Consider the following 57530-nt stretch of genomic DNA (forward strand, 5'->3'; position numbering starts at 1 on the left):
AGAAGGGGGATTAACAGCCGTTGTTATGTCGCACCCATAACAAAAACACCGGAATCCTGCGGAAGTCAGTCGAACACCATCACCCCATGTCCAGAGTCCTGGGCCTGGACCCGGTACGAGCCGTGCATGGCAACAATCGTCGAACTGGACACCGGGCAGGTACTGGGCATCGTGGACGGACGCGACCACAAGGGCGTCGGCGACTGACTCTTCGCCCGGCCGCTGCAATGGCGGCTCGAAGTCCAGGTCGTCGCGATCGACCCGTTCGCAGCCTTCCGGAAGGCGCTGCGGATGTGGTTGCCGCACACTGCGGTCTCGGTGGATTTTTTCCACGTGACGCTGCTGGCCAACGACATGCTCACCACAGTCCGCCAGGGCCTGTCCCTGCGGGTCAGGGGCCGGCGCGGCAGGGCCACGGACCCGGCGTGGGCGAACCTGATGCTGCTGCTGAAAGTCAACGAGAACCCCTCAGAACGCGGACAGCACCGGCTTGCCGGCGTGTTCGCCGCTGACGATCCGACCGGCAGCCTCCAGGCCGCCTGGCATGTCAAGGAACAACTCCGCACCCTGCTGAAAACCGGCTCCCTCGAAGCCACAGCCGCGGCAAAGACAGCCCTGACGGACCTCGTGGAACGCGCAGCGATGCCCGAGACCAACAGGCTCTATCGGACCGTGTGCCGATGGTGGGCCGAGATCGAAGTCCTCATCGTCACCGGAGCAACAACCGCCAAGGTAAAAGCAAACAACACCGCGATAAATCACATCAAGCGCAAATCAGTTAACCGGCCGCGGCTACCGTAACCCGGTTGGCAGAATGAGACATCATCTCAGCAGACCATTCCCCGGGAACTTTGAAGAGCCCCCATATTCCGGCCTTCCTGTCGCCACGACGGGCCTTCTTAGATGAGCATGGATAGGGCCGTCTGAATCTTGCGCCGCGGTGTAGTCCCCGTACGGTGTGGCGTGGTGCGGCGGGAAAGAGGCACTGACCTCTTTCCCGCCGCACCGAAAACCGCCAGCCCGGCGGTGGCGTCTCGTACCGTACTAATGAACGAGGACAGCCCGCTTCGCCAACATGGCGATGCGCATGTACATCTGACCGGCGCTGCTCCGCAGGTCAGAGCTCTTGGCCCGGAATTTCCCTGCTCGGCTTTGGCTTCGCCAGACAGACGGGTCGCGATACAGAATTGGGAGGACGAGCTCAAGCTCCTCCGGGGTACGGACTTGAACTCCAGCGAGGCCCAAGTACTCGGACAGAGACTGGGGCATTTGTTGATAGATGACCGGGACGCCGAGAGAGGCTACTTCGACGGGGACCATCTCAAACGTTGCGTACTTGATGGGAGTTACCATCAACCTCATGCTGGAAATCCGCTCAGAGAAGTCGTCACGCAGGAACGGCCAAATCTCGTCCACGTCCAGGGGGACGTCGTATTTTGGTTTGTACTGTCTGACGGCATGAATGGGCGCCTCCGGCAGTGCGCTTCGGATTGCCTTGATCCATTCCTCGGCAGGGTGACTCATAAGGGAGCTGTCACTGAGTTTGGCGATGTCCCCAACGAATATGCCGTCACTAGTATGAAATTCTGCAGCCGGAGGGAGGGGGAGCGAAAGCGTCTTGGGTATTGGGACCAAGAGATGCTCGACATCGTCGAGTTCAGGGTGCTGCAGCATAGCTTCCGTGAAGACCATCAGCACGACTCGATTTCCGTACTTGGCCTCCCACTCAAGGAGTTTCTGCCGGATGTGCCTATTGCGACTGGATTTGCCGTTGACCGATAGGTTAATGACTACAACGCGTCCACGGCCAGCGTGCAGTTCAACGAGGTGTTCAACACGGGCAAAATCTGGGCGTTCGGGATCGCCGACGTAGATCATCACGACAGAGACCTGGGCCCCACCAAGATTCTCAGGGTCCCCCGTCTCGATGTCAGCCAGCACGACGTTGGCGCCGAATTGCTGCAGTAGGGACGCCGTGATGTGGCACGACTTGAGGATGCCCCCCTTCTTCCACTTGGCTTTATCTGTCCGACCGATAACTGCAACACCGAGATCGTCACGTGCGAGTTCGGGTTTTAGCTCGTTGATTTTCCACGCACCGTGATCCTTGACCAGTTTGCTGACATGCGCCCGCACATCGAATTTAGCCACGGGATCGCCCTTGCCCAGAGACACGTTGGAAATGGACGGGGCATCAGCCTCGATCGGAATCGCCCAGCCTTTTTCGTGGCGCAACACCACCATCGGCACGTTATTCCATTGAGCCTTACGGGCCAAGAATGCGTCAGCCATGTTTGGGTAATGAAAGTCCTCAAACTCGACGGGCATTGTGCTTGTGTGGAATCCAGCGATGCCCGTTCCCAGGAGGTGCACCGGAGTGTCCTTGCCGCGGAGCGTTGAAAACGAGAGAACTCGCCTGTACTTGCTGTTGTAGTAGTCTTCGAAGTCGTCGGAAAATATCGACCCGTGCCAGCCCACGATTGCCTTACGCCCGTATCTTTCTATCCCGTCGATCATATAGTCGACGTAAAAGTCGGGATACTCGATGTCATCGTCGCACGTCAGGTAGTAACCATCGAAACCTTCAATAAACAAAAACTTTCCGCGGTCGCCATAGTCCGGCCCGGTAAAGAACCGTACACGCGAGTCGTGAGCAATATCGCTGGGCGGAATATCGGCTCCATTCAGGTAAACGAATATCTCATCGGCCTGCGGAAGCAATGCTTCCAAAACTGCCTTTAGTCCCCGCTCCCGTCCGGGCATGGTGGCAATGCCAATTCGTACCGAGTCAGTGCGTCGATACCCTGAACCCTGGACTTCGCGCATGCGGAGAGAATTAGCGGATTCCGACTCGACCAGCTGGGAACCTCCCCGCGCTAAAATAACCTCACGGACGGCGTTTACCGCTGCTTTGGCCGACAGCGCCTCAGGCTGGTTAGATTCCCATCTTTCAGCAAGGTTCTTGAAGGCTCGATGCCAAGATACGGCGGCAGTCTCAAATTTTTCTCGGTCGTCAAGTGCCTTATCCAGCTCCTCAACGGCGGTGGCAAGACGATCAGCGAGGTCTTGCTCTGCACGGGACACTTGCCTTTCTAGGGTTGTTTCCACCGCCTTTTCGATGGCTTCCCGTGCACGTTCAATCACCGCGCATGCCCGGTCATAAGCGGCAGTGGAAGCAAGAAGGCGGTGATCGTTACCTTCCGAAAGCTTTGCGACGCCCTGCTGGATTGAGTCCGTCAACTGTGATCCAACACGAGAGACTGCTTCCGATGTGCCTTGGGAAGCGGCAAGAACCTCTAACGCAGTTCCTCTGAGGGATAGGACAGAGTCATTAATGTCGGCGGTTGCGCGCTGATTTTCCGCATTCTTGTCGGAGAGGGTTGCAATGCCGTGCTCGAGAAATTTTTCGATTTTAGATCCGGTACTAATAACCAATTCGGACGTGTCGCGAGTCGCATCAACGATTTGTGTACGCGAGGACTCCAAATGATCGGCGATAGAAGAGGTTGTCGTGAGAATTTTGGCGGCCCTCTGTGCCAATGAAGTCGTTGATTCACGAATCTCAGACAGGCTATCCAGCTGCAACGCGGTCTTGGACAGGTCGCCAGCCATTCCCTCCACTGCTTTTAGGACGTCCTGGTGGCGGCCGCTGTCCTCGTTGTTGACCGGTGCCAGATTGCCCACTTTGTTGGATATGCGGTCGAGGCTGGTCAGGGTCCGCCGGCTGTCATGGCGACGAGCGTCGATTTCGAGACGATGCCTGAGCTGCGCGACTGATTCAAACTGCATTGATTCGGGGTGGACCCAAACGTAGTTGACGCTCCGTCCTCCCTCAGCAACCACCTCATATCCCATTGGAACGAGTAAGTCCGACAGGCCCCGATATGCCTCTGGCGAGTGAGATTCAGCCACGATGGTCGGTTTGTCCCTAGCAATGACAGACAGGCCACCCTCTACGACCTTATTTTCGGCACCCTCAACATCTATTTTCAGAAGGGCTACCGGCCGGTCTCCAACGATGTCTGTGAGGGTCCTTCCCTCGATGGAATGTGGCTGTTTGCCGGATTCAATGGCTTGGAAGGTGCCGCCGTTTTCGGGGATATTGTTGATCATTTCGAAATCGGATTCTTTATCCCACACGACACATTGAACCGTCGAAACGCGTTCATTCAGGGAGTTTTCCACGATATTACGCTGGAGGAGTTCGTAGTTGATAGTGACTGGTTCAATGGCCAATACGGGATTCTCAAAGAAACTGCCGAAGTACACCGTGTGGTTTCCGATGTTGGCACCGACGTCAACAATCAGGCCGTCAGACGAAAAATGCAGGGAAGCAATGATGTCGAGGAGATCGTTCTCGTAGAAGTTTCCATCGCGCGAAACAAGCCCGAAGATGTACTCGTTCTCAAGGCCGGCTAAGACAACATGTTTTCCGCGGACGCTGAATGACGTGCTTCTTACAGTCTTGCTTGTGGGCATTCTCGGCACCTTCAAAATAGATTGCTTCGTTTCGGGCACACCCCAGGAGACCGTGCGTGAGCGATCCTCGAACGTAGCCGTGGGAAGTCCTTCCTACTCTAGCGGTTGTTGCACGACCACCCTGTCGGGTTACTGGACGCCGGATGGCCGTTCCATATTTATGGCGTCAACCCCTTGTGGTCACGGCCGCAAACGTCCGGCCACTACACTTGGGGAGGCGGAGAGTGCGTGCAGGTGCCGGTCTGTGAATGCAGACCTCGAAACGGAGCGAGCCATTCGCTGCAGTTCAGTTCGGTGAAGACTATGGAGGTGCTTATGAAAAGCAAAACGATCAGATTAGCTGTTGGAGCTTGCGTAGTCCTTGCTGTTGCGGCTGTTTACTTGGCCGTTAGTTTCGTTAGCCCCGCTGTTTACCTAACCGTTATTTTCTCGGGTCTCCTCTTCACCATTCTGACCAGCACGTACTTCATTGTTACTAGAGTGGTTCAGTCCAGCCGACGTCATATCAGGGCCAGCGCGGATCTGCACAAGATGACACATCTGCGTCTACAGAATCTTGAGGCGTCGCGAGCCAGAGCAGCCGTAAAAATGCAGAAAACACTTTCCCTAACTGCAGCAGGTATCGGAAGAACTGACCGCGCGCTGTCCGACAGCGAGGCAGCGCGGGCGCGGGCGGCAAAGAAGGCGAATGATCAGATCAACTCTCTGCTTCGCGCGCTGTCCGACAGCGAGGCAGCGCGGGCGCGGGCGGCAAAGAAGACGAACGATCAGATCAACGTCGTTCTGAGCGAGCTAAGACACTTGGGCGCGGCCGCAGAGGGCCTCGAACGTCTGGGCACGGCTTCTCGGGAGCTGTTGGTTGAACGAGAGAAGAGCCGTTCGCAATTGGTGGAATCGTTCACCACGCATGCAGTGCAGGTGGAAATGTACCTAACTGAAATTCAGGAGAGCCTGGCCCATCCTGTCCCAAGCTACAAAGAGGAAGTTCTGGGCAGGTTGCTGCATCGGGCAGGTTAGGTCACTTCAGCAGTCACACCAACAAATATACGCCGCATTCCGGAGCGTTAGCCTCCGTGGGTTCAAGCGTTGGAAACAGGCTCTCTTTCCCAGGTCCCTACAACCAAACAATCCGTCTCATGGCTGCTTCTGCTGCTACGGTTTTGAAGTTATCGGTTAGACGAGGAGTGTAGCGGACGGAAATTGGTCTTCGTGGCTACTTAGTGTCATGCAGTCAGCGTGGGAATTGAAGTCGTTTACTCTTTTTCCCACTCCCAGTTGCTCCGAGATTGCTGCGAGGCTCCTTTTGGCGGCGTGTCCATCACCGTACGGATTGATGGCGTTCGCCATGGTCTTGTAATGCAGTCGATCGCGAAGGAGACGCATTACTTCTTCAAAGATGCGGTGTTCGTCCGTGCCGATGAGCATTACGGTACCCGCATCGACGGCCTCGGGGCGTTCGGTGTTGTCACGCATGACGAGTACTGGCTTGCCGAGGCTGGGTGCCTCTTCCTGGACTCCGCCGGAATCGGTGAGCACGATGTGCGCCAAGGACAGCATGCGGGTGAACTCGCCGTAGGCCAGGGGCTCCGTGACGATGACGTTTTTCTTGCCCTCCAGGGCCGGAAGTACGGCCTCACGGACCACGGGGTTCTTGTGTGCAGGCAGCACAATGACCAGGTCCGGCTCGGCGTCGGCAATGCGGGCAAGCGCCCGGCCCACGCCACGCATGGCGTCGCCCTGGTTTTCGCGGCGGTGGGTTGTGACCAGAAGGATCCGGCGCCCGCTGGCGGCCAGGTCTTCAAGCTGGGGGTCCGTGAACGCTATTTTCTTGCCCACTGTGGTGAGCAGTGCGTCGATCACGCTGTTTCCCGTGACAACAATGTCGTCCTCGGAAATACCCTCCGCGAGGAGGTTCGCCTTGCTGGTGCTGGTGGGAGCCAAGTGCAGGCTGGCGATCTGGCTGGTGATCTTTCGGTTGGCTTCTTCGGGAAACGGCGAGAGCAGGTTCCCGCTGCGCAGCCCGGCCTCGACGTGCACCACAGGGATGCCGTGGTAGAATGCGGCAATGGCGCCAGCCGTGGACGTGGTGGTGTCACCCTGAACGATGACAGCGTCCGGCTTGTTATCGGCAAAGAGCTTGTCCAGGCCGTCGATGGTGCGCGTCATGATCGCCGAAAGAGACTGACCTTGCTGCAGGATGTTCAGGTCATGGTCGGGGACGATACCGAAGAGCTCGTTGACTTGGTCCAGCATCTCGCGGTGCTGGCCTGTAACAGTGACAATGCAGTCGAAGTCAGGTGAGTCCTGAAGGGCGGTAACGATTGGGGCCATTTTGATGGCCTCCGGACGCGTCCCGAAAATTGGCATGACGCTGGGCACGGATTTCCCCCAAGAATGGCAGTGGTGATGTGCCGATGCTATCGCAACGACCAACGAAGTGATGAATTGAGGGCGCGAATTAGCCGGCCAAGATCAAGGTCAATGCCAGAATCGGGATGCTGGCCGAGACAAGAATCACTACGCCTAGTGCTACGAGACGCTTGGTACGCGGGCTGGCCTTCTTTGTTGCCGGGCCAGGGGGTGCATCCGACTTAACAGGGGGAACCGCCGCAGGAACTGGCTCCGTAATCATGCGGCCTCCTGGCAGCAACTGATCAGGAATCTCCCGGCGGAATCGCCGTTTGCGCATGTGCCGGGGACCAGGAGGAAGCGGCCTGAGGGGCAGGTCAGTCTCGCTCAAGTTATCTCTCCTCACCAGCAATCCAGCCCGCACACGGTGCACAGGCAAAGTTCAATTGTTGCATCCAGCGCCTTAGGAACCGCACTCCGGGTGCAGATTCACATCAATCAGGCCCACCGTCTCGATCACAAACCGCCGCAGCCACTCCATCGAGTCGAGCTTGGGATTGGACGCCACCATGGTGACCGTGGCGTCCGTGCATTGCTGGATCAGAGTCTCTGACCTGGGCACATGATAGGAGGATGTGACCACCGCTATCGAGGTCCAGCCGTTGGCCTTCACCAACTTCCCGATCACGTCCGCCTCGCTGCGGGTATCCATGCCAACCGGCCGGAAACAGACCAACGATGCACTGGGAAAGGAGGCCTCCCGGCACAGGGTGTCTGCAGAAAAGTTTCCCGGCGTGTCCGTCCAAGAGACCACCAAAACTGGTGCCCCCGCGTCGGCAGCGAAGCGCTGGGCAACAGGCAGGCGCTCCCCGCTGCTGCCGCCCAGAACGATGACCGCATCCACGGGAGGCGTCGACGAAGCCGGCGACGTGACGCAAAAGAGCAACAAGCTTGCGGTGAACCATAAAACGAATAAGCCAAAAAGGGTGCCGGTAAAGATCTTCGCGGCGATGGTCCCCTTTTGATGCACTCTGCAAGTCTAGGTGCCCGTGCGGTGCTTGGATGTCGGCCCCAGCCGATAGCGTAGGGCTGTGCCTGCAGAACAGTTGACCGTCGCCTCGCTCTCCGAGTCCGAGCTCCTTGCCCGGATCTTCCCGCGCCTGAATCATAGCTCAAGCGTCCTTTTGGGTCCGGGAGACGACGCCGCGCTGGTATCCGCCCCGGACGGCCGGACCCTGATCTCCATCGACACCCAGGTGCAGGACCAGGACTTCCGGCTCCAATGGCCCAACGGGTACCGCACCACGGGCTTCGACGTCGGCTGGAAGGCGGCGGCCCAGAACCTCAGCGATATCAACGCCATGGGCGGCGTGGCCACGTCGCTGGTGGTGAGCCTGACGTTGCCGCCCGAAACTCCTGTCAGCTGGGTGGCGGACCTTGCCGACGGCCTGACTGCGGGAATCAGGGAACTCGGGGCCGCCGAGTGCTCCGTGGCCGGGGGCGACTTGGGCCGCGGCACGGAAATCTCCGTCACGGTCGCCGTGCTGGGCTCGCTGGCGGGCGGAGAGGCCGTCCTGCGATCCGGTGCACGTTCCGGCGACGTTGTGGCTCTGGCCGGGACGGTGGGACGGGCCGCAGCCGGGCTTGCGCTCCTGGAATCGGAAACCGCACTGGAGTCCCTGGTGCCGGCGCAGCGGGCGCTCGTGGAACTGCAGTGCCGGCCGCGGCCGCCCCTGTCCGCCGGGCCGGCGGCAGCACGGGCCGGTGCCACGGCCATGCTGGATATCTCTGACGGCCTGGTGCGCGACGGCGGCCGCCTCGCCGCCGCCAGCGGCGTGGCGCTTGACCTTGACCCCGGTGCACTGAAACCTCTCGCAGAAGCCCTGCGTCCGGCGTCGGACCTTCTCAGTGCTGACCCCATGGCCTGGGTGCTGGGCGGGGGAGAGGACCACGGGCTGCTGGCCACATTCCCGGCCGGCGTTCAGCTGCCTGCCGGATTCACTGCGATAGGCTCAGTACAAGCCCCGGGAAGCTCCACACCACCGGGCGTCACAATTGCGGGCCACGCCGTTGGCACCGGGGGATGGGATCACTTTGCAGACTAAGGTTGCCGCCAACGCGCAAGCGATGAAGCGGTGGTTGGACAAGGCTGAAACCGCCATTGCCAACCACAGCGACCGCCTCAATGCCATCAACATCTTCCCCGTGGCGGACGGTGACACCGGCACCAACCTTTACCTCACCGTGCGGGCGGCCGCACGTGCCCTGCGCAGCGACCCGGCGGGCCAGGGCACGGCAGTCACTGCTGATCCCGGCCAGGCGGATGTCGGAGCAGTGCTGGCGCGCGCCGGCCGGGCCGCAATGGAGCAGGCCCGGGGCAACTCCGGAACCCTTTTCTCGGTCTTCCTCTGCGCTGCGGCTGAACCCCTGGCCGGTCACACCCGACTGACCTCAACCCTTCTGGCCGCCGCCCTGAACCGCGCCCAGATCCGCGCCTGGTCTGCGTTGAGCGATCCCGTACAAGGCACCATGCTTTCGGTCATGGAGGCCGCCGCCCGCGCCGCCGCGGCAGTGGACGCAGGACACAACGGCGACGACAGCAACCAAGCCCTGGGCAAAGCCCTCGACGCTGCCGTCAACGGCGCGCTGAAAGCAGTAGTCAGCACCGAGAGCCAGTTGGCCGCCCTTGAAGCCGCGCATGTTGTCGATGCCGGGGGAGTCGGCATGCTGCTCATCCTCGACTGCCTCCGCTCCGCCGTCCTGGGCGAAGAACTGCAGGGCGAACTCCTCGACGGGCTGCACGGCTATGACGTCCAGGACCCCCACATCCACACTGATATGCCGGTTGACGACGGCGTTGAGGTTATGTGCACCATCAGCCTGTCGCCGCTCACCGCGGCCACGCTGCGCCAGCGGCTCGACGAAATCGGCGAGTCCGTCATCATGAGCCAGGTGGACAGCCTGGCAGATGCGCACGGCAGTTACCGGTGGCGGGTCCACGTGCACGTCTCCGACGCCTCACCGGCCGTCGCCCTGATCCGTTCCCTCGGCGAACCCAGCGACATTTCGGTCAGCGAACTCGCCATGCCCCGCGATCCCGAACCAGCTCCGGTGAACTCCAGTGGGCATGAGCGCTGAACTCGACCTGGGCCTGGAACGCCTGATCGGAAAGCGGTCAGCTTCGGCCATTGAGAAGCATCTGGGCATCACCACGGTGGGCGGGCTGCTGAACTATTTCCCTCGCCGTTACCTGAACCGCGGCGAGCTGACCCCCATCAGCGAGTTACCCGTGGATGAGGAAGTCACCCTCATCGCGCGGGTGCTCTCCAACAGCACCCGCAAGATGCATACCCGCCGCGGTTCCATCACCGACGTCGTGATTACTGACGACGCCGCCTTCCATGGCCGTCCGCGCCTGGCCGCCGTAGGCCCCGGCAGCGGGCACGGCACTCTCAAGATCACCTTCTTTAGCGGCCACCGGGCAAGGGCCGAACTCCTGCCGGGCCGGCGCGTGATGTTCTCCGGCAAAGTGACCCGGTACGGCCCGTCACTGGGGCTGACCAACCCGGACTTCCACCTCCTGGACGAGGACCCGGACATGCCAGCCATGGACCCCGAAAAGCTCGCCGCCATGCCCATCCCGGTGTATCCGGCCACCGCAAAGCTCACCAGCTGGTCAATCCAAAAAGTCATCTCCACGCTCCTGGAAACCGTGGATCTGGACGCCCTGCCGGATCCGCTGCCGGAGACGGTCGCCGCGCGGGAAAAATTCCTTCCAGTGGCCGAGGCCTACCGGCTCATCCACAAGCCGGAAACGCAGGCTGACTGGAAGAAGGCCCAGGAGCGATTGCGTTACCAGGAGGCCCTGGTCCTGCAGGCGGCACTGGCCCGGCGCCGTGCCCAGCTTGCGGCCGAGGAAGCCACGGCGCGGCGCCCGGCCACCAACGGGCTGCTGGCGGCGTTCGACAGGCAGCTGCCCTTCACGCTCACCGGCGGCCAGACCGCCGTCGGGAAAACGCTGGCCACGGAGCTGGCACAGGACAGCCCCATGAACCGGCTGCTGCAGGGCGAGGTCGGCTCGGGCAAAACCATCGTCGCGCTGCGGGCCATGCTGCAGGTAGTGGATGCCGGCGGGCAGGCGGCCCTCCTGGCGCCCACCGAGGTCCTCGCCGCCCAGCACTTCGAATCCATCCGGCGGACCCTGGGCTCCCTGTCCCGCGACCCGATGCTGTCCGCGGACGGGCTGCTGGGCAGCCTGGCCGAAGGGGCGGTGCAGGTCACCCTCCTCACCGGCTCCATGCCCACCGCCGCCCGGAAACGGGCCATGCTGGACGCCGCATCCGGCGCGGCCGGGATCGTGATCGGCACGCACGCGCTGCTCAGCGACAACGTCGCGTTCTACGACCTTGGCCTGATCGTGGTGGACGAACAGCACCGGTTCGGCGTGGAGCAGCGGGACGTTCTCAGGTCGAAGGCCAACAAGCCGCCGCATCTGCTCGTCATGACGGCCACGCCCATTCCACGTACGGTTGCCATGACGGTCTTCGGCGACCTCGAAACCTCCGTCCTGGACGAGCTCCCGGCTGGCCGGGCGCCGATTTCCACGCATGTGGTGGGCCTCGCCGAAAACCCCGGCTGGGCAGACCGCATCTGGTCCCGTTCCCGTGAGGAGATCGACGCCGGGCACCAAGTATACGTGGTGTGCCCCAGGATCGGAACGGACGACGACGGCGACTTCAGTCCGGGGGAAGCGGAACCTTCCGCGGCTGACTTAGCAGGCGACGGCGCTGCGCGTGAGCTCGCGTCGGTGACTGCCGTCGTCGAACATCTCCAGCAGGAGCCAGCTCTGGCCGGTGTGCCGCTTGGGCCCATGCACGGCCGCCTGGACCCCGCGGTCAAGTCCGCCGCGATGGCCGATTTCACGGCCAACCGGACCAAGCTCCTGGTTTCCACCACGGTCATCGAAGTCGGGGTCGACGTCCATAACGCAACGCTGATGGTGATCCTCGACGCCGACCGCTTCGGCATTTCCCAGCTGCACCAGCTGCGCGGCCGGGTGGGCCGTGGCGGGCTTCCCGGAACGTGCCTGCTGGTCACCAACCTCGAACGCGGGCACCCGAGCCGGCTCCGGCTCGATGCCGTGGCGGCAACCACCGACGGCTTCGAGCTGTCGCAGGAGGATTTGAAGCTGCGCCGCGAGGGCGACATCCTGGGCGCGTCGCAGTCCGGCGGCCGCTCCACCCTGAAACTGCTGCGCGTGCTGGAACACGAGGACATCATTGCGCAGGCGCGCCAGGACGCCCAGGAAATTGTGGGCTCGGATCCGGCCCTGGCGCGGCATCCGCGGTTGGCGGAGGCCATTGACGAGTACTTGAACCCCGAGAAGGAGGCGTTCCTTGAGCGCGGATAGGAGGCGGACATGAGCCGCATCATCGCGGGCGCCGCAGGCGGGACCCCCCTGGTCAGCGTCCCCGGCTCCCTGACCAGGCCCACTACTGACCGCGTTAAGGAAGCACTGTTCTCCCGGCTTGACGCCTTCGGAATCATTGCCGGTGCCCGGGTCCTGGACCTGTACGCAGGGTCCGGATCGTTAGGGTTGGAGAGCGGAAGCAGGGGCGCTGAGGCCGTTGACCTCGTGGAATTCGATGCCAAGGCCAGTTCCGTGTGCCAGCGCAATGCGGACCTGATCAACGGCGTGCTGGGCCGCAAAGGTGTGACGGTCCACCGGTCCAAGGTGGAGTCCTTCCTGGAGCGCGCGGCGGAGACGGCCAGCTGGGACCTGGTGTTCCTGGACCCGCCGTATCCGCTGGATGACCCTGCCCTGTCGGCGGTGCTGGGCAAACTCGCAGATCATCTGGCTCCGGCGGCCGTGGTGGTGGTAGAGCGGTCCTCGCGCTCGCCGGAGCCGTTCTGGCCGGCCGGGCTGGAACGGTTTGCCGAGAAGAAGTACGGCGAAACCCGGCTCTGGTTCGCAGAGCCTTTCGTGCCTGACGCCATCGCGCCGGACGTTGTTATTGAGGAGCAGTCGCCGAAGCAGGCTTAGGCTGGGCCGGCGAGCCCGTCCAGGTCCACGCCGGCCAGAACCTTCGCGGGGTGGGGGCCGCGTGCCGTCAGTTCGGCTGTCCAGGCTTCGGGCCAGGGCGCCTGCGTTCCGGCGAGGATGATGTTGCCGGGGTAGCGGCCCGCGAACATCCCGGTTTCGGCGAAGGCCGCCACGTCGGTCATGGCGCGGCGCATGGCGGCGGCCTGGCTTCGTACCAGGGTCAGGCCGGGTTCATCGCCCACGTTGACGATCAGCAAGCCTTCCGGTGCAAGGCGTGCACGGGCCTCCTGGTAGAACTCCTCGCAGGCGATGTGGGCCGGGGCTTCCGGACCCGAAAAGATGTCCAGGATCACGACGTCGAACTGAAGTTCCGCGTCCAGGTCCGCCAGGGCGTCGCGGGCATCGCCGATGACGGTGTGCAGGTCGGTACCGTCAGGCAGGGGGAGTTGCTGCAGGACAAAGTCGAGGAGCTCGCGTTCCAGCTCCACCGCATACTGGACGGATCCGGGCCTCGTCGCCTGGATGTAGCGCGCAAGGGTCAGGGCTCCGGCCCCAAGATGGAGCGCGGTGATTGGCTGGCCTTCGGGAGCGGCGAGGTCCACAATGTGGCCGATCCGTCGCAGGTACTCGTAGAAGATCTCCTCAGGATGCGCCAGGTTAACATGGGACTGCTCGGCCCCGCCGATGCTCAGGACGTAGCCGCCGTCGGTGAAAGCATCGGGCTCGATGGAGGCGTGCTGTCCCGTGGTCCGCAGGAACCGCGTGGAACGTGTGCCGCCGGGCTCCGCCATCAGAGCTTTCCGCTGAGGGTCGCCAGCCTGGCGGCGGCCTCCTCGAGGAGCTCCACTTTCTTGCAGAACGCGAATCTGAGCAGGCTCCGCGTCCGTTCCGCGCCCTCCGGGTGGCAGAAGACGGGGACGGGGATCGCGGCCACTCCCACCAGTCCGGGCAGCCTGCGGGCCAGGTCCACGGAGTCGCTGATGCCAAGGGGCGCGGTGTCCACGTTGACGAAATAGGTGCCCTGCGGCGTGTAGACGTCGAATCCTGCGGCGCGAAGGCCTTCGCTGAGGATGTCCCGCTTCTTCCGGAGGGTGGCCGAGATGCCCTGGTAAAACTCATCCGGCAGTGCCAGGCCGGTCGCGATGGCCGCCTGGAACGGTGTGCCGGAGCTGTAAGTCAGGAACTGCTTGACCGTGCGGACGGCCGCCACCAGATGTTCCGGGCCGGTCAGCCAACCGATCTTCCAGCCAGTGAAGGAGAAGGTCTTTCCGGCAGACGAGATGGTGATGGTCCGCTCCGCTGCACCCGGCAGGGTGGCGACAGGAATGTGCCTGGCGCCGAAGGTGAGGTGCTCGTACACCTCGTCGGTGATGATGAGGCAGTCATGCTTTGCGGCAAGCTCAACGACGCGCTGCAGAACATGGCGGGGGAGGACGGCGCCGGTGGGATTGTGCGGGTTGTTCAACAGCACCACCCGGGTGCGGTCGGTGAAGGCCGCCTCCATGGCCGTCATGTCCGGGTAAAAGTCGGGAGCCAGCAGCGGGGCGGTGACGTGAGTGGCGCCTGACAAGCCGATGACGGCGCCGTACGAGTCATAAAACGGTTCGAACGTCAGCACGTCATCGCCAGGGCCGACGAACGCCAGCAACGTTGCGGCGATCCCCTCTGTGGCGCCGGTAGTGATGATGACCTCTGTGTGCGGGTCCGGGGCCAGCCCGTAGAACCGCTCCTGGTGGGCAGCCACGGCCTCACGCAGTTCCAGGATACCCTTGCCGGGCGCGTACTGGTTGGCCCCGGCTTCGATTGCGGCCATCGCTGCCGCCTTGATTTCCCGCGGTCCGTCCTCGTCAGGAAAGCCCTGCCCGAGGTTGATGGCGCCGGTCTGCGCCGCCAGCGTGGTCATCTCTTCGAAGATGGTGACGCCCAGTTGGCCGGCAGGTCCCAGCAGATTGGCGCCTGAGGCGGTGCGCTGCCACGGGGCAGGCACGGTGGGCATGGAAAGGTCCCGCGGTGGATGCATCCAGTCATGGTATCCCGGCCGTCCCATGCGGTAGGTTCGGTGCATGAGACGCGCTGTCTGCCCCGGATCCTTTGACCCCATTCACAACGGCCATCTCGAGGTCATCGCCCGTGCCGCCGGCCTCTTCGATGAGGTGATCGTGGCGGTTTCGACCAACTATGCGAAGAAGTACATGTTCAGCCTGGGGGACCGTCTGGATATGGCGCGCGAAACCCTGGCATCCCTCAAAGGCATTGTGGTGGAACCGGTGGGCGACGGTCTCCTGGCCGAGTACTGCCGCCAGCGCGGTGTCTCCGCGATCGTCAAAGGTCTCCGCTCATCCTCAGACTTCGACTACGAACTTCCGATGGCCACCATGAACCGCCAGCTCAGCGGCGTGGAAACGGTGTTCCTGCCGGCCGAGGCGCACTACCTGCATCTGTCATCCACCCTGATCAAAGAGGTGGCCGGTCTGGGTGGCAGCGTGTCCGACTATGTGCCCCGGTCGGTACATAAAAGGTTGCTCGCGGGCGGGTCTGCGCCCGATCAGCCGCCAAGAGGGTAGGCTAGTCCGGTACTTCGACGGCCGTCCGTCGCCTGGTTTGAGTCCCTGCGGTTCTTCAGGCTAAGATGGTACGTCGGTCATATGTTCAACAGGAGTTCTCATTAAACGAGATGCTAGTTCGCCCTTGGCGTTCGACGTCAAGGATCTCGGGCGCAGCCCGGGCAGCATGCGGACACTGAAGGAACATGTACCCGCACCAAGTGATCTTGGTGTGGCACTCATTGGCGTTCAGGAAGGCTCGGACATCGAGCTGGATCTGAGGCTTGAGGCCGTACACGAAGGAATTCTGGTATCAGGAACCGCGGTCGCCGAAGTAAAAGGCGAATGCGGCAGATGCCTGGATCCCCTTGCGTATGACCTTGAGGTCAATCTGCAAGAACTTTTCTTCTACGAGGGCGTTGTGCTGTCGGACGAGGAAGACGAAGAAGAGCAATATCGAGTCGAGCGCGATGTTATCGATCTTGAACCGGTGTTGCGGGACGCAGTTGTAACCATGCTGCCGTTCCAGCCGGTGTGCCGGGAAGACTGCCAGGGCCTTTGTTCCGAATGCGGAATTCGCCTGGAAGACGAGCCGGGGCACCACCACGAGGTCTTGGATCCTCGCTGGGCTGCCCTAGCTGATATGGCTAAGCCTGACCGGCAAAATTGATTTGTACGTGTTTGTCTAGAGAGAAATGAGTTAGCCGTGGCTGTCCCGAAGCGGAAAATGTCTCGCTCGAATACCCGCGCCCGCCGCTCCCAGTGGAAGGCAACTGCCCCCCACCTGGTGAAGACCGTAGAGAACGGCCAGGTTTCTTACAGCCTGCCGCACCAGGCAAAAGTCGTCACCGACTCGGCTGGCACTGCGTTGTTCCTTGAGTACAAGGGCCGCAAGGTCGCAGACGTCTAATCGGCCGCTTGGGCTGACATGATGTCTTCAACTGAAGAGCTTCTGAAGCGTCTCGGTGTCTCCATTGACGCCGGGACGCTTCGTCTTGCTCTGACACACCGTTCCTACGCCTACGAAAACGGCGGCATCCCCACCAACGAGCGGCTCGAATTCCTGGGCGACTCCATCCTGGGCTTCTCCGTGACCGATGCCCTATACCGGGACAACCCCACCCTGCCCGAAGGTGACCTTGCCAAACGCCGCTCTGCGGTGGTCAGCACCCGCGCCCTCGCCGGCATCGGCCGAAGCCTCGGCATCGGCGACTACATCTACCTGGGACAGGGCGAAAAGCTCACCGAGGGCAAGAACAAGGCTTCGATCCTAGCGGACACCATGGAAGCACTCATTGGTGCCACCTACGTGTCCAACGACATCGAGACTGCCCGTCAGCTGGTCATGCGCCTGATTGGCCCGCTGCTGAAGGATGCTGCCGCTCTCGGCGCCGGCACCGACTGGAAGACCAGCATCCAGGAACTGGCGGCCAGCCGGCAGCTCGGCACCATCTTCTACGCCGTTGAGGGGGCGGGGCCGGACCACGCCCGTACTTTCACGGCTGTCCTGAATATCGGGGGCAAGCCATACGGCAACGGATCAGGCCACTCGAAGAAAGAAGCGGAGCAGGAAGCTGCCGCGGACGCCTGGCGTCAGCTCTCCCCAATCGCGGGAGCCGCCGCTGCCCCTGCAGCGGAGGGCGCATCACCGGAGTCCTCCCGCAGCGTCTAGGCTGAGCCGTGCCTGAGCTGCCTGAAGTTGAAGTGGTCCGCCGCGGACTGGTGAGTTGGGTCCGCGGCCGGACCATCACATCCGTGGACGTGCTGGACCCACGTTCCCTCCGCCGCCATGCCCTGGGCACCGAGGATTTCAGGGGCAACCTCCAGGGTGCCACGGTTGTGGACGTGGTGCGCCGCGGTAAATTCCTTTGGATGCCGCTGTGTGAGACACCCGGCGCCACCGACACGCCCACCGTCGCACTGATGGCCCACCTCGGGATGAGCGGCCAACTCCTGATGCAGGACGCGGACGTGCCCGACGAGAAACACCTCAAGGTCAGGCTGCGCCTGAGTCCCGGGGCCGGTATGCCTGAACAGCTCCGGTTTGTGGATCAGCGGATTTTCGGCGGGCTGTTCGTCACCGGCATGGTTCCCACGGACGACGGCGGCCCGGGCGGCCAGGCGGAATCTCCCGTTGCGTTCATCGCCGAGGAAGCCTCCCACATCGCCCGGGATCCCCTGGATCCGGCGTTTTCCTTTGACCTTTTTTACAGCCGGCTGCGAAAGCGCAAGACGGGCCTCAAACGCGCCCTGTTGGACCAGGGTCTCGTATCAGGCATCGGCAACATCTATGCCGACGAGTCCCTGTGGCGGGCAAAACTGCATTACGCCAGGCCCACCGATACGCTGCGACGCGGCGACGCGGAACGGCTCATCACCAGCGCGCGCGAAGTCATGCTGGACGCACTTGCCGCCGGCGGTACCAGCTTTGATTCGTTGTACGTCAACGTCAACGGGGCCTCTGGTTACTTCGACCGCTCCCTGAATGCCTACGGGCGGGAAGGGAAACCCTGCAGCCGTTGTGCCGCCGTCGGGATTAACTCCGTACTCCGCCGCGAGCTGTTCATGAACCGCTCGTCCTACACCTGCCCGGTCTGTCAGCCGAGCCCGCGCAACGGCCGCTGGTAGGCCGCCGTCGCCCTGCCGGCCATGATCGGGCGCTGCCCGGTGCAGGGACAGACACCCGGCAATCCGTGGAAACCCGCAGGGACGCAGTAGATTTGGGGCAGCAAAGCAGCCGCTTCAGCCATTCAGGAGACCAGAAACACCTTGCACCTCAAAAGCCTTACCGTCCGTGGGTTCAAGTCGTTTGCGTCGGCCACGACCTTCGATTTTGAGCCCGGAGTCACGGCAGTGGTGGGGCCGAACGGTTCCGGCAAGTCCAACGTGGTGGACGCCCTCTCCTGGGTGATGGGGGAGCAGGGAGCCAAAACGCTCCGCGGCGGCAAAATGGAGGACGTCATTTTTGCCGGGACTTCCGGGCGGCCGCCGCTGGGCCGGGCCCATGTGTCCCTGACGATCGACAACGCTGACGGGGCGCTGCCCATCGAATACAGCGAGGTCACCATCTCGCGGACCCTCTTTCGCACCGGGGGCTCTGAATACGCCATTAACGGCGCCAGCTGCCGTCTGCTCGACATCCAGGAACTGCTCTCGGATTCCGGTATGGGCCGGGAAATGCATGTCATCGTGGGCCAGGGGCAGCTGGACAAGGTCCTGCACGCCACTCCGGAGGACCGCCGCGGCTTCATCGAGGAAGCGGCCGGGATCCTCAAGCACCGCCGCCGCAAGGAAAAAACGGTCCGCAAGCTTGAGGCCATGCAGGCGAACCTGCAACGGCTGAGCGACCTGACGGGGGAGATCAGGCGCCAGCTCACACCACTCGGCAAGCAGGCTGATGTGGCGCGCCGCGCCCAGCGGGTCCAGTTCGATGTCCGGGACGCACGCGCACGGCTGTTGGCCGACGACCTCGTCCAGCAGCAGAGTTCACTCGAGCAGGACGTGGCTGACGAAACGGCGCTGAAGGCCCGCCGTGCCGTAGTGGAGCAGCAGCTGGAGGAGGGGCGCCGCCAGCAGGCAGCTGTGGAACAGCTCGCCGCCGAGGCCACGCCAAAGCTCAACGCCGCGCGGGATACCTGGTACCGGCTCTCCGCTTCCAGGGAACGGCTCCGTTCGCTGGGCTCACTGGCCCAGGAACGCGGCCGGCTGCTGGGTGCCGTTGATGCTGAACCGTACTCGGGCAGGGATCCTGAGCAGCTGGAACGGCAGGCCGTCCGGGTCAGGGATGAGCTGACGGAGCTGGAGCGCCACATCCTGGACCGGCGCAGTGCGCTGGACTCAGCGACGGCTGCGAAGACCGGGGCCGAACTCGAGGCGTCTGCCGAGGAAAAAAGGCTCACTGCCGTCCTGCGGGCCGCAGCGGACCGGCGCGAGGGCTTGGCGAAACTTGCCGGACAAGTTGGTGCGGCAAGATCGCGGGTTGAATCAGCGCAGGCCGAGCTGGGCAGGCTGCGGGAATCACTCGCCGCCGGACAGGAACGCCGCCGCCGGGCCCAGTCGGAGTTCACCGCCCTGGAAACCCAGGTGGCGGGGGTCGAAGAGGGGGAGGAAAGCCTCGACGCCGACTACGAGGACGCCAGCGCAGAGCTCGACGCCGTCGTCCAGGACATTGCCGATCTGACCTCCGCAGGGGGAGAAGCTGTGCGCCAACGTGACGCCCTCGTGGCCCGACGGGACGCACTGCAGCTCGGCCTGAACCGAAAAGACGGCGCGGCGCACGCCCTCAACTCCGGGCTGGATGGCGTTGTGGGCACGCTTGCCTCGGGCCTCACCATTCAGCCGGGTTATGAGACGGCGATTGCCGCGGCGCTGGGCGACGCCTCCGAAGCGATAGTGGTCCGGGATCCAGCCGTGGCCGCCGTCGTGGTGCAACTTCTGAAGGACGACGATGCGGGGCGTGCCTCCCTGCTGCTGGCGTCTGCTGTGCCCCTGCGGGACGCAGACTCCGGCACGGGCGTACCCTTGCCGGCAGGCGCACGCTGGGCTGTGGACCTGGCATCCGGCGGGGGCGTGACCGCACCCGCCGTGGCCGCGCTCCTGACCGGGGTGGCAGTTGTTGAAGACCTGGATGGTGCGGGGCTGCTGGTTGCCGAACGCCCGGACCTGACAGCCGTGACCCGGGCCGGGGACGTGTTTACCGCCCTCACAGTGACTGGAGGCTCGGCGAAGGCGCCGTCCTTGCTTGAGGTGCAGGCCGCCGTGGACGACGCTGAGGCCCGGCTGGCCGTTGTCACCGCGGATCTGGAACGGAACAGGTTCGCCCTGGCAGGCGCCGAGGTCCGGCGCGCCGAGGCGCTGTCGAGGGCAGAAGCTGCCCTGGACCGCCTGCACGATTCTGACGCCCGGCTCGCGGCCGTGGCCGAAAGGCTCGGCCACCTGAACTCCATTCTGCGCAGCGCCGTCGGCGAAAGCGACAGGCTGGCCGCTTCGCTGGCCAGGGCCGAGGGCAATGTTGTCACCGCGGAACAGGCGCTCGCCGCCGTTGCGGCGCGGCTGGCTGCGGCGCAGGAGGCGCCGGCCGAAGAGGAACCCTCCACCGAACAGCGCGATGCGCTCGCATTGGCCGCATCCCTGGCCAGGTCTGCGGAGATGGACGCGAGGCTCTCGCTGCGCAGCACCGAAGAGCAGTTGACCGCCACCCGCAACCGGGTTCTCTCGCTGGAGCGGGCGGCGGCCACCGAACGACGGGCGCGTGAAGAGGCTGCCGAACGGGCGCGCCGCCGTCGGATCCAGGCCAGACGTGCGGCCGCCGTCTCCGCTGCGGTGGAGCTGGCAATCCGGTTCATCGATGTTTCTGTTGAGCTGGCCAGGCATGAACGTGACCTCGCCGAAGAGAACCGGGAAGAGCGGGACCGTGCGCTGCTGGCGACCCGGACAACCAATGACACCCTGGCGCGTGAGCTGGGGGAACTGACCGACTCGGTTCACCGGGACGAACTGGCCCGCGCCCAGCAGCGGGCACGGATTGAAGCCCTGGAAACACGTTCCATCGAGGAACTCGGGATCACCCCCGACGTGCTGGTGGCGGACTTCGGCCCGGACGTTCCCGTGCCCGTGCCCGCGGAGGAAAGCGGGGACAAATGGGCGGCACTGCGGACACCCGTGGACGACGACGGCACACCGGTCCCCGAAGGCAAGCCCTTTGTCCGGGAGGAGCAGGAGAAGCGCCTCCGGAAAGCCGAGAGGGACCTGTCAGCCCTGGGCAAGGTCAACCCGCTGGCGCTGGAGGAGTTTGCGGCCCTGGAGGAACGCCACCAGTTCCTCAGCACCCAGTTGGAGGACCTGAAATCCAGCCGTAAGGACCTGCTGGACATCATCAAGGAAGTGGATGACCGGGTCCAGCGGGTCTTTACCGAGGCCTTTGAGGACACCCGGGACCAGTTCGTCCACGTCTTTGAACGCCTCTTTCCCGGCGGCGAAGGCCGGCTGGTGCTGACGGACCCTTCGGACATGCTCACCACCGGAATCGAGGTCGAAGCGCGACCTGCCGGCAAGAAAATCAAGCGCCTCTCACTGTTGTCAGGAGGCGAACGGTCCCTCACCGCCGTCGCCCTTTTGGTTGCTATCTTCAAAGCCCGCCCCTCGCCGTTCTATGTCATGGACGAGGTTGAAGCGGCCCTTGATGACACCAACCTCGGCCGGCTCATCACCATCTTCGAAGAGCTCCGGGAGTCGAGCCAGCTGATCGTGATCACCCACCAGAAACGGACCATGGAAGTGGCTGATGCGCTGTACGGCGTCACCATGCGCGGGGACGGCGTGTCCACCGTCATCAGCCAGCGGCTGGGCGCCGACGTCTAGCATCCGCGGCAGGTGGCCGCCCCGAACGCCTGCCGCGTTTGTGAGAAGCTAGGGGAGTGAATGACATCCTCCCCATTATTCTGTCCATTGTTGCTGCCCTGGCGGTTATTGGCGGGCTGATCCCGGTCCTGTTGAAGACGCGGAAGAACATCACCCAGTACCCCGGGACGCGCGACGCCAATGATCCTGCCACCCCGCAAGGCGGGGGAACACTGCTCGAGGACGCGCCCGTGGTTCCCGCCGAGCCCAACGCCCCCGCCGGCGTCGACCTCGAAGACCTCGAAGTCACCGATGTACCTGATGACGTGGCGGGCCTGGAAACCATCCAGGTTGAGACGCCCCTTCCCGTCGCCGGCCGCCTGACCCGCCTCCGGGAGCGACTGGTCCGGTCGAACAACATCCTCGGCAAGAGCCTGCTCGCGTTGCTGTCCAGCGACAAGATCGACGAACACGTCTGGGACGAAGTGGAGGAGACCCTCCTGCTGGCCGACCTCGGCACTGAACCCACCATGCAGCTGGTCGACGCCCTGCGGGAGCGCGTGAAAGTGCTCGGCACCAGGACCCCTGAGCAGGTCAAGGCACTGCTCCGCGAGGAACTGATCAAGCTCGTGGATCCCACCATGGACCGCGCCCTGCGCACCGACCGGCACGCGGACAAGCCGGCCGTCGTGCTGGTGGTAGGCGTCAATGGCGTGGGCAAGACCACCACCGTGGGCAAGCTCGCCCGCGTGCTCGTTGCCGAGGACAAGGACGTCCTGCTGGGCGCGGCGGACACGTTCCGCGCGGCAGCCGCGGAGCAGTTGGCCACGTGGGGCCAGCGTGTGGGTGTTCCCACGGTGAAGTCCGACGTCGACGGCGCGGACCCGGCGTCCGTCGCCTATGAGGCGGTCAAGGCGGGCATTGAGCAGGAAGTCGACGTTGTCATGATTGACACGGCGGGCCGCCTGCAGAACAAGACCGGCCTCATGGACGAACTCGGCAAGGTCAAGCGCGTCATCGAGAAGCTGGCCGAGGTGGATGAGGTTCTGCTGGTGCTGGACGCCACCACGGGCCAGAACGGCCTGAACCAGGCCCGCGTTTTCTCCGAGGTAGTGAACATCACCGGCATCGTCCTGACCAAGCTCGACGGGACCGCCAAGGGTGGCATCGTGGTGGCCATCCAGAAATCACTCGGCGTGCCGGTCAAGCTGATCGGTCTTGGCGAAGGCGCCGATGACCTGGCTCCGTTCGAAGTTGAGAGCTTTGTCGACGCCCTGCTGAACTAGGGACCGGGTCTACACCGGGTCGACACCAACGAGGGGTGAGTTCCCGCCGCTAAGCCGAGGCCTCAGCGGCGGGATCTCACCCCTCATTTCGTCAGTACGGTGGGTCAGTACGTAAAGTTCAGCACAGTCACGGTCCCGGCGGTGAGCTTGATCTTCTGCGTGCTTTCCCCATACTTGAAGCCAGGCACAGTCAGGCGATCAGCGATGGGCCGCGGCTCGGTGCGGGCTCCGTCAATAAGCGTCGCATCCTGAGCTGCATAGCTCGGTCCGGTGAGCTGGCTCATGGTCCCGGTCAGGGGCCTCCCCGGAAGCGTGATGCTTGCATCTATCTGGGCTGCCGTTTCCGGGTTGTTCTCATTGACGATCACCACAGTGGTGCTGCCGTTGGGGTTCTGCAGTGCGTAGCTGAACGCCAGGCCGCCGCCATTGCTCGCTAACTTGAGGAACTTGCCCTCACCCAGACCCGCCAGCATGGAAATCCCGAAGAAGTTGGCGCGGCCGGACATCTCTCCGTTGCCCTGCGGGTAGCTTCCCGCGCTGCAGATTGCTGACATGGGAGGCCCACCCTTGCAAGTCAGCATGGAACTGTGGAAGCCCACCTGGGTGATCCCCAGCTGGGCCGCGTTGAGGGCGTAATCAACCGTCCAGAGGGCCGAAGCATGCGTCTTTGATGTCTCGTTCGAGCCCGGGCAGGCAGCGATGCCCGTCTCGGGCAGCCAGGTTTCCAGCGCTGCTGCAGTGCCTGCCTTCAGCGCTGCCTGGTGATAGTCAGCGGCGCGGTCGTGCATCAGTTGGCTCATGAGGTTGGACATTGTGGGGGAGCCTTTAGGGTCCCCTCCATCGCAGCTGTACAGCGGATAGTGGTGGAAAGTGAGGATCTTCTTTTGCGGAATGTCGGCGTCGATAAAGGGCTGCCACCACTTCTGGTCATAGGCGCCCGGCCCTGCGATAGGCAGGTTCGGCGCCACAGCGTAGATGGCCTTGGCGTACGCCTGGAGTTCCGTCAGGTACTTTTCAAGGCTGTAGCCGTCTTTGCGCACACCGTTATCAACAAATCCGTTGGGTTCGTTGCCTACGGTGACGCTCAGCAGCCGCTCTCCCAGGATGGCGGTGGCGTGCTTCATCATGTCCGCCGCTCGCGCCGGATCATAGTGGCCAAGATCTACAGTGAGGCTCACCCTCGTACCCGTAGCTTCCAGCAACGTGTTGAGACGCGTCAGGTCTGCCGGTCCCACCGCGCGGGCAGGCTGCGCCGCACTGCCTGTGTAGCTGGCCGGAAGTGGCTCATTGGTGGACGTCCAGAAGAATCTTCTGTCCACGGCGTTTCCGCCAAAGCGCAACACCGGCTCGTCTAGATCGTTGAGCAGCTTGACCATCGAGGCATTGCTGGCACTAAGGTCCTCATCGCCGAGATCCGTAGCTTCAAGTGAGATCCCCGTCACTCCCTTGGGCAGAGGGCTTCCTTCCAGATCCCCGGAGACCTTCAGACTCAGCGGCTCAACACGCGTCAGCGGCGAGCCGGCCGGCGGTCCGACCTGGTCGTAGTAGTTCACAGCGGGGGCCGGTGGGAGGGCCGTTGTGCTTGTTGGAGCCGCAGAAGGGATTGGCTCTTCAACCACCTGGGCCGAAGCATCCGGGCGGAACAGTTGCGTAGCTAGCACCAGGGCGGCAACAACTACTATCGCGATCAGCGCAAATGGCCACCACTTCTGGAAGCCGCGCTTGTCACGGCCGCGTCTCTTCGTGGCAGGAAGGTCAGGGGGCAAGGGATCGGAACTGGGCATGCGCAGGTTTCTCCAACGTTTGGGTGGCTTAGGGTCAAGCCTAACCAATGCATGTGAACTGTCGGCTACCGGGACAGGTCTTGCGGGTCCCGTCCGCGTCGCGCGGAAGTCTCGCGGATGGGGATCCAGCAGGCCGCCGCGAGCACCAGCACACCGCCGGTGACGCCGAATGCCCAGCCGTAGCCGAGCCGGTCCGCCAGGACGCCCACCAGCACCGGTCCGGCAATGGCCCCGACGTCCGAGGTCATCTGGTAGGCCGCCAGGACCCGCCCGCCGGACCGCTCATTGCCAATGACATCCGCGACGGCGGCCTGCTGGGCAGGTCCCAGCAGGCCGGACCCCACCCCAGCCACAACCGATGCGGCGAGGAACCAGCCCAGGTGGGACGTGAAGCCGATGGCCGCCGTGGCGAGCCCGGCGACGAGGAGCCCCACGACCATCAACGGCCGCCTGCCCAGGCTGTCCGCCAGCCGGCCGGAGAACGTCAGTGCGGCGGCATTGCCCGCGGCGAAAACGGCCAGCGCAAGGCCGGCGGCCTCGGGACCGGCACCCAGCGCAGTAACGGCAAACAGCGGGACGGTGGCCATCCGCACACCAAAGGTGGCCCAGCCGTTGGCGAAGCTGGACAGCAACGCCGAGCGGTACACACCAATTCCCCAGGCCGCGGCGAAGCGCATGTCCGGGGCGCGGCCCACTGTGGACCGGTCCGCGGACGGCGCGTGGCTGAGTTGGGTCTGCACCACCGTGGCAGCAAGGATCAGCGCGGCGGCGTAGCAAAGGAACGGTACCCGCAAGCCGAATCCGGCGAGCAGCCCGCCCACCACCGGGCCCAGGACGCTGCCGATCAGGAACGCGGACGCGTAAGCGCCGGATACCCTGCCCCGGCTTTCCGGCGGCGCCAGCCGCACCACAAGGGCCATGGAAGCCACCGTGAACATCACGGAGCCCACACCGCCAAGCCCCCGGAAGACCAGGAGCTGCCAATAGTCCTGGGCAAAGGCGCACGCCGCGGTTGAAACAGCAACAATCAGCAGTCCAGCCACATAGACCGGCCGCTCACCCCATCGTCCGACCAGGACCCCGCCGGCCGGTGCGAACACCAGCCGCATAAAGGCGAAGATGCTCACGATCACGGCGGCCGCTGTTGCCCCGACGTCGAAAGTGGTGGCGAACTGCGGCAAGACCGGTGCCACCAGCCCAAAGCCGAGGGCAATCAGGAACGCCGCAGCGAGCATCACCTTGATGTCGCGCGGAAGCGTGGGCCTCTGCGGGCGGATAACGGACAAGATCCGCGCTGTGGCGCGGCTCACGCGTGATGGTGCCGTCATGGGGCGGGTTCCTTGCAAGGTAGGCAGCCGAGGGTCGGCGGCAGTGGTGAAACATAACCGTAACAAGCCAGATATGCACCATTTACTTCCGGGAGGTTGTTGTAACAAGCCAGCAATGTAAATCCTCTGCGGGCGAAACACGGCAGCGACAGACTCGATACAGGACGCAAAAGGCGTTAGTAAGGCGGAGCATTCCGCAGCATCGATCATAGGGAGGACGTGCACCATGGAACTTACCGCAGGTCACGTATGGCTCATGGTGGCAGCAGCACTCGTGCTGTTCATGACACCAGGTCTGGCATTTTTCTACGGCGGCATGACGCGCGCCAAAGCTGCACTGAACATGATGATGATGAGCTTCATCTCCATCGGCATGGTCGGCGTGGTCTGGGTCCTCTGGGGCGCTTCGATGAGCTCCGGCGAGGGCTTCCTGCAAATCGTCGGGAACCCGTTCGCCACGTTCGGCCTTGAAGGCATCACCACGCCGGACGGGCTCATCAAGGTCGGCTATGCCGCCACCTTCGCCATCATCACCGTCGCACTCATCAGTGGCGCGATCGCTGACCGCGCCAAGTTTGGCGCCTGGGCCCTCTTCGTCCCTGTCTGGGTCACCCTTGTCTACTGCCCGCTTGCCTACATGGTCTGGGGCGGAGGCCTCTTCGGCCCTGAAGGCGCAGTTGGCCAGGCACTCGGCCCGGCCATCGACTTCGCCGGCGGCACCGTGGTCCACATCAACGCCGGTGTGGCAGCCCTCGTCCTGGTCCTGATCATCGGCAACCGCCGCGGCTTCGGCAAGGACCCCAACCACCGCCCGCACAACATCCCGTTCGTGATGCTCGGTGCAGCCATCCTGTGGTTCGGCTGGTTCGGCTTCAACGGCGGCGCGGCCACCACTGCTGAGCAGGGCGGCCTGATCTGGGTCAACACCCTCGCAGCCCCGGCCGCGGCAATGCTCGGCTGGCTCGTCACCGAACGTATCCGCGACGGCCACCCCACTTCCCTTGGTGCTGCCTCCGGTGTGGTTGCCGGCCTGGTCGCCATCACCCCGGCCTGTGCCAACGTCAGCCCGGTGGGCGCGCTCGGTCTCGGTGTCATCGCCGGTGTCGCCTCGGCCCTGGCTGTCGGCCTCAAGTTCCGCTGGGGCTTCGATGACTCCCTGGATGTTGTGGGCGTTCACTTGGTCTCCGGCATCATCGGAACGGTTGCCCTGGGCTTCATTGCCCTCCCCACCGACGGTGTGGGCGGTGGCCTCTTCTACGGCGGCGGCGCGACCCAGCTTTGGGCCCAGCTCGCAGCAGCGGGCATCGCCATCGCTTACTCGGCCATCCTCACCGCAATCATCGCCTTCGCCATCCACAAGACCATGGGCTTCCGCGTCTCGCAGGAGCAGGAAGTCGTTGGTGTTGACCTCAGCCTTCACGCCGAGACGGCGTACGAGTTCGGAGTGGGCGGCCACGGCGGGAGCTTCCAGCCGCTCCACGAACTGATCAAGGGCAAGGGCTCGGCCGCTGACGGCGCAAAGAAGACCGAACCGGCAGCGGGCAAGGAAAGCGTAGAAGCATGAAACTGATCACAGCTATTGTCCGCCCGGAGAAGCTCGAAGCCATCCGGGAGGGCCTGGAGTCCTACGGCGTCCAGGGGCTGACGGTCAGCGCGGCCAGCGGCTACGGCCGCCAGCGCGGCTACACGGAGGTCTACCGCGGAGCTGAATACAACGTGGACCTCCTGCCCAAGATCCGGGTTGAAGTCCTCGCCACGGACGAACAGGCCGATGACATCCTGGACGTCATCATCGCCAGCTCCAACACCGGCCGCGCGGGCGATGGCAAGGTCTGGACCGTGGAGGTCTTCGAAGCGGTAAGGGTCCGGACTGGCGAACGCGGCGTCGCCGCCATCTAGCTGTTCCAGAAATCTATTGATCCACGCGGACGAGCGGGCAGGGAACCTCGAAAGGTTCCCTGCCCGCTCTTTTTGTTCTGGCATACCCAGCCGGCGCTTACCCAAGCAGCACTTAGCCAGCCGCCGCGGAACCGGGCCATCCGGCGGGACCGGCCGAACCGGCGTCGTACTTTTCCAGCGGCACCGTGCCCCGATGCCAGGCCTTCAGCACGGGCTCAAGAATCCGCCAGCATTCCTCCGCGGTGTCGCCGCGCACCGAGAGCAGCGGGTCGCCGCTCAGGACGCCCTCCAGCACTTCGCCATAGGGCAGCAGCTCAGAAGCGCTCAGCTCCGCATTCAGCGTTGTGCGGCTCAGGCTGAAGATGCTGCCGGGGCCGTTGACGTCGACGTCGAACGCCAGGGTATCCGGCCCGAACCCGATCCGCAGCTGGTTGGGGGAGTCAACGCCGGTGAATCCTCCCGGCAGATGCGGGACAGGGCGGAACGTGACCACGGCTTCCTTGCGCTTCACCCCGAGGGCCTTGCCCGAACGCAGGATGAACGGGACCCCCTTCCAGCGCCAGTTGTCGATGTCCACCCGGACTTCCGCCAGAGTCTCGGTCCCGCGGGCTGCGTCCACCCCTTCTTCCTGCGTATAGTCCGGGACGTTCCTGCCGGCAATCGAACCTGCCGTGTACGTGGCCCGGCGCGTGGATTTGGCGTACGGCGCGCTGATGCTGCTGGCGCGCAGCACGGCGGCGATGGCGTCCCGGAGGTCCCGCTCCCCGATGGTGGCCGGCGGCTCAATGGCCATCAGTGCCATGATCTGCAGCAGGTGGCTCTGGATCATGTCGCGCAGGGCGCCGGCATTGTCGTAATACCTCGCCCTTCCCTCCAATGCCAGGTCCTCGTCGAAGATGATCTCGACCTTTTCCACGTGATCGCGGTTCCAGACGGGTTCCAAAAAATTGTTCGCAAAACGCAGGCCCAGGATGTTCAGCACCGTCGCCTTGCCCAGGAAATGGTCCACCCGGTGGATGTGGTCCTCCGGCACCAGGGCGGCGAGCGTGTGGTTAAGGGAACGGGCCGAAGCAACACTTGCGCCGAAGGGCTTCTCCATTACCAGCCGTGTTCCGGCCGGCACCTGGTCACGGTGCAGGGACTCGCAGGCCAGCTGGCTGACATGGGGAGGCAGTGCAAAATAGATCGCGGTGGGGCCTTCGAGCCCGGCCAACAATGCCGCCAGGGCCCCGTCAGCCGTAACATCAAGCTGGTGGTAGGGAGTGGCCTTCGCCAAGGCGGTGAGTGCCTTTTTTCCAGCCGCGTCGGCGGCCTCCGCGGCGGGGGCGAAGGCTTCGTGGACCCGGGTCCGCCACTGTTCCGGCGTCCAGGCATCGGAGCCGGCGCCCACCAGGGTCAGGCCATCGGCGCGGCCGCTCGCCACCAGCCGGGCCAGTCCCGGGAGCAGGAGGCGTCCCGTCAGATCGCCTGAGGCACCCAGAATGAGCAGGGTTTTTACACTTGTTTGGCTCGTCACCCTGCCAGCATGCCATCCGGCAAGCCCGACTTGGTACCCTAGATAGTCGAGTCCCCCCTGTAAATCCACTGAAAGAAGTGCGCGGCGCGTGTTCAATTCACTCTCTGACCGGTTGACAGCAACCTTCAAGAATCTCCGTGGCAAGGGCCGCCTCACTGAGGCCGACGTCGATGCCACAGTCCGGGAGATCCGCCGCGCCCTCCTCGATGCCGACGTCGCCGTTCCCGTGGTGCGTGAGTTTACGGCCCGCGTCCGCGAGCGTGCCCTCGGGGCAGAGGTATCGGGGGCGCTGAACCCCAGCCAGCAGATCGTCAAGATCGTCAATGAGGAACTCGTTGAGATCCTCGGTGGCGAGACCCGCCGGATCCGCCTGGCCAAGACCGGCCCCACCATCATCATGCTGGCCGGCCTCCAGGGTGCCGGTAAGACCACCCTCGCGGGCAAGCTCGCCAAATGGCTCAAGGCCCAAGGCCACAGCCCCCTCCTGGTGGCATGTGATCTCCAGCGGCCCAATGCCGTCACACAGCTCCAGGTTGTCGGCAACCGCGCCGGCGTGCCCGTTTTCGCGCCGCACCCCGGAGCCACCTCGGAACTGGAGCACCCCGCCGGTGACCCGGTCGCCGTCGCCCGCGGCGGCGTCGAGGAAGCGCGCCAGAAGCTGCACGACGTCGTGATTGTCGACACCGCCGGGCGCCTCGGTGTTGACGCCGAGATGATGGAGCAGGCGAGCGAGATCCGCCGCGCCATCGTCCCCAATGAAGTGCTGTTCGTGATCGACGCCATGATCGGGCAGGACGCCGTGAACACGGCTGTGGCGTTTGACGAGGGTGTGAACTTCACCGGAATCGTGCTGTCAAAGCTCGACGGCGACGCCCGCGGCGGTGCCGCACTCTCGGTTGCGTCGGTCACCGGTAAGCCGGTTATGTTCGCCTCCACCGGCGAAGGCGTGGATGACTTTGAGCTGTTCCACCCGGACCGCATGGCCTCCCGCATCCTGGACATGGGTGACGTCCTCACCCTGATCGAGCAGGCCGAAAAGAACTGGGACAAGGACGAAGCCGCCCGGATGGCGAAGAAATTCGCCGACCAGGAAGACTTCACCCTGGACGACTTCCTCTCCCAGATGCAGCAGATCCGCAACATGGGCTCCATGAAAAAGATGCTCATGATGATGCCCGGTGCGCAGAACATCCGTGAGCAGCTGGAGAACTTTGACGAGCGCGAGATCGACCGTGTCGAAGCGATCGTGCGTTCCATGACGCCGCACGAACGCGTCGCCCCGAAGATCATCAACGGCTCCCGCCGGGCACGCATTGCCCGGGGTTCCGGCGTGCATGTCTCCGAGGTCAACGGCCTGCTGGAGCGCTTCGGCCAGGCCCAGAAGATGATGAAGAAGATGGCCCAGGGCGGCGGCATGCCCGGAATGCCCGGGATGCCTGGCATGGGCGGCCCCGGCGGCGCGCGGAAGGGCGGCAAGAACGCCCCGAAGAAGAAGGCCCGCTCAGGCAACCCTGCCAAGGCTGCCCAGGAGCTGAAGGACGCCGAGGCCCGGCGGGCCGGGGCGGCGAAGGCGCTCCCCACGGGGGCGGCGTTCGGCCAGCAGGCCGGCGACTTCGACCCGTCGCAGCTGAACCTGCCCAAGGGATTCGACAAGTTCCTCGGCAAGTAGCCACCCCTCCCGGCTGGGTAGCAGGCGTCGTTGTGGGCACTCATAACGACACTGGCAGCTGCCCAATTGGGATGTCGGTGCCGTGGAATAGGGTTGGGTCATGTTCAAACAGCGGGTAGTATTCGTGCACGGCGCCGGACCTTTCGGTGCCGCGGCGTGGCTGCGCCAGCACGGCATGGCGCTGACGTACGACGCCCTGTTCCTTCGGCGGCACGGTTTTGACCCCGTCGCTGAACCCGTAGAGTCCTCGTTCGCTGAAGACACCGCCATCATCCTGCGCTCACTTGCCGATGACGGCCGCGGGGCTACTGGGGGCCATGTTGTTGCCCACGCCGAGGGCGCGATTGCGGCCATGATGGCTGCCGTCGAACGCCCCGAACTGGTGTATTCCCTCACGCTGGTAGAACCGGCGTGCCTGTCCCTGACCGCCGAACTGCCTGCCACGGCCGCACACCGCGCCCTGATGCAACCGCTGTTCGACGTCCGGCGCCAGCTCAGCGATGAAGACTTCCAGCGTGAGTTCGTGCGGCGAATGTTCGCGGCGGACCTGCAGGAGCCCGCCACGCCGGAGGAAAAACGGTCGGCGCGCCGGCTCCGGTTGCAGGCGCCGTCCTGGGAGGCCCCGCTGCACATAGTTCCGGGCGTCCCCACCATGGTCCTGACGGGTGGGTGGGAACCGCTCTACGAGGAAATCGCCGGATATCTGCAGGAAACCGGTGCCCTGCACCGCATCGCTGCGGGAGGACACCGGCCCCAGGACTCTGCCGAAGGTGACCGTGCCGTCCGGTCCTTCATCGCCGACGTCGGCAGGTCACGCTCGGTTCAGGCTTCCTGAGCCGTCAGTTCCCGGCCGGGATCCGAAGCTCGGGGAGGTAGACCTTCCCGCCGGCGGCCAGGAACTCCGCACTCTTTTCGCGCATCCCGCTGTAGGCCTCGGCGATGGCCGCCTGCGAATCGGCGGAACCGTATTCGTCCCTGATGTCCTGGCTGATCTTCATGGAGCAGAACTTCGGGCCGCACATGGAGCAGAAGTGGGCGGTTTTGGCCGGTTCGGCCGGCAGCGTCTCGTCATGGAAGGCCTCCGCCGTGACCGGATCCAGGGACAGCGCGAACTGGTCGCGCCAGCGGAACTCGAACCGGGCCTTGGACAGGGCATCATCCCGCTCATGGGCGCCGGGGTGGCCCTTGGCAAGGTCTGCTGCGTGGGCGGCGATCTTGTAGGTGATCACTCCGGTCTTCACATCGTCCTTGTTCGGCAGGCCAAGGTGTTCCTTGGGCGTGACGTAACAAAGCATGGCCGTGCCGTACCGGGCGATTTCGGTGGCGCCGATGGCGGACGTGATGTGGTCGTAGCCGGGGGCAATATCCGTGACCAGCGGCCCCAGCGTGTAGAACGGGGCGCCCTTGCAGAGTTCCTGCTGGCGTTCCACGTTCTCCCGCACCAGGTGGAACGGGACGTGCCCGGGACCTTCCACCATGACCTGCACGTCGAATTCCCACGCCCGCTGGGTCAGTTCAGCCAGGGTGTCCAGCTCGGCGAATTGGGCGGCGTCGTTGGCGTCCGCCGTCGCCCCCGGGCGCAGTCCGTCGCCCAGGGAGAACGCGACGTCGTACTTGGCGAAGATTTCGCACAGCTCGTCGAAGTGGGTGTAGAGGAAGTTCTCCTGGTGGTGGGCCAGGCACCAGCCCGCCATGATCGCACCGCCCCGGGAGACGATGCCGGTGACGCGGTTGGCCGTCAGCGGCACGTAACGCAGCAGCACACCGGCGTGGATGGTCATGTAGTCCACGCCCTGCTCGCACTGCTCAATGACCGTGTCCCGGAAAATTTCCCAGGTCAGAGCATTGGCCTCGCCGTTGACCTTCTCCAGCGCCTGGTAGATGGGCACCGTGCCGATGGGGACGGGGGCGTTGCGGATGAGCCATTCGCGGGTGGTGTGGATGTCATCGCCGGTGGACAGGTCCATCACGGTGTCGGCGCCCCACTGGGTGGCCCACTGGAGTTTGTCCACCTCCTCGGCGATGGAGCTGGTCACCGCGGAGTTGCCGATGTTCGCGTTAATCTTCACCAGGAAGGCCTTGCCGATGATCATCGGTTCGGATTCCGGGTGGTTGATGTTGTTGGGGATGATGGCCCGTCCGGCCGCCACTTCGCTGCGGACCAGTTCCACGTCGCAGTTCTCGCGGAGGGCAACGAACTGCATCTCGGGGGTGATGACACCCTGCCGCGCGTAGTGCATCTGGGTGACGGTCCGGCCGTCGATGGCGCGGCGGGGCACCGGCTGTGCACCCTTCCACTCTGCGGAGGCTGCGCCGCGGCGCACCGCCGACTTGCCGTCGTCGAGCAGGTTCCGTTCCCGTCCGCTGTAGGGCTCGGTATCGCCGCGGGCGGCGATCCACTCCGAGCGGAACGGGTTGAGGCCCACCACAGGATCGCTGCCCGGACCGGCCGTGCGGTAGGTCCGGAAAGGCCCGTTCGCCTCGCCTTTCGGCGACGGTTCCAGCGCGATCTCCGTCACGGGAACCCGGATCCCGGTGGCGTCATCAGTGATAAACGCCAGCGAGTGGGACTTCAGTGACTGGGTTTCAGGCTGGAGCGTTTGATCCACGTCGGTTTCATTTTGGACGGCGATCAGCTGTGTTTCTTGTGTATTCAATGAATACTCACTTCCTTCGCCGGCATTACCCGGACAGGTTCAACGGTCGCAGGCTGCGTCAGCCCGATCTCAGCCCGTGCAAGGGCTCCCGTGTGGTCAAGTCGAAGCTACCACAGGCCGAGGGTGGACTGGTGACAGCAATCACGGGAAAGCGGTCGCAATCAGTCTGCTTCGCCACTTGAATTAAATTGAAGCTTCAAGTAAATTAGAACCATAGCCGCCTTCCATCCGAAGGCCAACGGACCGGGAGTGTTCAAATGACTGCGGAAGCCACCAGCCGGGATCTCCTTCCTGCCGACCTCTCCATGGGCACCGTGATGCTCAAGGTGGGCGACATGAAGCTGATGACCGACTACTACCAGCGTGCGCTCGGCCTGGAGGTCGTCGCAGAACAGGACGGCGGCGTCTATCTTGGCCGCCTTCAACGCCCGCTGGTCCATCTCGCGGCCGCCCCGTCCTTGAATCTGCCTGGCAGGGGAGAGGCCGGGCTGTTCCACACCGCACTGCTGTTTGACGACCAGGCTTCGCTGGCCGCCACGGTAGCCACCGCCGCCCAGTACGAACCCCGGTCCTTCACCGGCAGCGCCGACCACCTCGTCAGCGAGGCCTTCTACTTCAATGACCCCGAAGGCAACGGCATCGAACTGTACTGGGACAGGCCCCGCGAAAACTGGTCCTGGAACGGGAAGGCTGTAGTGATGGACAGCCTGGCACTGCCGCCGCAGCGCTACCTCGAGCAGCACCTGACCCAGGAATCCGTGGCCGGCCAGCGGGCCAGCGAAGCCGGCGTGGGCCACGTCCACCTCCAGGTGGGCGACGTCCAGTCAGCGCACGATTTCTACGTGGGCACGCTGGGCTTCGAAAAGACCGCCGGCTGGCACGGGCAGGCGCTGTTTGTCTCCGCGGGCCGGTATCACCACCACATGGCCATGAACGTCTGGAACAGCCGCGGAGCCGGTCCCCGCAAGGACACCCTGGGCCTCGGCGAAGTGCTCATCGAGGTCCCTTCCGGGGATGACGTCGGAGCGCTCGCCGACCGCCTGAAGGTCGCCGGTGTAGCCTCGCACCACACGGGCGCCGAGCTTCGCTTCGAGGACCCGTGGCGCAACAATATCCGTGTCGCCGTCCGCTGAGTGCGGATGCCAAATGTGCGGACTGCCTTGTACTAGGCTGATTCTGAACGGCCGGGGCGGCACTTGCTGCTGCCCTTCCAGGCCGCACCGTCGACGGAATGAGGGCTGTTCCCATGGGCTTCACTGAAATTTTTGTTTCCACTCACGATGCCGCGCTGAAGCGGGCGGACGTCCTGGATGCAGGCGGCTCCCCGGCGGGCCAGGCCCTGCGGATTCCCGGAATCAGCGATTTCGAAATCGAGCAGCTTGGCGATCTTGCCGGCGTTGCGGTGCACGCCGGTGGCGCGGACTACGAACTGGCCATGGTTGACGTGGCCAGTGATTCCCTCCTCGGGGTCCCGCCGGCCATGGTGCGTGCGCTCGCGGACCTGCTCAGCTACGAGACTGAAGGCGAAGGCAATGTCCTGGACGACGTCGCTGAAAAGTGGGCCGCCCAGGATGACATGCCGTTCGGCGTGGCCGAGGCCCGGACGTATGTCCAGCAGTTCGCTGAGCTGGCCAACTCCGTCGATGACGCCGCACGCACAGGGGTGTATGTCTGGTCGTCGTAGGCCGGCCGTGGCCCGCCGGGTCCGCGCGGCTGCCCCATCCCGACGTGTCAAGTCGAAATCCGGACGCTGATCTGGCACAATAAACAGGTACTCGATCTGCGTGGCCCCTCTCTCCGCGTCCGGATCCTGTCCTTCGAACCCTCAAGTATGGCCCGCCCCACGGGTGCAGAACGTCGGTTCACCCCTTTTCTGAAACAGGAGTGACCACAAAAGTGGCCGTAAAGATTCGCCTTAAGCGCTTTGGCAAGATGCGCGCACCGTACTACCGCATCGTCGTCATGGACGCACGCTCCAAGCGTGACGGCCGTGCCATCGAAGAGATCGGCAAGTACCACCCCACCGAAGAGCCCTCATACATCGAGGTGGACACGGACCGTGCCCAGTACTGGCTCGGCGTCGGCGCACAGCCGTCCGAGCAGGTTGCCGCGATCCTGAAGATCACCGGTGACTGGCAGAAGTTCAAGGGCCTGCCGGGCCAGGAAGGCACCCTGAAGACCAAGGCTCCGAAGGCTGCCTTTGTTGCCCCGGAAAAGGGTTCCGTGATCATCCCGGAAGCCATCACCAAGAAGTCGAAGCAGTCTGACGCAGCCGAGGCCCCGGCCGAGGCAGAGACCACCGAGGCTGAGTAGATTGCTGGCAGAAGCGCTCGAACACCTCGTCCGGGGAATCGTTGATTCGCCGGAAGATGTCAAGGTCAGCTCGAAGAACAACCGCCGCGGGGACACCCTCGAGGTTCGTGTTCATCAGGATGACCTGGGACGGGTGATCGGCCGCCAGGGCCGCACAGCACGGGCATTGCGCACCGTTGTGGCGGCACTGGCAGACGGCGAGCCGGTCAGGGTCGACGTCGTCGACACCGACCGCCGCCGCTAAGCGCTCGGCAACATCAGTTTTTTGCTCCGGCCCTTCCACCAGCAACGGTGGAGGGGCCGGAGTGCTTTCACCACATCGCCCAATCCCGGCACGATCACAGACAGAGGAACAGATGCAGCTTCAGGTGGCACGAATCGGCAAACCGCATGGAATCCGCGGCGAAGTGACGGTCCAGGTGCTGACCGACGCTCCGGGGGACCGGTTTGTTCCCGGTACCGAGTTTGTGGTGGAGCCTGCATCGGCCGGCCCGCTCATTGTTGAGGGTGCGCGCTGGAACAAGGACATCCTGCTCCTCGCATTCGAAGGAATCGAGACCCGCAACCAGGCAGAGACCCTGCGCGGCGCCAAGCTTTTCATCGAAACCGAAGAGCTGGACGAGGACGACGACGAAGGCTGGTACGAGCACGAACTGGTAGGGCTCGAGGCGCGCGTCGGGTCGCAGGTGGTCGGCAAGATCGCTGCCCTGCACACCTTGCCCGTCCAGGACCTGCTCGTGGTTGAAACGCCGGACGGCAAGGAAATCCTTGTCCCGTTTGTGCAGCAGATCGTTCCGGAGGTCAATGTGGCCGATGGCTTCGTCCTGCTGACGCCGCCGGACGGTCTCTTTGAGGTCAACGACGGCGAAGCCGGCCCCGGTGAAGCGGAGGAAAACGCGTAGATGAGAATCGACGTCGTCAGTATCTTCCCGGAGTACCTGGCGCCCCTGGAGCTCTCGCTCATTGGCAAGGCCCGCCAGGACGGCCTGTTGGACCTGCGCGTCCATAACCTGCGTGATTTCACCACCGACAAGCACCGCTCAGTGGACGACACCCCGTACGGCGGCGGCGCCGGCATGGTGATGAAGCCTGAGCCTTGGGCGCAGGCGTTGGCTGCTGTTGCCGCAGCTGCTGTCGCCGGATCCGGTGAAGCCGCAGGGGGCGCCGAGGCCACGGCGGCCGAGCCCGCCAAACCGGTTCTGATCGTCCCGTCGCCGGCAGGGGAGCGCTTCAACCAGGCCCTGGCCCATGAGCTCGCAGAAGAGGACCAGCTGGTTTTTGCCTGCGGCCGCTATGAGGGCATCGACGAGCGTGTCATCGAGTGGGCGGATGAGCACTTCACGGTGCGCCCCATGAGCCTTGGTGACTATGTGCTGAACGGCGGCGAAGTGGCCGTTTTGGCCATGGTCGAAGCCATCGGCAGGCTGCTGCCAGGCGTTGTGGGCAACCCTGATTCCCTGGTGGAGGAGTCGCATTCGGACGGGCTACTGGAATACCCCGTGTATACCAAGCCCGCCAGCTGGCGGGACCGGGAAGTCCCGGCAGTGCTGCTGAGCGGCAACCACGGGAAGATCGCGCAGTGGCGCCGCCACGAGCAGTACCGGCGGACGGCGGAACGCCGTCCGGACCTCCTGGAAACGTTCGACGCCGGGAAGCTGCCACGTGCCGACCGGACGGCTTTCGCCGACCTCGGATACGAGGTCGTCGACGGTCACCTCCTGGCGCGGCGGCAGGCCGATACCAGCACGGACACCGGAACCGACGCCTCAACCTGAACCGGCGCGTCTGTGGTCCAAGGCGATTGGCTGTAGGCCCGCGAGTGTGGCAAAATTAGTCTTTGTGTCTGCTGGGTCCGCACCTGCCACAGGGGGAGCGCAACCAACAGCTGGACACCCCGGGACCTTCAATCAGTGAAGGAACCGGCCCCACTTAATTTTCGGCGGTAATTTCCGGTACTTCCGGGCTTGCCCGCCGTGACCCAAAGTGAATGACCTGTGGCGTTCACCAGGAGTGCAATTATGCATATTCTCGATTCCGTAGATGCAGCCTCGCTGCGCACCGATGTTCCTGTCTTCCGCGCGGGTGACACCCTCAAGGTTCACGTGAACATCATCGAAGGCAAGAACTCCCGTGTCCAGGTGTTCCAGGGCTTCGTCCTTGGCCGCCACGGCGACGGTCTTCGCGAAACCTTCACCATCCGCAAGGTCTCCTTCGGCGTCGGTGTGGAGCGTACCTTCCCGGTGCACTCCCCGATCATCGACAAGATCGAAGTTGTCTCCAAGGGTGACGTGCGCCGCGCGAAGCTGTACTACATGCGCGACCTGCGCGGCAAGGCTGCGAAGATCAAGGAAAAGCGCGACTTCCAGCCCAAGAAGTAAGTCCCCAGGGACCTACAAAGCAGGCCCCAGCCGTACCAGGCCAGCGCCGGAGCCCTTCGCATCAGCGCCCCAGGAATACGGATCATGGACCAGACAAAACGCCAGCCCAGACGAATGGGCTGGCGTTTTGCGTTCCTGGCAGTTCTCCTGGCCGTGGCCATCAGCGGGCTGGTCCGTTCACTTTTGCTGGATGTCTATTACATACCGTCCGAATCCATGGAGCCGGTCCTCGCGAAGGGGGACCGCATCCTGGTCTCCAGGACAGACTTCCATGCCGAACCCATCCGTCGGGGCGACATTGTGGTCTTCGACGGCAGGGGTTCGTTTGCTCCCCTGCACAGTGGGAAGGGCCCCTTTCTGGATTCCCTTGCAGCGGCCGGGCAGTGGCTTGGCCTGGCCAGCAGCGACACCACGTACGTCAAACGTGTCACCGGCATCCCCGGGGACACCGTGGTCTGCTGCGATGCAGACGGAAAGATCACCGTCAACGGTGGGGCACTCGATGAGCCGTACCTGTTCGGCGGAGACAGCCCAAGCACGCAGGTCTTCAGCGCCGTGGTGCCCGACGGAAGGCTTTGGCTGCTCGGTGACCACCGCTCGGCGTCCGCCGATTCGCGCAGCCTGCTCGGTGCGCCCGGCGGCGGCATGGTGCCAATGGACCGCGTTATCGGCAGGCCGGTCCAGATCGTCTGGCCACTTGATAGATTTGCTGCAGTACCACGGCCGCCAGCGGCAGGATCAACAACAGAGGACGGACAGTAAATGCCCGAGAACAATGCCCGGACACCTGAGCCGCCTCGCGAAGGAGCCCCCGGTGCCGACGCCGACGGTATGTCCGCCAACACGATTTCCAGCGGCGGGAACTCCGACGGCGTGGCGGATGGCAGCCCGTCGGCGCCACAGTCCGGCAGGCGATCCGCGGCACCGAATACCGCATCCGCCGCGCCCAGCCAGCTCTTTGTCTGGCTGAAGGAGGTTGCCACGGTAGTGGTGATCGCCGTGGTGCTGTCCTTCCTTATCAAGACCTTCCTGTTCCGCGCGTTCTATATTCCGTCCGAGTCCATGGTCAGCACCTTGGACGTTAACGACCGCATCTTCGTGAACCTGCTGGTTCCGGAGCCGTTTTCCCTCTCACGCGGCGACGTTGTGGTCTTCCGTGACACCAAGGGCTGGCTGAGCACCGCGCCGGAGGAACCGAACGGACCGTTCACATGGGTCCAGGACGGCCTGACATTTGTGGGACTCCTGCCGGACAACTCCGAGCAGCACCTCGTCAAACGCGTCATCGGGCTTCCCGGCGACGATGTGATCTGCTGCGACGGCGGCGGTAAACTGACCATCAACGGATCCCCTATTGATGAAACCTATGTTAATGGGGCTGAAGAACCGCAGATCCGTGCCTTCGACGTTGTTGTTCCGGAAGGAAAGGTCTGGGTCATGGGCGATAACCGGAACCACTCCGCGGATTCCCGCTCGCACCTGGAGGCCAATGGCGGATTCGTCGACCTCGTGGACGTGGAAGGTAAAGCCGCCGTTATCGCATGGCCGCTGAACCGGATCACTGTCCTCGATAACTATCCGGCCGTCTTCCGGAACGTGCCTGCGGGAGGCTAGCAGTGTCCGCAGTGATACCGGCCACCCCAGTCAAGGCCCCGGCTCCGGCCACGGCCTCAGTCAAGGCCCCGGCCCGTCAGACGGCCGGGGTCCGCTCCAAAGCACCGACACTGCGGCATGAGCGGACCTTCAAAGCGCAAGGTGCCCGCTACCTGGCCGGCGTGGACGAAGTGGGCCGCGGAGCGCTGGCAGGACCTGTGAGTGTCGGGATCGCCGTCGTGGACCTCCACACCCAGAAGCCCCTGGCCGGTGTGCGGGACAGCAAGCTGCTCAGCCCCGCCGAACGGGAGAGGCTGGAACCCCTGGTCCGACGCTGGAGTGTTGCGTCCGCCGTCGGGCACGCTTCCGCGCGGGAGATCGACGCGTTGGGCATCATTGCTGCGCTGCGGCTGGCCGGTACGCGCGCCTGGCAGGACATCCTTGCGGCCGGCATCAGCCCCAATGTGGTGCTGCTCGATGGCAGCCACAACTGGCTCTCGCCCGCCGGGCAGCCCTCCCTGTTTGACGAGCCGCCCGTGGATTTCGCGTGCCTTGCCCCGGTCCACACCAAGATCAAGGCGGACATGCAGTGCCTGAGCGTGGCCGCAGCCAGCGTGATTGCGAAGGTGGAACGCGACGAGCAGATGCGCGGCCTGCACTGTGAATACCCCGAGTTTGGCTGGGACGTCAACAAGGGCTACGCCACGGCAATTCACCGGGACGCGCTCCGCGCCGCCGGAGCCACACCGTACCACCGGGTGAGTTGGAACCTCCTGGGCGGCGAACTCTGATTCCGTGCCGCTCCAGTGCCTGCCGCACTGGTGTGGGGCTCGTGCGGCGCGGACGCTGCGACTGCGGCGCCCTGGATGGTGCAAGATGGAAGCATGAGTGCAGAGGATCTTGAAAACTATGAAACCGACATGGAGCTGCAGCTCTACCGTGAATACCGCGATGTTGTCGGGCTCTTCAGTTACGTTGTCGAGACCGAACGCCGCTTTTACCTCGCAAACCACGTTGACCTGCAGGCCCGAAGCGCCGACGGCGAGGTCTACTTCGATCTGACGCTCCAGGATGCCTGGGTGTGGGATGTGTACCGTTCGGCACGGTTCGTGAAGACAGTCCGTGTCCTGACGTTCAAGGATGTCAACGTCGAAGAACTGCCCCGCAACGAGGATCTCGCCCTGCCGAAGGACGCTGACCTCGGCAACTGACGCCGGCCCACTGCTCCTCCACAGCCCCGCTGTATTGGGGCGGTTTTCCCGGGTTGCCCACATACGCGAATAGCCTGCTGTCCTCCGCTGTCCTGCCACTGCAGGCTGGTTGCGGAGGTAGAAATGAAATCCAAAGACCTGTTGGGCCGGCGCGGCGAGGAACTCGCGGCCGGCTATCTTGAATCGCTCGGCATGCTGGTGGTGGAACGCAACTGGCGCTGCGCCGACGGTGAAATAGACATTGTGGCCCTGGACGGCGACGCCCTGGTCATCGCAGAGGTGAAAACCCGCCGTTCCCTGGACTACGGGCACCCGTTCGAAGCCGTGGGGCCGGACAAACTCGCCCGGCTGCATCGGCTCGGTTCGGCGTGGTGCCGAGACCGGGAGCTGCGGATGCCGCTACGGCGCGTGGACGTCATTGCCGTGGTGGACGACGGCGGCGGCGAACCCGTGGTGGAACACCTCAAGGGGGTGGGGTAGATGGCGCTGGGCCGGGCCTACTCCGTGGCACTGGTGGGATTGAACGGGTACATCGTCGAGGTAGAAGCAGATATTGGCCAGACCCTGCCGGCATTCGTGATCCTGGGCCTCCCGGACGCAGCCCTCAACGAGGCCAAGGAACGCATACGTTCCGCGGCCAAAAATTCCGGAATTCCGCTGAGCCGGCGGAAGATCACGGCCAACCTCATCCCTGCGTCGCTGCCCAAACGCGGTTCCGGCTTCGACCTTGCCGTGACCATGGCAGTCCTGAGGGCCGCAAATGACATCAAGCCCACCGGCCGGACCGTCTTCATCGCCGAACTCGGGCTGGATGGCCGGCTACGGCCGGTGCGCGGCATCCTGCCGGCAGTGATGGCGTCGGTGCAGGCCGGCTATCCGGACGTGGTGGTCGCGCACGCCAACCTCGGCGAAGCATCGCTAGTCCCCGGAGCCAACGTCAAGGGGTACCGCACGCTGGCGCGGCTGGCGCTCGATTTCGGTGCAGACCCGCAAGAGCTCGCACTGGACTTCGAGCCGGAGGACGAGGCCGGTCACGGGGATTCCGAACCGGGAGCCCAGGCTGTTCCTGACATGGCCGACGTCTCCGGCCAGGGCGACGCCAGACGTGCACTCGAGGTGGCCGCTGCCGGGGCCCACCACCTGCTCCTGACCGGACCCCCGGGTGCGGGCAAGACCATGCTGGCCGAAAGACTTCCCGGTCTCCTGCCGGACCTTGCCGATAATGAGGCCATGGAAGTCACTGCCATCCACTCCCTCTGCGGCCTTCCCTCATCCGCCGTTCAGCTTGTGCGGCGGCCGCCGTTCGAAAACCCGCATCATTCGGCTACAGCCGCCGCCATTATCGGCGGGGGATCGGGGTTGCCGCGCCCGGGTGCGGCGTCGCGGGCGCACCGCGGTGTCCTGTTCCTGGACGAGGCCCCGGAATACGAACGGCGCGTCCTGGACGCCCTCCGCCAGCCCCTGGAGAGCGGGGAGCTGGTCATTCACCGCTCGGCAGGAACGGCAGCCTACCCTGCCCGGTTCCAGCTGGTCCTTGCCGCCAATCCCTGTCCCTGCGGCAAGGCTTCGGGAAAGGGCCTGGACTGCACGTGTACGCCCATGATGCGGCGCCGCTACGTGGCCAGGATGTCCGGTCCGCTGCTGGACCGGGTGGATATCCAGCTGCAGGTGGAACGCGTGTCACTGGCCGACTTCGGCCAGGCGGGCGCCGAAGAAGACACAGCCGCCGTGGCACGGAGGGTAGGCGACGCACGCCGGCGCCAGGCCGAACGGCTGCGGCCGCTGGGAATGGAAACGAACTCGCAGGTGCCCGGCCGGATTCTGCGCGGCGCCCTGCGGCTGCCGGCCGACGCCACGCGGATCCTGGACCACTCACTGGAGCGGGGCGTACTGACCGCCAGGGGCTATGACAGGGTTCTCCGGCTGGCCTGGACCCTGGCGGACCTGTCGCACCGCGATATGCCCGACACCAACGACATCGGCCAGGCCCTTGGCCTCCGGCAGGCTGCCTCGGCAGCTGCGTGAAGGAAGAAACCACATGGACAACGAACGGATCGCCCGGGCCGCCCTGTCGCGGCTCATGGAACCGCAGGACGCGGCCGGACTGGCCCTGGTACAGGCCACCGGCGCACCCGACGCCTTGAAAATCGCCACGGGCCAGGCGGCCGCCGGCCCGGCACTGGAGCGGGAGATCACCGGACTGCTGGCGGACAACGGCGCCGGAACCAGCTGGGCGGGGATGGCTGCCTCCCTCAAACGCTGGGCTCCCCGCATTCCGGATCTGGCGCCCGAGCGTGACCTGGCCACCATGGCACGCCTTGGCGGCCGGCTGATAATCCCGTCGGATGATCTCTGGCCTGCCCAGCTCGGGGACCTTGGGATGCAGGAGCCCATCTGTCTGTGGTGGCGGGGCCTGGAACAGGAGCTTCCCGGTCCGGCCCGGAGCGTGGCGCTGGTGGGGTCCCGCGACAGCACCAGCTACGGCGCCTCGGTGACCGGGGACCTCGCCTACTCCCTGGCTCAGCGGGGCTTCACCGTGGTGTCCGGGGGCGCGTACGGCATCGACGCCCACGCGCACCGGGCAGCACTGGCCGGGGGATCAGCGGCGGTGCCTACCATCGCGGTGATGGCTGGTGGTGTGGACCGGTTCTATCCGTCCGGCAATGAGGATCTCCTGCGGGCGGTCTGCAACCAGGGAGCGGTGCTCGCAGAGGTGCCGCCGGGGTCGGCGCCCACTCGCTACCGCTTTCTCCAACGGAACAGGCTGATCGCGGCCTTGGCCGCTGTGACGGTGGTGGTGGAAGCGCGCTGGCGGTCCGGTGCGCTGAACACGGCCCACCACGCGGAGACGCTTGGCCGGGCGGTGGGAGCTGTGCCGGGGTCCGTGCACAGCGCCAACTCCGCCGGCTGCCACCGTCTACTCCGGGATGGCGGGGCTGTCTGCGTGACTGACGCCGCGGAGATCGCCGAACTGGCCTCCCCAAGCGGCGTGGGGCTTGCGGCGCCCGGGACAGCGCATGCGGCCGACCATGACGGACTGACCCTGGAGGATCTGATCCTTCTTGACGCCCTGCCGCTGCGGTCCACCACGTCCGTGGACAAGCTCTGCGCAGTTGCCGGCCTCAGTGCGGACTCCGTGCGGGCCGGGTTGGGCAGGCTAGGCCTGCTGGGGCTCGCAGCTTCAGAAAGGGGAGGCTGGAAACGGGCCAAGGAATTAGCGTAGTTGCCTGTGTCCGGCACGGGATTCCCGCGGAGTTCTGGGACAGTGGAACAGTGCAGAATCAGGAACTGTCCCGGGCGTTTGAGCAGGCACTCGCAGACTTCGGCAGATACCTGACCGCCGAGCGGGCCCGGTCCGGGCATACGCTTCGGGCATACCTGTCCGATCTTCGAAGCCTCCTGGAATACGCCGCCTCCGAGGGCGTCACGGATCTGCCGGAACTGGAGCTGGGCACTCTCCGACGCTGGCTCGGGGCGCAGAGCCAGGCCGGGATATCCCGGGCCACCCTTGCGCGGCGATCGGCTACAGCGCGTTCCTTCACCACGTGGGCCATGCGGGAAGAGCTCATCGAGACCGATCCTGCCCTCCGTCTCAGGGCTCCCAAAGCGGAAAAGTCACTGCCCGGGGTGCTGCAGTCCCAACAACTCCTCAGGCTGCTGAACAGTCTGGAAGAAGCCGCGGCTAACGGGTCACCGGTTCCGGTGCGTAACCGGGCCATGGTGGAGCTCCTATACGCCACGGGGCTGCGGGTGGGGGAGCTGGCCGCCTTGGATGTGGACGATCTCAACCCGGACCGCCGGACCCTACGGGTGGTCGGCAAGGGCAACAAGGAACGGACGGTTCCCTACGGCGTCCCGGCAGCTGTAGCGGTCGACGACTGGCTCCGCAGGGCCAGGCCGCTCCTGGCGACGGGCCACAGCGGACCGGCGCTTTTCCTGGGCGCCAGAGGAAACCGTGTTGACCAGCGTCAGGTCAGGACCGTGGTGAATGCTCTCTTCGAAGCTTTGGGCGACACCTCAGCAACCGGTCCGCACGCGCTAAGGCATACTGCGGCAACGCACCTGCTCGATGGCGGCGCGGATCTTCGTGCGGTCCAGGAAATCCTGGGCCACAGCAGCCTCGCCACCACGCAGATCTACACCCATGTGTCCGTTGAGCGGCTCCGGAGCAGCTACCAGCAGGCCCATCCCCGGGCCTGAGAGCCGTGGATTCCCGCCAACGCGGGGTTAATTCCAGGACTGTGTTACCTATGGCGGATCGCACTGGCGTAATTACGCGGCGTACGGCACAATAAGAGTCACGTCCGGCAACTTTCAAGTGACGCTTGAAGGTCTTTCGCTTCGCGCGTCACCCGCAAGTCCGGACACAGCTTAATAATCAGGCAGGGAACACCGCCGCTGGAACATACAGCACCGGGCAGTTTCATCCAGGCAGAGGTCGTTGGGGAAGACGTACCTACAGCTATGGAGGATGGAATGTCTGTTGCAATGACCCGCGGTGTGCTGTTTGTTCACTCAGCCCCTACAGCACTGTGCCCGCACGTTGAGTGGGCCATTGGATCCGTCGTGGACAAGCGGACGGATCTAGAGTGGACCCCTCAGCCTGCCGCGCCCGGAATGTTCCGCGCCGAGCTCTCCTGGACAGGAACCCCGGGCACCGGATCGCTGCTGGCATCCTCACTTCGCGGCTGGGCCCATCTTCGCTACGAGGTCACTGAAGAGCCGAGCCAGGGAGTTGACGGCGGCCGCTGGTCGCATACCCCCGAACTGGGAATCTTCCACGCCACAACGGACGTCCACGGCAACATCATGGTCTCAGAGGACCGCATCCGTTACGCCTACGAATCGGGTGCCGGCGATCCCTCGGCCGTGTACCACGAGCTTTCCCTGGCCTTGGGTGAGGCGTGGGACGAGGAACTAGAGCCGTTCCGCCACGCAGCCGAGGGCGCACCGGTCCGCTGGCTGCACCAGGTGGGCTGACCGCCGTCGGACATCACGACGTCGTACTTCCTGTCCGCTGTCCCGGCAGAAGACGTGCCGGATCGGAAGGCGGCGCTCCATAGCAAAAGCAGAGGCCCCGCCACATGGCGGGGCCTCTGCTTCGTCTGCGGTACTTGCTGTTCCCGCGCTGCTGCTAGATGCTGCGGACAGCGATCACGGCGTTGTGGCCGCCGAAGCCGAACGAGTTGCTCAGGGCCACGATGTCGCCTGCCGGCAGATCCCTCGCCGACGTGACGACGTCGAGCGGGATCTCCGGGTCCTGGTTCTCGAGGTTAATGGTGACCGGGGCCTTGCGGTGGTACACGGCCAGCACAGTGAGTACTGCCTCCACGGCACCTGACGCGCCCAGCAGGTGGCCCATCTGTGACTTAGTGGCGGACACTGCGACGTTGTCGAGGTGGTTCCCCAGCGATGCGCGGAGGGCCGTGTACTCGGGCTTGTCACCGACGGGAGTTGAAGTGGCGTGCGCGTTGACGTGGACAACGTCCTCGGCCTGGATCCGGCCGTCGAACATGGCTGCCTTCAGCGCGCGCGTGGCGCCCAGGCCCTGGGGGTCCGGGGCGGTGATGTGGTAGGCATCGGCCGTCACGGAGGTGCCGGCCAGTTCGCCGTAGATGCGGGCGCCGCGGGCAATGGCGTGTTCCTCAGCTTCGAGCACCAGCGCGCCGGCGCCTTCGCCCATCACAAAGCCGTCGCGGCCCAGATCGTAGGGGCGTGAGGCGCCCTGGGGGTCGTCGTTGCGGCGCGAGAGGGCCTGCATGGACGAGAACGCGGCCAGGGGCATGGGGTGGATGGCTGCCTCGGCGCCGCCGCACATCACTACGTCGGCCTTGCCGGAGCGGATCAGCTCCAGGCCCAGGTGAAGGGCCTCGGTGCCCGACGCGCAGGCCGAAACCGGGGTGTGGGCGCCGGCCCGGGCGCCAAGGTCAAGGCTGACGGCTGCTGCGACGCCGTTGGGCATCAGCATGGGCACCGTCATGGGCAGGACGCGGCGCGGGCCCTTTTCCTTCAGCGTGTCCCACGCGTCCAGCAGCGTCCAGACGCCGCCGATGCCGGTGGCGAAGGCGACGGCAAGGCGGTCGGGGTCAATCTCGGTGATGCCGGAATCGGCCCAGGCTTCACGGGAGGCGATGACGCCGAACTGGGTGGACGGGTCCATCCGCTTGGCCTCAACGCGGCTCAGGACCGATAGTGCCGGAGTGGAGCAGCGGGCGGCGAAGTGGACCGGCAGTTCGTACTTGGCGACCCATTCGTCTTCCAGCGTGCGGGCACCGGAGACCCCCTTCAGCGCGTTGTTCCACATGGTGGGTACGTCGCCGCCGATGGGCGTGGTGGCACCCAGACCGGTAATGACTACTTTGCGTGTCATTGGATCACTCTCTGTCGGTGGGCAGGCCGTATCCGGTTGTCCGGCGGGGTCCCGCGTGTGGGGCAGCTGGCTGCCGAAAAATGTGGTGGACTGCCGGTCCGGCCTGAGCACGGACCGGCAGTCCAGTCAGCCTTAAGGGGCTGAAGCCTTGGCTAGGCCTGTGCGCCTGCGATGAAGCTGACGGCGTCGCCCACGGTCTTGAGGTTCTTGACCTCTTCGTCCGGGATACGCACGCCGAACTTCTCTTCGGCGTTGACCACGATAGTCATCATGGAGATGGAGTCGATGTCCAGGTCCTCGGTGAAGGACTTGTCCAGTTCCACAGCCTCGGGGGCAAGGCCGGTTTCTTCGTTGACGATTTCAGCCAAGCCGGCCAGGATCTCTTCGTTGCTAGCCATTGATGGCTCCTTTTCTTGTTATTGCCGGCAGGGGGTGCCGGAAACGGTGCAGTCCGCGGATGCGGGCTGTATGGGGCGTTCCTAAGGAAGGACGATTACCTGGGCACCGAAGACCAGCCCGGCGCCGAAGCCGATCTGGAGTGCGAGGCCGCCGCTGAGCTCAGGGTTTTCCTTGAGCAGGCGGTGGGTAGCAAGGGGGATGGAGGCCGCCGAGGTGTTTCCGGCATCAGCGATGTCCCGGGCCACGGTGACGGATTCAGGAAGATTCAGTTTCTTGACCATCTCGTCGATGATCCGCATGTTGGCCTGGTGCGGGATGAACGCAACGAGGTCTTCAGCCTTGACGCCCGCGGCCTCCAAAGCCTGCTGTGCCATCTTGGCCATTTCCCAGACCGCCCAACGGAAGACGGTCTGCCCGTCCTGGCGGAGTGTGGGGTAGAGCTCCTGCGCTTCTTCGAGCAGGGCAAAGTCGCCGGGCTCGTCGGACTGGCGGGCGGCCATGCTGAGGTCGCGGACATCCAGGATGGAACGCGTCATGCCGATGGCGTCCCACTTGCTGCCGTCCGAACCCCACACTGAGGGTCCGATGCCGGGGGTGTCCGAGGGGCCGATGACAACAGCGCCCGCGCCGTCGCCCAGCAGGAAGGAAATGGTACGTTCCCGGTTGTCGATGACGTCGGAGAGCTTCTCCGCGCCGACCACCAGCACGTAGGTGGCCGTGCCGGAGCGGACCAAGGCATCACCCTGGGCGATGCCGTAGCAGTACCCGGCGCAGGCGGCCGAGATATCGAAGGCCGGAGCCGGCGTCGCACCGATGCGGTCAGCCAAGGCGGCGGCAGCCGACGGCGTGGCGTACGGGTGGGTGACGGTGGAAACGATGACGGCACCAAGCTGGGAGGCTTCGATGCCTGCCTGCTGCAGGGCCTCCCGGGCAGCGCCCTCGGCCATATCGATGACGCTGACGTCGGCAGCGGCCCGGTGCCGGGTCACGATGCCGGTCCGCTGGCGGATCCATTCGTCCGAGGAATCAATCCACTGGCAGACGTCGTCGTTGGTGACGATGACGTCAGGCCGGAATGCGCCGAGGCCGATGATGCGGCTGTATTCGTTTACGGAAACCTGTTTCAGCGTGGGAACGCTCATGCGTTTCCCTCCAGTTCTGCGAAGAGTGCCAGTGCGGCCGTGAGGTCGTCCGGGGTTTTGACTGCAACGGTCTTGACGCCGGGCATGCCGCGCTTGGCGAGCCCGGCCAGGGTGCCGGCCGGGGCCAGCTCAATGACACCGGTGACGCCGCGCTGCACAAGGGTTTCCATGCAGAGGTCCCAGCGGACCGGCCGGGAGACCTGCGCGATGAGGCTCTCGACGGCGGCGCCGCCGTCGGTCACTTCCCGGCCGTCAAAGTTGGACAGCAGGGGCACCTGCGGCTTCTGCGGCTTGAGGCCAGGCTTGAGCGACTCGAGGGCGCTCACGGCGGGGGACATGTGTGAGGTGTGGAACGCCCCGGCCACTTTCAGCGGGATGACCCGCGCCTTCGCCGGCGGGTTGTCCGCCAGGGCCTTGAGTTGTTCGAAGGTTCCGGCTGCCACGGTCTGGCCCGCGCCGTTGACATTGGCAGGTGTCGCGCCGGTAGCCTCGATGGCGGCCAGGACCTCTGCGGGGTCCCCGCCCACAACGGCACTCATGCCGGTGGGGGTTACGGCAGCGGCGGCGGCCATGCTGTTGGCGCGTTCACGCACGAACGTCATGGCTTCCTGCTCGGTGAGCACGCCGGCGAGGGCCGAGGCGGTGATTTCACCGACGGAGTGGCCGGCAAGGATCACGGGAAGCGTGCCGAGTTCGACGTCGAACAGCGACTTTGCGGCCACCAGTCCGGCGGCAACAATCAGGGGCTGCGCAACGGCGGTGTCCTTGATGGTGTCCTCGTCAGAGGTGGTCCCGTGGGCAGTCAGGTCGATGCCTGCGATCTCACTGAGGGAGGCCAGATGGCCTGCTACCGAAGGCAGTTCCAGCCAAGGGGCCAGAAAACCCGGGGTCTGTGAGCCCTGTCCAGGGCAGACTATTGCAAGCACGTATCCAGCTTTCCAAATTTCGGGGTCATCCAGCGGTGTTTCACTGCACCAAGCTCAAGGGGTCAGTTTGTAGGAAGTCTACAACGACTCACGGCTGATTCCGCGCCGGATGACGCTCCGCCGGGGCTTTTGGCGGCGCCGACAGCCGCCCGACAACCAACGCCGCCTGCAGCACAAACGCCTCCCGGGGGAGCAGCGGATCCCAGCCCGTGACGTCGCAGACGCGCTTGAGCCGGTACCTGACGGTGTTGGCGTGGACAAACAATTCGCGGGCGGTCGCCTCAAGGGAATGGCCCAGCTCCAGGTAGGTGCCCAAGGTCTCCACCAGCCCGTTGGAGGCGGCGACAAGCGGACGGTAGATGTTCTTGACCAGGGAACGGCGCGCCGCTTCGTCACCGGAGATGACGCGTTCCGGCAACAGGTCATCGGCGGCCACGGGCCGGGGGGCGGCGGGCCACGCCCTTGCCGCGGTCAGGCCGGCAAAGGCAGACTGCGCTGAGCCGCTGGCCTCCAGCAGGGAGCCGGCTTCCGGACCGTAGACCACCGGGCCGGGGGCGAACATTTCGCTGAGTTTCAGGTATGCGGTCTCGCGGTCCTGGACGCCGCCAAGGATCAGGATCAGCCGGTCGCCCTGGATGCCCACCAACGCATCCTCGGCGTAGCGGCCTGCCAGGCGGCGCAGTTCGCTGACGTAGCTGGCACTGGGTTCAGACGGCGAATTGCCCACCATCACAGTGAACCTCTCCTGTGCCTTCCAACCCAGCGCGGCGATCCGGGACCGCAGCGCGTCCGTGTTTTCGCCACGGAGGATGGCGTCCACGATCAGCGCTTCCAGCCGCGTATCCCAGGAACCGCGGGACTCGGCCGCCCGTGCGTACACGTCTGCCGCCGCGAAGGCCACTTCCCGTGAGTACCGCAGCACCGCCTCGCGGAGGGAGGGCTGGTCAGCTTCCGGGGCGATGACCGGCACCTGGTCTTCCACCACTTCCACCACGATGCGGATGAGCTGGAGCGCCTTCTGGAGGCTGATGGAGCGCGTCAGCTCGGTGGGGGCCGTCCCAAAAACGTCGGTGAGGATCCACGACGGTGAGCTGGGCCGCTCATACCAGGTGACAAACGCTGCGATGCCGTTTTGCGCCACCATGCCCAGGGCCGAGCGCTCGTCGGAGCTAAGGCGCGAATACCACGGCAGCGACTTTTCCAGCTGGCGAAGGGTGGTGGTGGAGAGCTGGCCCACGCTTGCCCGGAGCTTTTTCAGGGTTTCGGATTTCTCCGGTGTCATGCTGCGCGAGGACGGCTTGCGCTTCACGGGCGGGGTGGTTGGCTCTGGCATCCTACGAGCATACGGTGCCTGCCCGGCAAGCTCTATTTGTGCAAAGGCTACAACGTTGTTGGACCTGCGTCACAGGCTGCCTCCTGTCCAGAAAGGCAGGGGGACGACGACGGCGACCCTCGCCTTTTCGGTGAGGGTCGCCGTCGTCGTTCATTTCCGCTGACAAGCAGGTCAGCGGGAGATGATCAGGACTCGCCGCCCGCGTTGCCGGTGGAACCGGCGTTGACGTTGTGCAGCTTGTACTTCTCGATTGCCTGGGCCGGGGCCTGGGCATCGACTTCGCCGCGGCGCGCCAGTAGTTGCAGGGAACGGACCACGATGGAGTGGATGTCGTTCTTGAAGAAGCGGCGGGCCGCTGCGCGGGTGTCGGAGAAGCCGAAGCCATCCGCACCCAGCGTGGCGAACTCGTTCGGCACAAACTGGCGGATTTGGTCCGGGACGGCCTTCATGTAGTCCGAGACCGCAACCACGGGTCCTGTGGCACCGGCAAGCTGCTGGGTCACAAACGGAACACGGGCGGGCTTGCCCGGGTTCAGGAACGCCTCTTCCTCGGCGGCCATGCCGTCGCGGCGCAGTTCGTTCCAGGACGTGACGGACCAGACGTCGGCGGAGACGCCCCAGTCCTCGGCGAGCAGCCGCTGGGCTTCGATGGCCCAGGGAACCGAGACGCCGGAAGCCAGGATCTGGGTCCGGGGACCGTCGATCTTCGCCGGAGCCAGGAGGTAGATGCCCTTGAGAACACCTTCCACGTCGAGCTCTTCGGGTTCTGCGGGCTGCGTGATGGGCTCGTTGTAGACCGTGATGTAGTACATCAGGTTCCGGTCAGCCGAATCGGGCCCATACATACGCTCGATGCCGTCCCGGATGATGTGGCCCATCTCGTACCCGTACGCGGGGTCGTAGGTGACCACTGCCGGGTTCGTGGAGGCCAGCAGCGGGGAGTGGCCGTCGGCGTGCTGGAGGCCTTCGCCGGTCAGCGTGGTGCGGCCGGCGGTGGCGCCGATGATGAACCCGCGGGCCATCTGGTCCCCGGCGGCCCAGAAGGCGTCGCCGGTGCGCTGGAAACCGAACATGGAGTAGAACACGTACACCGGGATCAGCGGTACGCCGTGGGTGGCGTACGCGGTGCCGGCGGCGGTGAATGCCGCGACGGCCCCTGCTTCGTTGATGCCGGGGTGGATCAGCTGGCCCTGGGCCGATTCCTTGTAGGCCAGGACCAGGTCCCGGTCCACGGAGAGGTAGTTCTGGCCCTTGGGGTTGTAGATCTTGGCCGTGGGGAAGAACGCGTCCATGCCGAACGTGCGGGCCTCATCGGGGATGATCGGCGCGATGTGCTTGCCGAAGTTCTTGTCCCGCATAAGGTCCTTGAGGAGCCGGACAAACGCCATGGTGGTGGCGGCCTGCTGCTTCCCGGAACCGCGCTTGGCGACTTCGTACGTTTTTGCCTCCGGGAGGGCGATCTCCTGGTGCTTGGAGCGGCGCTCCGGAACAGAACCGCCCAGCTGGGCACGGCGTTCCATCATGTACTGGATCTCCGGCGCATCGGTGCCCGGGTGGAAGTACGGAGGCTGGTACGGGTCCTTCTCCAGCTGCTCGTCGGTGACCGGAATCCGGAGGTGGTCGCGGAACTTCTTCAGGTCATCGAGGGTGAGCTTTTTCATCTGGTGGGTCGCGTTGCGGCCCTCGAAGTGGGGTCCGAGTCCGTAGCCCTTGACCGTTTTGGCCAGGATCACGGTGGGCTTACCCTTGAACTCGGTGGCAGCCTTATACGCGGCGTAGACCTTGCGGTAGTCGTGGCCGCCGCGCTTGAGGTTCCAGATCTCGTCATCGGACAGGTCCGCGACCATGTCCTTGGTCTGCGGGGTCTTGCCGAAGAAGTGCTCGCGGACGAATCCGCCGGATTCTGCCTTGTAGGTCTGGTAGTCACCGTCCGGGGTCTCGTTCATGATCTTCACGAGCGAGCCGTCGGCGTCCTTGGTGAGCAGGTCATCCCACTCCCGGCCCCAGACGACCTTGATGACGTTCCAGCCCGCGCCACGGAAGAACGCTTCGAGTTCCTGCATGATCTTGCCGTTGCCGCGGACGGGACCGTCCAGGCGCTGGAGGTTGCAGTTGATCACAAAGTTCAGGTTGTCCAGGTTCTCGTTCGCGGCGAGCTGGAGCAGGCCGCGGGACTCGGGCTCGTCCATTTCGCCGTCGCCCAGGAACGCCCAGACCTGCTGGTCCGAGGTGTCCTTGAGGCCGCGGTTGTGCAGGTACCGGTTGGACTGGGCCTGGTAGATCGCGTTCATCGGACCGATGCCCATCGAGACCGTGGGGAACTCCCAGAACTCCGGCATCAGGCGCGGGTGCGGGTAGGAGGAGAGCGCGTGGCCTTCCTTGGACTTTTCCTGCCGGAATCCGTCCAGATCCTCCTCGGCGAGCCGGCCTTCCATGAACGCGCGGGCGTACATGCCGGGGGAGGCGTGGCCCTGGAAGAAGACCTGGTCACCGCCGCCGGGGTGGTCCTTGCCGCGGAAGAAGTGGTTGAAGCCGACCTCGTACAGTGTGGCGGCCCCGGCGTACGTGGAGATGTGCCCGCCCACCCCGATGTTCGGCCGCTGTGCCCGGTGCACCATGATGGCGGCGTTCCAGCGCATGTACGCCCGGTACCGGCGCTCGAACTCTTCGTTGCCGGGGAACGGAGCTTCCTGGTCCACCGGGATGGTGTTCACGTAGTCCGTGGTGGTCACCATCGGCACACCGACACTCTGCGCGCCGGCGCGCTGCAGCAGGCTCCGCATGATGTATTGGGCACGTTCCGTGCCCTGTTCCCTGATCAGTGCATCCAGGGACTCAGCCCATTCGGCGGTCTCTTCCGGATCACGATCAGGCAGCTGGTTTGTCAACCCGCTGAGGATATGGGAGGTATCTTCTCCTGCAGCCACGTCCAACCTCTCTTTGCGCGCATGCATCGGCGCCCACATGCCGGGCAGGGTGACTGTCCGGCATGAATGCGACGTGTGCGACGTATCGGTTACAACAGCCCGGTCATGTGCGCCGGGCAGGGTCCTATCACGCCTATGTCTGCCATTGAGTTCCAGGCGGTCGCCCCGCAGGCATAGTTGTCACCAGTCACTCTAGCTGTGACTCCAGCACGATGCGTAGCCGCGTCCATGGCGTCCCTGTTGTATTTCGCCGTCATACTGGTTGTGTGACGAAAGCCGCTGCAACGCAGGCTGACGGCGCCGGATGTGACGCAGAATATGGCGGATCGCGGTGGCGGCAGCTTGAAGCGCAGGCACAAAGGGTGTTGGCTGGGAGTAATGGAAATCACTATGCGAATTGCATGTATTAGGCATTGGAGGAACACGTGAGCGAGGCCGACGCCGCCACTTCGGTAAATGTGGCGGAAAAATTGGGTTTCAAAAACGGGGATCTGATTCAGGAGTTCGGTTACGACGACGACGTCGATTTCGACTTACGTGATGATATTGAGGACCTGACAGGGTCCGAGCTCCTGGACGAGGACGACCACGACGTTGTTGACGCCGTCATTTTTTGGTGGCGGGACGGCGACGGGGATCTGGTCGACAGCCTCATGGATTCCCTGACCACCCTGAGTGAAACCGGGGTTGTTTGGGTGTTGACGCCAAAGTCAGGGCGCACCGGGTACGTGTCGCCGGCGGAAATTCAGGAAGCGGCGCCCACTGCGGGCCTGCACCTCACCACCTCGGCAGGTGTGTCAAAGGACTGGAGTGCCACCCGCCTGGTCAGCAGGAAGAACAAGTGACGGCAGCTCTTGCCGTAGCCGGGCAGACTGTTCCGGCGGTGGGGGAGCTTGCCCCGGACTTTGAGCTGGTAAACCAGTTCGGAGAACCTGTCCGGTTATCCAGTTTCCGCGGGCAGAACGTTGTGCTCGTGTTTTATCCGTTTGCTTTTTCGGGTGTCTGTACCGGCGAGCTCTGCGAAATCCGGGACAACCTGGCCGCGTTCGAGGATGCCAGGGCCACCGTCCTGGCCGTGTCCGTGGACAGCAAGTTCAGCCTGCGGGCTTATGCCGAGAAGGAAAGCTACGGCTTTGACCTTCTGGCTGACTTCTGGCCGCACGGCGCTGTCGCTTCCGCCTATGGAGTCTTCGACCCGGAGAGTGGCATGGCTGGGCGCGGGACGTTCATCATCGATGCAGCAGGAACAATCCGCTACGTCGTGGTGAATCCGCGCGGGCAGGCCCGCGAGCTCGCCGAGTACCAGGATGCTCTGGCAGGTCTGGAACAGGCCTGAGGCCGCATGGACCAGCAGCGGCACGGCATCGGCCTGACAGGCTTCGCCAGCCTACCGGCCGCTGACCCTGCCGCGCTGTCCAGTGCGGACCTTCAGGGGCTTGAACGCGTCCGGGAGCTATTGTCCGGCAAGCGGCTGGCGTTACTTACCGGCGCAGGGCTGAGCACCGATTCGGGCATACCGGATTACCGCGGGCCGGACGCCGTGCCACGTTCGCCCATAACTTACCAGGAGTTTGTGCGCGACGGCGCCAACCGCCAGCGCTATTGGGCGCGGAACCATATCGGCTGGTCCCACTTGCGGCACGCAGATCCAAACCCTGGGCACAATGCGGCCGCAGAACTTGAGCGGCGGGGCCTGCTCACTGGGTTGATCACCCAGAACGTCGACCGGCTGCATGAAGACGCCGGCAGCCGGAATGTCATTGACCTCCACGGCCGTTATGACCGGGTGGTCTGCCTCGATTGCAAGCGCACGTACACCCGCCGCCTGCTGTCGGAGGTGCTCGAAGAACTCAATCCCGGCTTCCTGGCGCGCGCCACAACTTCCGGCCTGGTGGAAATGGCGCCCGACGCCGACGCCACTGTTGAGGACATTGCTCTGATCAGCAGTTTTGTGGTCGCTGCCTGCCCCGCCTGCGGCGGAATGCTCAAGCCAGACTTTGTCTACTTCGGCGAGAACGTGCCCAAAGAACGCGCAGAAGCCGCCTACGCGATGGTGGACAGTGCAGAGGCATTGCTTGTTGCCGGTTCATCGCTGACCGTGATGAGCGGACTGCGGTTCGTCCGTCACGCGGCGAAGGACGGCAAGCCTGTGGTGATCATCAACAGGGGCGGTACCCGGGGCGACCAGTACGCCACCATCAAGCTCGACGCAGGCGTCAGCGAGGCACTGACCTGGCTCGCCGCCGAACTCCCCGATCTTTGACCGTTGGGGGCCGACCGTGTCGATTGGCTTTTCGTCCCGCCCGTCAGGTAGAGTTTATGTTCGTTGGCTGACGCGCTGAGGTGCGAAAAACCGGCAGTTTGGGTCTTTAGCTCAGCTGGTAGAGCGCCACGTTTACACCGTGGATGTCATCGGTTCGATCCCGGTAGGACCCACCACCAAACCCCGTTGTTCCTGGCCCGAGTGGCCGGGAACGGCGGGGTTTTTGTTGCCCTGTGCGGTTCAGGGCGTAGGGTCGGCCCATGAATGTGAATGGGGTCGAGTATCTCCGCGGCAGGGATTCCCTCAATAGACCCGTGGAGCTCGTGGCATACGACGCAGGGTAGCGGGAGATCTTTTGCGACCTCCGCGACAACATCCGTTCGGCACTGGGCTCCACAAGCATCACAGTGGAGCACGTCGGCTCGACATCTGTTCCCGAGCTTGCTTCGAAGCGCGAGCCGGCGTGGTTCGAACACCGCCGGTTTCGGGACTACCTGCGAAGTAGCCAGGACGCCCGGATCGAATACGAGCAGCTCAAACGTAGGCTGGCGGATCAGGAATGGACTTTCATGCAGGACTACGCAGAAGCCAAGGGTTCAACAATCCGTGCCCTCCTGGCTCAATACCGCTAGGGCGCCAAATTGTCGGTGGCTGTCCCTAGTGTTCCCGCTATGGAATATGTGGTGGTGAAGACGGCCAGGGACGGCAGCCCGACGGCGGTGGTCAGCAACGGCAGGGAATGGGCCGTCGGTGCCGACGCAGTGAGATGGTTTGAGCGTGTGA

General features: G+C 64.4%; 54 protein-coding genes, 1 tRNA gene and 1 riboswitch (1 of these 56 running past the window's edge). Of the genes, 40 read left to right on the forward strand and 15 right to left on the reverse strand.

Annotation, left to right across the window (positions count from 1 at the left end):
- Together ACX80X_RS15490 and ACX80X_RS15495 are read left to right on the forward strand one after the other, a co-directional pair.
- A partial coding sequence (locus tag ACX80X_RS15490) for a hypothetical protein (RefSeq protein ID WP_459312563.1) occupies window positions 1-207 on the forward strand: 207 nt, incomplete at its 5' end.
- Between the two features lie 15 nt (window positions 208-222).
- Window positions 223-801, forward strand: coding sequence for a transposase (locus tag ACX80X_RS15495; protein ID WP_256476974.1), 579 nt, complete (start codon window positions 223-225; stop codon window positions 799-801).
- 243 nt (window positions 802-1044) lie between these two features.
- Here the strand turns inward: ACX80X_RS15495 and ACX80X_RS15500 are convergent, their stop codons facing one another.
- Window positions 1045-4479 (reverse strand): FkbM family methyltransferase, encoded by a 3435-nt coding sequence (locus ACX80X_RS15500; RefSeq protein WP_252601647.1) that lies wholly within the window; start codon window positions 4477-4479, stop codon window positions 1045-1047.
- A gap of 315 nt (window positions 4480-4794) precedes the next feature.
- On the opposite strand from ACX80X_RS15500, the gene ACX80X_RS15505 reads away from it, so the two are divergent.
- On the forward strand, window positions 4795-5496 hold the full coding sequence (locus ACX80X_RS15505) for a hypothetical protein (protein WP_252601645.1): 702 nt from the start codon (window positions 4795-4797) through the stop codon (window positions 5494-5496).
- A gap of 156 nt (window positions 5497-5652) precedes the next feature.
- Here the strand turns inward: ACX80X_RS15505 and wecB are convergent, their stop codons facing one another.
- Both wecB and ACX80X_RS15515 read right to left on the reverse strand, forming a co-directional pair.
- Entirely contained in the window at window positions 5653-6858 is a 1206-nt protein-coding gene (gene wecB / locus ACX80X_RS15510) for a non-hydrolyzing UDP-N-acetylglucosamine 2-epimerase (RefSeq protein WP_252601643.1), read from the reverse strand.
- 433 nt (window positions 6859-7291) lie between these two features.
- A complete protein-coding gene (locus tag ACX80X_RS15515; RefSeq protein WP_252601640.1) occupies window positions 7292-7858 on the reverse strand; it encodes a YdcF family protein in 567 nt (188 codons plus the stop codon).
- A 61-nt stretch (window positions 7859-7919) separates the two neighbouring features.
- On the opposite strand from ACX80X_RS15515, the gene ACX80X_RS15520 reads away from it, so the two are divergent.
- Genes ACX80X_RS15520 through rsmD form a run of 4 tightly spaced genes read left to right on the forward strand, consistent with a single transcriptional unit; the run spans window position 7920 to window position 12871 of the window.
- Window positions 7920-8933, forward strand: a complete 1014-nt coding sequence (locus ACX80X_RS15520) for a thiamine-phosphate kinase (RefSeq protein WP_252601637.1) — start codon at window positions 7920-7922, stop codon at window positions 8931-8933.
- A 22-nt stretch (window positions 8934-8955) separates the two neighbouring features.
- Complete coding sequence (locus ACX80X_RS15525; protein ID WP_252601634.1) at window positions 8956-9966, forward strand: DAK2 domain-containing protein; 1011 nt, start codon at window positions 8956-8958, stop codon at window positions 9964-9966.
- Window positions 9956-12238, forward strand: a complete 2283-nt coding sequence (locus ACX80X_RS15530; protein ID WP_252601631.1) for an ATP-dependent DNA helicase RecG — start codon at window positions 9956-9958, stop codon at window positions 12236-12238. The genes ACX80X_RS15525 and ACX80X_RS15530 overlap by 11 nt, the downstream gene beginning before the upstream one ends.
- A 9-nt stretch (window positions 12239-12247) precedes the next feature.
- Complete coding sequence (rsmD, locus tag ACX80X_RS15535) at window positions 12248-12871, forward strand: 16S rRNA (guanine(966)-N(2))-methyltransferase RsmD (RefSeq protein WP_252601628.1); 624 nt, start codon at window positions 12248-12250, stop codon at window positions 12869-12871.
- On the opposite strand, the gene ACX80X_RS15540 is transcribed toward rsmD, so the two are convergent.
- Entirely contained in the window at window positions 12868-13662 is a 795-nt protein-coding gene (locus ACX80X_RS15540; RefSeq protein WP_252601625.1) for a spermidine synthase, read from the reverse strand. The genes rsmD and ACX80X_RS15540 overlap by 4 nt on opposite strands.
- On the reverse strand, window positions 13662-14891 hold the full coding sequence (locus ACX80X_RS15545; RefSeq protein ID WP_252601622.1) for an aminotransferase class I/II-fold pyridoxal phosphate-dependent enzyme: 1230 nt from the start codon (window positions 14889-14891) through the stop codon (window positions 13662-13664). The genes ACX80X_RS15540 and ACX80X_RS15545 overlap by 1 nt, the downstream gene beginning before the upstream one ends.
- 43 nt (window positions 14892-14934) lie before the next feature.
- Between ACX80X_RS15545 and coaD the strand changes: the two genes are divergently transcribed.
- From coaD to ftsY, 7 genes are all read left to right on the forward strand, one after another.
- Window positions 14935-15435 (forward strand): pantetheine-phosphate adenylyltransferase, encoded by a 501-nt coding sequence (coaD, locus tag ACX80X_RS15550; protein WP_058932102.1) that lies wholly within the window; start codon window positions 14935-14937, stop codon window positions 15433-15435.
- 124 nt (window positions 15436-15559) lie between these two features.
- The gene (locus tag ACX80X_RS15555; RefSeq protein WP_252601619.1) at window positions 15560-16084 is read left to right on the forward strand and encodes a YceD family protein; all 525 of its coding nucleotides are present in this window, start codon (window positions 15560-15562) and stop codon (window positions 16082-16084) included.
- 36 nt (window positions 16085-16120) lie between these two features.
- Window positions 16121-16324 (forward strand): 50S ribosomal protein L32, encoded by a 204-nt coding sequence (rpmF, locus tag ACX80X_RS15560; protein ID WP_104061248.1) that lies wholly within the window; start codon window positions 16121-16123, stop codon window positions 16322-16324.
- A gap of 21 nt (window positions 16325-16345) precedes the next feature.
- Window positions 16346-17086, forward strand: coding sequence for a ribonuclease III (gene rnc, locus ACX80X_RS15565; RefSeq protein WP_252601660.1), 741 nt, complete (start codon window positions 16346-16348; stop codon window positions 17084-17086).
- 8 nt (window positions 17087-17094) lie between these two features.
- A complete protein-coding gene (gene mutM, locus ACX80X_RS15570) occupies window positions 17095-18042 on the forward strand; it encodes a bifunctional DNA-formamidopyrimidine glycosylase/DNA-(apurinic or apyrimidinic site) lyase (protein ID WP_252601616.1) in 948 nt (315 codons plus the stop codon).
- 141 nt (window positions 18043-18183) lie between these two features.
- Window positions 18184-21774 carry a chromosome segregation protein SMC gene (gene smc / locus ACX80X_RS15575; protein ID WP_252601613.1) on the forward strand — a complete coding sequence of 1197 codons (3591 nt, stop codon included), beginning with the start codon at window positions 18184-18186 and terminating at the stop codon, window positions 21772-21774.
- A gap of 56 nt (window positions 21775-21830) precedes the next feature.
- Window positions 21831-23039, forward strand: a complete 1209-nt coding sequence (gene ftsY / locus ACX80X_RS15580; protein WP_252566025.1) for a signal recognition particle-docking protein FtsY — start codon at window positions 21831-21833, stop codon at window positions 23037-23039.
- 104 nt (window positions 23040-23143) lie between these two features.
- Here ftsY and ACX80X_RS15585 read toward each other — a convergent pair whose 3' ends face one another.
- Both ACX80X_RS15585 and ACX80X_RS15590 read right to left on the reverse strand, forming a co-directional pair.
- Complete coding sequence (locus ACX80X_RS15585) at window positions 23144-24823, reverse strand: hypothetical protein (protein WP_252601610.1); 1680 nt, start codon at window positions 24821-24823, stop codon at window positions 23144-23146.
- 65 nt (window positions 24824-24888) lie between these two features.
- Window positions 24889-26151 carry an MFS transporter gene (locus ACX80X_RS15590; protein ID WP_252601607.1) on the reverse strand — a complete coding sequence of 421 codons (1263 nt, stop codon included), beginning with the start codon at window positions 26149-26151 and terminating at the stop codon, window positions 24889-24891.
- 226 nt (window positions 26152-26377) lie between these two features.
- On the opposite strand from ACX80X_RS15590, the gene ACX80X_RS15595 reads away from it, so the two are divergent.
- Both ACX80X_RS15595 and ACX80X_RS15600 read left to right on the forward strand, forming a co-directional pair.
- A complete protein-coding gene (locus tag ACX80X_RS15595; protein WP_252601604.1) occupies window positions 26378-27715 on the forward strand; it encodes an ammonium transporter in 1338 nt (445 codons plus the stop codon).
- On the forward strand, window positions 27712-28050 hold the full coding sequence (locus ACX80X_RS15600) for a P-II family nitrogen regulator (RefSeq protein ID WP_252601601.1): 339 nt from the start codon (window positions 27712-27714) through the stop codon (window positions 28048-28050). Before ACX80X_RS15595 ends, ACX80X_RS15600 begins: the two co-directional genes overlap by 4 nt.
- Before the next feature lie 112 nt (window positions 28051-28162).
- Here the strand turns inward: ACX80X_RS15600 and ACX80X_RS15605 are convergent, their stop codons facing one another.
- Complete coding sequence (locus ACX80X_RS15605; protein WP_252601598.1) at window positions 28163-29566, reverse strand: glucose-6-phosphate dehydrogenase; 1404 nt, start codon at window positions 29564-29566, stop codon at window positions 28163-28165.
- An 88-nt stretch (window positions 29567-29654) separates the two neighbouring features.
- On the opposite strand from ACX80X_RS15605, the gene ffh reads away from it, so the two are divergent.
- Both ffh and ACX80X_RS15615 read left to right on the forward strand, forming a co-directional pair.
- Window positions 29655-31235, forward strand: a complete 1581-nt coding sequence (ffh, locus tag ACX80X_RS15610) for a signal recognition particle protein (protein ID WP_252601595.1) — start codon at window positions 29655-29657, stop codon at window positions 31233-31235.
- Between the two features lie 100 nt (window positions 31236-31335).
- The gene (locus tag ACX80X_RS15615; protein WP_252601592.1) at window positions 31336-32070 is read left to right on the forward strand and encodes an alpha/beta fold hydrolase; all 735 of its coding nucleotides are present in this window, start codon (window positions 31336-31338) and stop codon (window positions 32068-32070) included.
- A 4-nt stretch (window positions 32071-32074) separates the two neighbouring features.
- Here ACX80X_RS15615 and thiC read toward each other — a convergent pair whose 3' ends face one another.
- Complete coding sequence (thiC, locus tag ACX80X_RS15620; RefSeq protein ID WP_459312589.1) at window positions 32075-33844, reverse strand: phosphomethylpyrimidine synthase ThiC; 1770 nt, start codon at window positions 33842-33844, stop codon at window positions 32075-32077.
- A 42-nt stretch (window positions 33845-33886) separates the two neighbouring features.
- A riboswitch (TPP riboswitch) is annotated at window positions 33887-33994 on the reverse strand.
- A 155-nt stretch (window positions 33995-34149) separates the two neighbouring features.
- Here thiC and ACX80X_RS15625 point away from each other — a divergent pair.
- The 16 genes from ACX80X_RS15625 (at window position 34150) to ACX80X_RS15700 (ending at window position 46367) form a co-directional block, all read left to right on the forward strand.
- Entirely contained in the window at window positions 34150-35025 is an 876-nt protein-coding gene (locus ACX80X_RS15625) for a VOC family protein (RefSeq protein ID WP_252601589.1), read from the forward strand.
- 113 nt (window positions 35026-35138) lie between these two features.
- Window positions 35139-35576 (forward strand): hypothetical protein, encoded by a 438-nt coding sequence (locus ACX80X_RS15630; protein WP_200950819.1) that lies wholly within the window; start codon window positions 35139-35141, stop codon window positions 35574-35576.
- 212 nt (window positions 35577-35788) lie between these two features.
- A complete protein-coding gene (gene rpsP, locus ACX80X_RS15635) occupies window positions 35789-36205 on the forward strand; it encodes a 30S ribosomal protein S16 (RefSeq protein ID WP_056349101.1) in 417 nt (138 codons plus the stop codon).
- Between the two features lies 1 nt (window position 36206).
- Window positions 36207-36449 (forward strand): RNA-binding protein, encoded by a 243-nt coding sequence (locus tag ACX80X_RS15640; protein ID WP_056349097.1) that lies wholly within the window; start codon window positions 36207-36209, stop codon window positions 36447-36449.
- Between the two features lie 112 nt (window positions 36450-36561).
- A complete protein-coding gene (rimM, locus tag ACX80X_RS15645; RefSeq protein WP_252601587.1) occupies window positions 36562-37107 on the forward strand; it encodes a ribosome maturation factor RimM in 546 nt (181 codons plus the stop codon).
- The gene (gene trmD, locus ACX80X_RS15650; protein ID WP_252601585.1) at window positions 37108-37980 is read left to right on the forward strand and encodes a tRNA (guanosine(37)-N1)-methyltransferase TrmD; all 873 of its coding nucleotides are present in this window, start codon (window positions 37108-37110) and stop codon (window positions 37978-37980) included. It begins immediately after the preceding gene.
- 243 nt (window positions 37981-38223) lie between these two features.
- Window positions 38224-38583: a 50S ribosomal protein L19 gene (gene rplS, locus ACX80X_RS15655; RefSeq protein ID WP_056349088.1), complete on the forward strand. Its 360-nt coding sequence runs from the start codon at window positions 38224-38226 to the stop codon at window positions 38581-38583.
- A gap of 84 nt (window positions 38584-38667) precedes the next feature.
- Window positions 38668-39345, forward strand: coding sequence for a signal peptidase I (lepB, locus tag ACX80X_RS15660; protein WP_252601583.1), 678 nt, complete (start codon window positions 38668-38670; stop codon window positions 39343-39345).
- Complete coding sequence (gene lepB / locus ACX80X_RS15665; RefSeq protein ID WP_252601581.1) at window positions 39346-40197, forward strand: signal peptidase I; 852 nt, start codon at window positions 39346-39348, stop codon at window positions 40195-40197. It abuts the gene before it with no gap.
- Between the two features lie 2 nt (window positions 40198-40199).
- Complete coding sequence (locus ACX80X_RS15670) at window positions 40200-40967, forward strand: ribonuclease HII (RefSeq protein ID WP_374210044.1); 768 nt, start codon at window positions 40200-40202, stop codon at window positions 40965-40967.
- Between the two features lie 93 nt (window positions 40968-41060).
- Window positions 41061-41387, forward strand: a complete 327-nt coding sequence (locus ACX80X_RS15675) for a DUF2469 domain-containing protein (RefSeq protein WP_252601579.1) — start codon at window positions 41061-41063, stop codon at window positions 41385-41387.
- Window positions 41388-41510: 123 nt separating this feature from the next.
- A complete protein-coding gene (locus ACX80X_RS15680; protein ID WP_252601576.1) occupies window positions 41511-41867 on the forward strand; it encodes a YraN family protein in 357 nt (118 codons plus the stop codon).
- Window positions 41868-43412 carry a YifB family Mg chelatase-like AAA ATPase gene (locus ACX80X_RS15685; protein ID WP_252601573.1) on the forward strand — a complete coding sequence of 515 codons (1545 nt, stop codon included), beginning with the start codon at window positions 41868-41870 and terminating at the stop codon, window positions 43410-43412. It abuts the gene before it with no gap.
- Window positions 43413-43425: 13 nt separating this feature from the next.
- Window positions 43426-44610, forward strand: coding sequence for a DNA-processing protein DprA (dprA, locus tag ACX80X_RS15690; protein ID WP_252601570.1), 1185 nt, complete (start codon window positions 43426-43428; stop codon window positions 44608-44610).
- 50 nt (window positions 44611-44660) lie between these two features.
- Window positions 44661-45587 (forward strand): tyrosine recombinase XerC, encoded by a 927-nt coding sequence (locus ACX80X_RS15695; RefSeq protein ID WP_252601567.1) that lies wholly within the window; start codon window positions 44661-44663, stop codon window positions 45585-45587.
- A 276-nt stretch (window positions 45588-45863) separates the two neighbouring features.
- A complete protein-coding gene (locus ACX80X_RS15700) occupies window positions 45864-46367 on the forward strand; it encodes a DUF3145 domain-containing protein (protein ID WP_056349065.1) in 504 nt (167 codons plus the stop codon).
- 154 nt (window positions 46368-46521) lie between these two features.
- Here the strand turns inward: ACX80X_RS15700 and ACX80X_RS15705 are convergent, their stop codons facing one another.
- From ACX80X_RS15705 to aceE, 6 genes are all read right to left on the reverse strand, one after another.
- Window positions 46522-47757, reverse strand: a complete 1236-nt coding sequence (locus tag ACX80X_RS15705; RefSeq protein ID WP_252601565.1) for a beta-ketoacyl-[acyl-carrier-protein] synthase family protein — start codon at window positions 47755-47757, stop codon at window positions 46522-46524.
- Window positions 47758-47909: 152 nt separating this feature from the next.
- The gene (locus tag ACX80X_RS15710; protein WP_009359314.1) at window positions 47910-48155 is read right to left on the reverse strand and encodes an acyl carrier protein; all 246 of its coding nucleotides are present in this window, start codon (window positions 48153-48155) and stop codon (window positions 47910-47912) included.
- An 81-nt stretch (window positions 48156-48236) separates the two neighbouring features.
- Window positions 48237-49298 carry a beta-ketoacyl-ACP synthase III gene (locus ACX80X_RS15715; RefSeq protein WP_252601563.1) on the reverse strand — a complete coding sequence of 354 codons (1062 nt, stop codon included), beginning with the start codon at window positions 49296-49298 and terminating at the stop codon, window positions 48237-48239.
- The gene (locus ACX80X_RS15720) at window positions 49295-50224 is read right to left on the reverse strand and encodes an ACP S-malonyltransferase (RefSeq protein WP_181037144.1); all 930 of its coding nucleotides are present in this window, start codon (window positions 50222-50224) and stop codon (window positions 49295-49297) included. The genes ACX80X_RS15715 and ACX80X_RS15720 overlap by 4 nt, the downstream gene beginning before the upstream one ends.
- Before the next feature lie 88 nt (window positions 50225-50312).
- Window positions 50313-51557, reverse strand: coding sequence for a PucR family transcriptional regulator (locus ACX80X_RS15725; protein ID WP_056349053.1), 1245 nt, complete (start codon window positions 51555-51557; stop codon window positions 50313-50315).
- A 185-nt stretch (window positions 51558-51742) separates the two neighbouring features.
- On the reverse strand, window positions 51743-54511 hold the full coding sequence (aceE, locus tag ACX80X_RS15730; protein WP_252601653.1) for a pyruvate dehydrogenase (acetyl-transferring), homodimeric type: 2769 nt from the start codon (window positions 54509-54511) through the stop codon (window positions 51743-51745).
- 398 nt (window positions 54512-54909) lie between these two features.
- Between aceE and ACX80X_RS15735 the strand changes: the two genes are divergently transcribed.
- The 6 genes from ACX80X_RS15735 to ACX80X_RS15760 all read left to right on the forward strand — a co-directional run.
- Window positions 54910-55329, forward strand: a complete 420-nt coding sequence (locus tag ACX80X_RS15735; protein ID WP_056341561.1) for a DUF3052 domain-containing protein — start codon at window positions 54910-54912, stop codon at window positions 55327-55329.
- Window positions 55326-55820 carry a peroxiredoxin gene (locus ACX80X_RS15740; protein WP_252601561.1) on the forward strand — a complete coding sequence of 165 codons (495 nt, stop codon included), beginning with the start codon at window positions 55326-55328 and terminating at the stop codon, window positions 55818-55820. The genes ACX80X_RS15735 and ACX80X_RS15740 overlap by 4 nt, the downstream gene beginning before the upstream one ends.
- Before the next feature lie 6 nt (window positions 55821-55826).
- Entirely contained in the window at window positions 55827-56747 is a 921-nt protein-coding gene (locus ACX80X_RS15745; RefSeq protein ID WP_252601559.1) for an NAD-dependent protein deacetylase, read from the forward strand.
- A gap of 100 nt (window positions 56748-56847) precedes the next feature.
- Window positions 56848-56923, forward strand: a tRNA-Val gene (locus ACX80X_RS15750).
- 174 nt (window positions 56924-57097) lie between these two features.
- Window positions 57098-57379: a GrpB family protein gene (locus ACX80X_RS15755; protein ID WP_374209886.1), complete on the forward strand. Its 282-nt coding sequence runs from the start codon at window positions 57098-57100 to the stop codon at window positions 57377-57379.
- A gap of 39 nt (window positions 57380-57418) precedes the next feature.
- Window positions 57419-57530, forward strand: the start of a protein-coding gene (locus ACX80X_RS15760) for a hypothetical protein (protein WP_252601558.1). The gene runs 179 nt beyond the window's last position; only the first 112 of its 291 coding nucleotides appear in the window; it begins with the start codon at window positions 57419-57421; the stop codon falls past the right edge of the window.

Source organism: Pseudarthrobacter sp. MDT3-1 (assembly GCF_054510755.1).

What these genes read in the sequence shown, in the direction of transcription:
- ACX80X_RS15500 (WP_252601647.1), bottom strand. Translation starts at nt 4,479, where the DNA reads ATGCCCACAAGCAAGACTGTAAGAAGCACGTCATTCAGCGTCCGCGGA.
- ACX80X_RS15505 (WP_252601645.1), top strand. Translation starts at nt 4,795, where the DNA reads ATGAAAAGCAAAACGATCAGATTAGCTGTTGGAGCTTGCGTAGTCCTT.
- ACX80X_RS15525 (WP_252601634.1), top strand. Translation starts at nt 8,956, where the DNA reads ATGAAGCGGTGGTTGGACAAGGCTGAAACCGCCATTGCCAACCACAGC.
- ACX80X_RS15530 (WP_252601631.1), top strand. Translation starts at nt 9,956, where the DNA reads ATGAGCGCTGAACTCGACCTGGGCCTGGAACGCCTGATCGGAAAGCGG.
- rsmD (WP_252601628.1), top strand. Translation starts at nt 12,248, where the DNA reads ATGAGCCGCATCATCGCGGGCGCCGCAGGCGGGACCCCCCTGGTCAGC.
- ACX80X_RS15540 (WP_252601625.1), bottom strand. Translation starts at nt 13,662, where the DNA reads ATGGCGGAGCCCGGCGGCACACGTTCCACGCGGTTCCTGCGGACCACG.
- ACX80X_RS15545 (WP_252601622.1), bottom strand. Translation starts at nt 14,891, where the DNA reads ATGCATCCACCGCGGGACCTTTCCATGCCCACCGTGCCTGCCCCGTGG.
- coaD (WP_058932102.1), top strand. Translation starts at nt 14,935, where the DNA reads ATGAGACGCGCTGTCTGCCCCGGATCCTTTGACCCCATTCACAACGGC.
- rnc (WP_252601660.1), top strand. Translation starts at nt 16,346, where the DNA reads ATGTCTTCAACTGAAGAGCTTCTGAAGCGTCTCGGTGTCTCCATTGAC.
- ACX80X_RS15585 (WP_252601610.1), bottom strand. Translation starts at nt 24,823, where the DNA reads ATGCCCAGTTCCGATCCCTTGCCCCCTGACCTTCCTGCCACGAAGAGA.
- ACX80X_RS15590 (WP_252601607.1), bottom strand. Translation starts at nt 26,151, where the DNA reads ATGACGGCACCATCACGCGTGAGCCGCGCCACAGCGCGGATCTTGTCC.
- ACX80X_RS15595 (WP_252601604.1), top strand. Translation starts at nt 26,378, where the DNA reads ATGGAACTTACCGCAGGTCACGTATGGCTCATGGTGGCAGCAGCACTC.
- ACX80X_RS15600 (WP_252601601.1), top strand. Translation starts at nt 27,712, where the DNA reads ATGAAACTGATCACAGCTATTGTCCGCCCGGAGAAGCTCGAAGCCATC.
- ACX80X_RS15615 (WP_252601592.1), top strand. Translation starts at nt 31,336, where the DNA reads ATGTTCAAACAGCGGGTAGTATTCGTGCACGGCGCCGGACCTTTCGGT.
- ACX80X_RS15625 (WP_252601589.1), top strand. Translation starts at nt 34,150, where the DNA reads ATGACTGCGGAAGCCACCAGCCGGGATCTCCTTCCTGCCGACCTCTCC.
- ACX80X_RS15630 (WP_200950819.1), top strand. Translation starts at nt 35,139, where the DNA reads ATGGGCTTCACTGAAATTTTTGTTTCCACTCACGATGCCGCGCTGAAG.
- rimM (WP_252601587.1), top strand. Translation starts at nt 36,562, where the DNA reads ATGCAGCTTCAGGTGGCACGAATCGGCAAACCGCATGGAATCCGCGGC.
- trmD (WP_252601585.1), top strand. Translation starts at nt 37,108, where the DNA reads ATGAGAATCGACGTCGTCAGTATCTTCCCGGAGTACCTGGCGCCCCTG.
- rplS (WP_056349088.1), top strand. Translation starts at nt 38,224, where the DNA reads ATGCATATTCTCGATTCCGTAGATGCAGCCTCGCTGCGCACCGATGTT.
- lepB (WP_252601583.1), top strand. Translation starts at nt 38,668, where the DNA reads ATGGACCAGACAAAACGCCAGCCCAGACGAATGGGCTGGCGTTTTGCG.
- lepB (WP_252601581.1), top strand. Translation starts at nt 39,346, where the DNA reads ATGCCCGAGAACAATGCCCGGACACCTGAGCCGCCTCGCGAAGGAGCC.
- ACX80X_RS15675 (WP_252601579.1), top strand. Translation starts at nt 41,061, where the DNA reads ATGAGTGCAGAGGATCTTGAAAACTATGAAACCGACATGGAGCTGCAG.
- ACX80X_RS15680 (WP_252601576.1), top strand. Translation starts at nt 41,511, where the DNA reads ATGAAATCCAAAGACCTGTTGGGCCGGCGCGGCGAGGAACTCGCGGCC.
- ACX80X_RS15685 (WP_252601573.1), top strand. Translation starts at nt 41,868, where the DNA reads ATGGCGCTGGGCCGGGCCTACTCCGTGGCACTGGTGGGATTGAACGGG.
- dprA (WP_252601570.1), top strand. Translation starts at nt 43,426, where the DNA reads ATGGACAACGAACGGATCGCCCGGGCCGCCCTGTCGCGGCTCATGGAA.
- ACX80X_RS15700 (WP_056349065.1), top strand. Translation starts at nt 45,864, where the DNA reads ATGTCTGTTGCAATGACCCGCGGTGTGCTGTTTGTTCACTCAGCCCCT.
- ACX80X_RS15705 (WP_252601565.1), bottom strand. Translation starts at nt 47,757, where the DNA reads ATGACACGCAAAGTAGTCATTACCGGTCTGGGTGCCACCACGCCCATC.
- ACX80X_RS15710 (WP_009359314.1), bottom strand. Translation starts at nt 48,155, where the DNA reads ATGGCTAGCAACGAAGAGATCCTGGCCGGCTTGGCTGAAATCGTCAAC.
- ACX80X_RS15715 (WP_252601563.1), bottom strand. Translation starts at nt 49,298, where the DNA reads ATGAGCGTTCCCACGCTGAAACAGGTTTCCGTAAACGAATACAGCCGC.
- ACX80X_RS15725 (WP_056349053.1), bottom strand. Translation starts at nt 51,557, where the DNA reads ATGCCAGAGCCAACCACCCCGCCCGTGAAGCGCAAGCCGTCCTCGCGC.
- aceE (WP_252601653.1), bottom strand. Translation starts at nt 54,511, where the DNA reads ATGCATGCGCGCAAAGAGAGGTTGGACGTGGCTGCAGGAGAAGATACC.
- ACX80X_RS15745 (WP_252601559.1), top strand. Translation starts at nt 55,827, where the DNA reads ATGGACCAGCAGCGGCACGGCATCGGCCTGACAGGCTTCGCCAGCCTA.